Source organism: Herbidospora sp. RD11066, assembly GCF_054661255.1.
The window spans coordinates 1,040,562-1,096,977 of record NZ_BAAGDO010000003.1; the positions used below are offsets into that span (position 1 = coordinate 1,040,562).

Below are 56,416 nucleotides of genomic sequence, written 5' to 3' on the forward strand. Positions count from 1 at the left end.
GCCGATGCCCTCGGTCGCCTCACCCGAACTGGCCGAGGCCCTCGACGCGTTCGTCGCCCGGGGCGGCACCCTGGTGGCCGAGGCGGCGCCCGGCGAATACGCCCCGAACGGGGCCCGCCGCCCGCGCATCCTGCTCGAAGAGCTGTTCGGCGTCCACCATGTCGACGCCGACCTCGCCTCCGGTTCGTTTGAATACGACGGCGCGCAACTGCCGACCTGCTGGCAGCGCGACCACCTTCGGCTGGAGGGCGCCGAGGCGCTGGCCTGCTTCGCCGACGGCGGTCCGGCGATCACCCGCCACCGCACCGCCGTCCTGGTGGGCACCTACCTGTCGCTGGCCTATGGCCGGAAGGCCGACCCGACGCTGAGATCGGCCGTTCTCGACCTGCTCGGACGCCCCGGCCAGGGCGTCCCGGGCCTCTACACCCGCCCCGTGACGATCGGCGGCCGCCCGGCCGTGATCGCGGTCAACTGGACCTACGAGGAACAGGGCGGGGTTCCCGCCCGCAGCGGTCAGCTCTTGGGCAGCCACACCCGCATGGTCGCCGGGCCGTGATTGCCCCACTGGTAGTAGGGCCGCAGCCGTAGCCGCACCGGCTCGCCCCCGTCGTCCACGGGCGGGCCGTACGGCCACGGCTGGTCTTCCACCTGCGTCAACGTCGCCGCGACCTCCAGCCCGTCGTCCGTCACGGCCGGCGGCTGCGAGGTGTCGACGGTGATCCGCGACAGCGGCGGCTGGTCGCCGGGGGCCTCGGCGCAGTAGACGAGAGGGCCGTGCTCGACCGCGACGCAGCCGCGCAGGGCGTCGATGCGCGAGTCGGGCTCGACCCAGCGCGGGGTCATCCGCAGGTCGACGGAGACCTCCTCGCCGGGCGTCCAGACGCGGGACCACTCGGCCGTGCCGCCGCCCGCCCACAGGGGGAGCCTTAACGACAGTACCCGGAGCCGGTCGGGGGCCTCGACCACGCGCAGGGTCGCGGTTCCCGACCACGGGACGTCGGTGGACATCTCGATCACGAAGCCGTCGTGCTCGACGCGGGCCGGGGTGAGGTGCTGGATCTGCACACCGGCGTCGTTGCTGGTGGCGACGTAGGCGGGCAGGGCGGCGAAGGTCCTGGCCAGGTTCGTCGGGCAGCACGACACCGCCCGCCACGGGGCCCGCAGGCTCCCGTCGGCGCGGGGGCTGACACCTGAGACGGTCTCGGCGGGCACCCTGACCTGGAGCGGGTTGGTGTAGAAGAACGACTGGCCGTCGAGGGCGGGGCCGGCCGCGATGACGTTGTAGAAGGTGCGCTCCGCGACGTCGGCGTAGCGGCGGTTGCCGGTGGCCAGCAGGAGCCGGTGCGACAGCATGAACGACGCCACTCCGGCGCACGTCTCGTTGTAGGCGCGGTCGGGCGGCAGTTCCCAGTCCTCGCCGAACGACTCGCCGCTGTGCCGGGAGCCCATGCCGCCGGTGAGGTGGGTGCGGCGGGCGACGGTGCGCTCCCACTGGCGTTCGACCAGGTCGAGCAGGTCGCGGTCGTTGGTCTCGACGGCCAGGTCGACCACGGCGCTGCTCAGGTAGAGCATCCTGACGGCGTGGCCGCGGAAGACGTCGGCCTTCCTGATCGGCACGTCGTCCTGGAAGTAGGCGCGGCCGAACTCGATGTCCGAGAGGGCCGGGGTGCCCCTGCGGTCGATGAAGCGGCGGGCCATCTCCAGGTAGCGCTCGGTCTTGGTCACGCGGTAGAGCTCGATCAGGGCCATCTCGATCTCGGCGTGGCCGCAGACGCCGCGTCCGTTCATGAACACGTCGCAGACGTGGTCGGCGGCGCGCCTGGCGACCTCGAACAGCTCGCCGCCGCCCGCGGCACGGGCCTGGGCCACCCCGGCCTGGATCAGGTGGCCGTAGCAGTAGAGCTCGTGGCCCCATTCGAGGTCGGTGTAGCGGGCGTGGCCCCATTTGGTGTTGAGGTAGCCGTCGGACTCCTGGGCGGCGGCGAGCACCGCGCTCAGCGCTTCGAGGCGCGGGTCGCCTCTCCAGGCCATGGCCTCCATCAGCTTGTAGACCTCGGAGTCGCTGAACTCCCGGCCCCGGCGCGGGGCGCCGGTGAAGTTGGCCACCCAGCCGACCCGGTCTATCCATTCGTGACAGTGATCGATGATCGTCTCGGTGGGCAGTGCGCCCCAGAATCCGTCGTGAAGTCGTACCGAAGAGATCCCCAGAGGAGTCAGCACGCCACCCGATGGCACGACAGGACTATCCACGCAAGGCTCCAGACATGAATCCGCGCACGTAATAGCGCTGGAGAACGAGGAACAGGATCAGACACGGAACCGCCATGACCATGACGCCCGCCTGCAGCACGCCGTAGTCGATCGCGCCGAAGGTGCGCTGCGTCATGCTCACCACCGCCACCGGCAGCGGGAAACTCGCACCGTCGCTGAGCAGGATCAACGGCGCGAAGAAGTCGTTCCACGACGCGAGGAACGCGAACAGCCCCACGGTCACCAGGCCGGGCCGCACGGCGGGCAGCAGCACCGACACCAGCACCCGCAGCGACCCCGCGCCGTCGACCAGCGCCGACTCCTCGATCTCGCGGGGGATCGCCTCGAACGAGTTGCGCATCATGTACAGCGCGAACGGCAACTGGAACATCACGAACACGAGCGACAGCCCGAGCAGCGAGTTCTGCAGCCCGACATAGTCGAGCAGCACGTAGAGCGGGATCAGGATCGTGGCGTAGGGGACCATCAAGATGGCCAGCGCCGCCAGGAACAGCAGGTTCTTCCCCGGAAAGGAGAACCGGGCGAACGCGTAGCCACCGAGCGTCGCCACCACGACGGTCCCGACCACGGTCATCCCCGACAGCGCCAGGCTGTTGCCCAGATACGTCGTCAGCCCCTCGCCGAACCCGACGATGCTCCGGTAGTTGGCCGCCGTCAGCCCGTCGGGCCCCTGCACGGACGCCCACCCGCTCCAGATCAGCGGGAACAGGAAGATCACCGACAAGGCCAGCCGGGGCGAGTAGTACCTCACTTGGTCGTCGCTCCCCTCAGGATCCGCATCTGTACGGCGTTCAGCGCGACCAGCACGATCAGCAGCACCACCGAGAGCGCCGCCGCGCCGCCCAGGTCGAAGCGGAAGAAGGCGTTGCGGTAGACCACCATCACCATCGACACCGTGCTGTTGTCCGGGCCGCCGTTGGTGAAGATGAAGAACTGGTCGAACGCGAGCAGCGACCCCGTGATCGACAGGATCAGCATCAGCGCGATCGTCGGGCGCAGCAGCGGCAGGGTGATCCGCCGGAAGATCTGCCAGCGGTTGGCGCCGTCGGCCCGCGCCGCCTCGTACACCTCGACCGGGATCGCCTGGAGGCCGGTCAGCAGGATCAGCATGTTGAACCCGGCGAACCTCCAGAGCACCAGGATGATCGTGGAGGTCAGCGCCATGTTCGGGGAGCCGATCCAGTTCACGCCGAGGAACCCGAACGGGCCGAAGTCGTTGTTGAGCATGCCGTAGAACACCAGCCCCGCCGCGGCGAAGCCGACCGCCCCGGGCAGGAAGAACGCGGCGCGGAAGAACCCGACCCCCTTCCTGCGGTCCTGCACCAGCAGGGCCAGGCCCAGCGCCACCGCCGACAGCAGGACGGTGATGATCACCGTGTACTTCAGGGTGAACAACACCGAGTCGAGGAACAGCGGGTCGTCGGGGATCTTCGTGTAGTTGGCCGGGAAGTTCAGCTTGGCCGCGCCCAGCAAGGGCCACTTGTTCAGCGACATGAACACCACGAGCACGAGCGGCGCGATGAACAGCACCGCCACGATCAGCGCCGTGGGAGCGGCGTACGCCCACCCGGCCAGCGCGCGGCGGCGCGCCGGCCGGGGGGCCGTTCTGGGCTCGGACGTCACTGAGTCAGCGACTGGTTGATGGTCTCGTTCAGCCCGGCCACCTTCGCCACGTCGCCGAACACGGCCTCACGGGCGAGCCGGAGCCACGGCCCCTGCGGGTCGTTGAACGTCTCGCCGAACTTCAGCGCGTAGGGCGTGCGGCCCTTGCCGACCAGCGAGTTGATCAGGACGACGCGCGGGTCTTCAGCCGAGTACTTGTTGTTGGCCAGGTCGACCCGGGCGAGGACGTCCTTGTTCTTGGCCATGATCTCGACCTGGGCCTCGTCGGAGACCGTCCACGACAGGAACTCCCAGGCCGCGTCGACGTTGGTCGAGTTCGACGAGATGCCGACCGAGTCGCCGCCGACGAAGGTCGACTCGCCGCCGTCGGGCCCGGCGATGGGGGCGACGCCGATCTTCATGTCGGCCGGCATCGAGCCCAGCGTGGTGGACGGCATCGGCATGACGCCGATCTCGCCCTTCGGGAAGAAGCCGGTCCAGGTCGGGCCCTGCTCCTCCTTCGCGGTGGGGCCGGTGGCCTTGCTCTCGTAGAGGCCCCGGTAGATCGAGAAGACGTCGGTCATGGGGGAGGCGCCGACCATCGACTCGGTGCCCTCGGCGTTCATGACCTCGCCGCCGGCCGCCCACACCGAGGGCCAGAAGGTGAAGACGTAGCAGCCGCCACAGTTGCCGCCGAAGAACGTGCCGCTGACCTTGCCGTCGCCGCCGAGCTTCTCCTGGACGGTCGTGGCCTGCTCGGCGAACTCCTTGAGCGTGGTCGGGCCCTTCTCGGGGTCGAGCCCGGCCTTCTCGTACAGGTCCTTGTTCCAGAACCAGACCGACAGGTCGAGGGTGTGCGGCAGCGTGTACTGGCGGCCCTCGTAGGTGCCGAGCGTCATGTGCGACGGGGCCAGCGAGTCCTTGAACGGCAGCGCGGCGATACGGTCGGTGATGTCGGCGAACAACCCTTGTGAGGTGTAGTTCGGCACGAACACCACGTCCGATGCGAAGATGTCGGGAAGCTGCTTGGCCCCGGCCGCCGCGGCGATGCGCGGCTGGTAGTTGTCGGTCGGGATGACGGTCAGCTTGACCTGGTTCTTGTGCGAGGCGTTGTACGCGTTCACCAGGCGTTCACTTTGCGCCTGGGTGGCCGCGCGGGTCCACATCGTGATGGTGGCAGGGGCGGCTGCGGCCGGTTCCTGCGGAGTGGAGGGGGTCGTCTCTTCAGCGCCGCCACCGCAGGCGGCCAGGGATGTTGCGAGGAGCGCAGCCACGGCGAGCGCGGGCAGTTTTCTGAGCATGGGGGGTTCCTCTCAACCGAAAAACTGAAAAGGTTTTCGGAAATGTAGCCGCAACATACGCCCCGATCCGGGGTGTGTGAAGCCCTTGCTCTGTCACAAATGCGCAGCTACCTTCGGGCGGTATACCACCACAACGGAAAAGGCTTTCGATGCAACGTATCGCCACGATCAGCGATGTGGCTCACCTGGCCGGAGTGTCGGTCGCCACCGCGTCGAAGGCGCTCAACAACAAAGACCAGGTGCGCGCCGAGACCCGGCAGCGCGTCCTGGAGGCTGCGGAACAGCTGTCGTTCCGGCCCAATCCGGCCGCTCGCAGCCTGCTCGGTGGTCCCACTCGTACAGTCGGCCTGCTGACGAGCGACAGCGTCGGTCGTTTCGGGATCCCGGTGATGCTGGGCGCCGAAGACGCTTTCGGCGGCGGCGAGATGGCCGTGCTCCTGTGCGACGCGCGCGGCGACTCGATCCGCGAGCAGCACTACATCCGCACGTTACTGGCCCGCCGGGTCGACGGCATCATCGTCGTGGGCGAGAGCACCGACCCGCGCCCCTCCATCAGCCGTGACCTGGGCGTTCCGGTGGTGTACGCCTACGGCCCCTCCGACGACCCCGACGACGTGTCCTTCGTCCCCGACGACCTCGAAGGGTCGGCCACGGCCATCCGGCACCTGGTCACCCTCGGCCGCCGCAGGATCGCCCACGTGACCGGTCCCGCGACCTACCAGGCGGCGAGCGAACGCGCCGAGGGGGCCGCCGCCGCGCTGCACGCGGCCGGTCTGGAACCCGGGCCGGTGTTCTGGGGCCAGTGGTCGCAGCGCTGGGGCCGCCAGGCCGCCGCGATGGTGCTGCACGCCGACCCCGACATCGACGCGGTGTTCTGCGGCAGCGACCAGATCGCGGCCGGGTTCATCGAGGCCGCCAGGGAACGCGGGCGGCGCATCCCCGAGGACATCGCCATCGTGGGCTACGACAACTGGGAGGTCCTGGCCGCAGAGAGCCGCCCGCCGCTGACCACCATGGACATGAATCTGGAAGTGCTCGGCCGGACCGCGGCCCAGCACCTGTTCGCGGCCATCGACGGCCGTGCCACTCCTGGCGTGCACCGCATGCCGGTACAGCTCGTCATCCGCGACTCCACCTGAGCCTCGCACCGCCACCCGGGTGGTGCCCTGGAGATGTTAACGCTAACATCGTCGAAAGGACCCGCTCCCGTGAAACGCCGATTAGCCATCCCCGCGACCCTGCTCTTACTTTTGGGCCTCGCCCTACCCGCGCAGGCGGCGGCCCCCATCACCACCCAGATCTACACCGCGGACCCGGCCGCCCTGGTCGTCGGTGACACCCTCTACCTCTACACCGGCCACGACGAGGCCACCGCGAGTGGCCAGAACTTCGTCATGCGCGACTGGCACGTCTACTCCTCCAGTGACGCCGCCACCTTCACCGACCAGGGCGCTCGCCTGGCGATCTCGAACTTCTCCTGGGCCGGCCTCGACGCCTGGGCCAGTGAGGTCGAACGCGGCGCCGACGGACGCTACTACTGGTTCGTCTCCATCAACGGCAACGGCCCCGGCTGGATGAACATCGGCGTGGCCGTCGGCAACAGCCCCACCGGCCCGTTCACCGACGCCATCGGCGGCCCGCTGATCAGCGACTCCACCGCCAACTCCTCGCCTCTCAACATCGACCCGACCGTCTTCACCGACGACGACGGTCAGGTCTACATGTACTGGGGCTCCTACTACGGCCTCCGCGCGGCCCGCCTGAACAGCAACATGACCTCTCTGCAGGGCTCGGTCATCACGCCGTCGGGAGTGTCGAACTTCTGGGAGGCGCCCTGGATGTTCAAGCGCAACGGGATGTACTACCTGGCCTACGCGGCCAACGACTCCGGTTGTGCCTCCCCGGGGTACGCCTGCATCCGCTACGCGACCGCCTCGAACCCGCTCGGCCCGTGGACGCACCGCGGCGTGGTGCTCGACATGGTCAGCTCGACGACCAACCACCCGGCGATCATCGAGTACAAGGGCCAGTGGTACATGGTCTACCACAACGCCGCCGCGCCGGGCGGAGGCAATTTCCGCAGGTCGGTGACGCTCGACAAGCTCTACTTCAATGCCGACGGGACGATGCAGAAGGTCGTCCAGACCACCGGTGGTTCGACGTCGGGGAACCTGGCTCTGTCGGCGACCGCCTCCACCTCCTACGTCTCGTCGTGGGAGACGCTCAACGCCGTCAAGGACGGGTTCACGCCGACCAACTCGGCCGACCGATCCCATGGCGTCTACGGCAACTGGAACCAGCAGGGCACCCAGTGGGTCGAATACCGCTGGCCGACGGCGCAGAACATCGGTAAGTCCGCCGCCTACTGGTTCGACGACAACCAGGGGATCGACCTCCCGGCGTCGTGCCAGCTCCAGTACTGGAACGGCTCGGCCTACGTGAACATCGGCTCCTGCGGGGTCGCCGCCAACCAGTACAACACCATGACGTTCCCGCAGATCTCCACCACCCGACTCCGGCTCAACATGACCTCCCGGACCGGTTTCTCGACCGGAATGATCGAATGGACCGTGGGCGTATGAAATTCCTCCGCGCTTCAGCCGCGCTGGCACTCTTAGCCGGGCTGATCGTCGCAGGGCCAGCCGCTTCGGCGGCGCAGACGATCGGCTTCCCCACCTTCAGCGGGGGCACCATCCCCGCTCCGCCCGTGTCGTACACGACCGGCAACATGATGCAGGCCATGTACGACGCCGAATCCTCCGGCACCGACTTCTGGATGGACCGCCTCCTCGGCAGAACAGGCAGTGACCCGGCCGGGAACTGGCTGATGACGCGGGGCCGCGGGCTCTACATGAAGACGCACAACCCCGGCACGCTCGGCTTCTCCGGCCAGGTGGCGTACTGGGAGGCGATCGGCGGTTCCTCCGCCTTCACGGTCGCGATCACTCCGGGAACCTTCTCCGAGCAGGTTTCCCAGCGGTTCCAGGCGCCGTCGTACTGGCGCAGCGTGCACACGAGCGGGTCCCTCGTGGTGACGCAGCAGAAGTTCATCACCAACAACAACGTCGCCGTGGCGAACTACTCGATCGTCAACAACGGCAGCTCGTCGTCGACACTCCAGCTCAGGGCGACCTCGCCCTATGCCACCAGCGGCTCGGGCAACGAGCTGACGGGGCAGGTGAACGCGTACAACAACCTGACCACGCTGTTCCCCCGGCTGAGCGGTGACGGCTTCACCGTGAGCAGCGGCGGCCTGAACCGCTCGGTCACCGTCGCGCCGGGCGCGACCGTGACGGCCAAGGTCGTGATGGGCTTCGTGACGAACGAGATCCCCGACTCGCTGACCGAGTACAACACGTACAAGGGCTTCACGAACGCCACCGCGTTCGCGACGCACGTGCGGGCCTACAACCTGTGGTGGGCGCAGAACCTGCCCTACATCGACGTGGCCGAGCCCGCGATCAAGAAGAACGTCTACTACCGCTGGTGGCTGATGAGGTACAACAACCTCGACGCCGACATCCCCGGGCAGACGTTCCAGTTCCCGGTGTCGATGGAGGGCGTGCTCGGCTACAACAACGCGATCGCGCTCACCCAGCCGATGCACATCGACGACCTGAAGTACCTCCGGACGCCGATGTACGCCTACGGCAACTGGCTGTCCACCGGCCAGACGTCCAGGAACGGCCGTTTCATGGACAACCCCGGTGACCCCGAGAACTGGTCGAACAGCTACACCCAGTACATCGCCGAGGCGGCCTGGCGGGCCTACCAGATCCACGGCGGCCAGCCCGCGATCGCCGGCGCGCTCGCGCGCTACGCCGAGCGCGACGTGAAGGGCCAGCTCAGCTACTACGACACCGACAACAACAAGCTCATCGAGTACGACTGGGGCGCCCTCACCGGCAACGACGCCGACGCGGTGTCCTTCCACTGGAAGCCCGGCCGGATGGACCGGGCGGAGTCGGCCTACCAGTACAGCGGCGCGCTCGCTTCGGCCCAGGCCTATGAAGCCGTAGGGAATTCTTCTAAGGCGACCGAGATGCGCACTTTGGCGACCGACATCCAGAACGCCATCGTGAACGTGCTCTGGAACCCGTCGCGCCAGCTCTTCGAGCACCGGCTGAAGTCGACCAACGAGTACGTGCCGTGGAAGGAGATCAACAACTACTACCCGTTCTCCGTCGGCGCGATCCCCAACACCGCGACGTACCGCCAGGCCCTGCGCCTGTACGACGACCCGGCGCAGTATCCGATCTTCCCCTTCTACACCGCCAACCAGGTCGACAAGGCCGCGGCGGCGGCGCAGGGCGAGCCCGGCTCGAACAACTTCTCCACGATCAACTCGACCGTGCAGTTCCGGCTCTACTCCTCCGTCCTGCGCAACTACCCGAACTCGTGGATGACCACGAACGACTACAAGAAGCTCCTGTACTGGAACACCTGGGCCCAGTACGTCGGCGGCAACACCGCCTGGCCCGACGCCAACGAGTTCTGGGCCGACTGGAACGGCTCCTCCGTCCAGTACCGGTCGTGGATCCACCACAACATCCTGGGCAGCAGCAACTGGACGGTCATCGAGGACGTCGCGGGCCTGCGCCCCCGCAACGACGCGAAGGTGGAACTCTCGCCGATCAACATCGGCTGGACCCACTTCACCATCAACAACCTGCGCTACCGCAACGCCGACCTGACCATCACCTGGGACGACCCGTCCGACGGCGTGACCCGCTACCCGGGTGTGCCCCAGGGCTACTCGATCTTCGTGAACGGTACGCGGGTCGCGACCGTGAACTCGCTGGTCCCCTTCACCTGGGACCCCGCGACCGGCGCGGTCACCACGTCGGGAACGGTCGCCTACAACCAGGCCTTCTCGAGCCTCCAGTCGCCGACGCAGGTGGCCTTCACCAGCGGCCGGATGACCGACATCCTCGACAAGGCCGGCATCAACGTGGCCTCGGGCCTGATCCCGTCGTCGGGCAGCGCCTCCACGACCGCGTCCGGCAGCAGCACCGCCGGCGCGATCGACGGCCTGCCGGTCAACGAGCCCTTCTGGGGTGGCACCGGCTCGACGACCGACTGGTATGAGCTGAACCTGGGCTCGTCGCAGCCGGTCAACGAGGTGCGGCTGTGGTTCAAGGACTCACGTCCGGCCTCGGCGACGTATCGGGCGCCCTCGTCGTACACGATCCAGTATCTGAACGGATCGACGTGGACGGCGGTACCGTCGCAGAGCAAGACCCCGTCGGCGCCCCGGGCCAACTACAACGTGGTGACGTTCCCGTCGGTGACGGCGGCCCGGATCCGCGTGCAGGTGACCAACAACGGGAGCACCAAGACCGGGCTCACGGAGATCTCCGCCTACAACCGGGGCGGGTCGCCGCCTCCCGTGACGAACCTGGCTCTGGCGGCTACGCCGTCCGCTTCCTACACCTCGTCGTGGGAGACGGTCGCGGCGCTCAACGACGGCATCTCGCCGCCGTCGTCGAACGACACCGTGAACCCGCGATGGGGCACCTGGCCGGAGACCGGCACGCAGTACGGCGAACTGACCTGGTCGTCGGCCCAGACGCTCGGTCGCGCGGAGGTCTACTTCTTCGACGACGAGCAGGGCATCGACATGCCGTCGGCCTGGAAACTCCAGTACTGGAACGGGTCTTCCTACGTGGACATACCCGGGTCTTACGGGCTGGCCAAGAACCAGTTCAACTCGGTGACCTTCACCCCCGTGAGCAGCACCCGCCTGAGAGTGGTGCTGACCAGCACGGGAACCGCTTCACTCGGCCTCCTTGAGGTCAGGGCGTACGCGAACTAGGTCCATCTGCGGGTGCCGTCCCTTTGGGGGCGGTGCCCGCTCCACCCCTCTCTGATTTGGGAGCGCTCCCACGATGAAACGAACATCTCTGTGGGCCGTGGCCTTGACGGTCATGGCCGCACTGGGCGTCATCGTCGCCCAACCCGCCCAAGCGGCCGTCGTCTGCTCCGTGTCCTACGCGAAGACGTGGGACAACGGCGGGGCCTTCGGGGCCAACGTGACGATCAACAACCTCGGGGACCAGGTGAACCCGTGGACCCTGCGGTTCACGTGGCCGGGGAACCAGCAGGTGAGCCAGGGCTGGAACGGGACGTGGGTCCAGTCCGGTTCCAACGTGACCGTTTCCGCGCCGGGGTACGCGCCCGTCCTGTCCACGGGCGCGAGCATCACGGTCGGCTTCAACGGGACGTACAGCGGGGCGAACGGGGTGCCAAGCTCGTACACCCTGAACGGCGTGACCTGCGGCGGCGGCCCCACGACGCCGAGCCCCACGCCCTCCAGGACCCCGAGTCCCACACCCAGCCCGACCCCTTCCAGGACGCCGAGCCCTACGCCCAGTCCGACCCCTAGCCCGACGCCTTCCCCCACTCCGCCGCCGACCACCGGATGGAACCCGCCGTCGAACCTGGTGACTCCGCTGAACCAGGTCTGGTCACACGTCGAGAGCACCTACCCGAACCTCTACGGGTTCCGGAACTACGGCTGGGACCAGATCATGGCGAACCGGGGCTATGTGAACTACTGCGTTCGATGGGACTCCTCGGCGACGGTGGCCGCGGCCCAGCGGGACGCCATTCACGCGACCCTGGCCCGGCAGTTCAAGAAGTGGATGGACGTCATGGCCGGGCACAACGCCTGGCCCTACACCGACGTGCCGGTGCGGGTGGTCGGCTGGGCGGTCAGGGACCGCGCGCAACTCCAGTGGACGGACAACTCGGTCGACATCTACGTCGGCAACATCAACGAGAACGCCCCGCAGTGCGCACCACCTTGTGGGCGTTTCTTCAACCAGGGCGGGACGTATCCGAACTGTCCTGGCGGGGCGGCTCGACACTATGACATGTCGCTCTGGCTGACGTCGGGATTCGGCGGCGGCGCGGGTGGCGACTGGGGTCAGCGCATGGGGTCGGAATACTTCATGAACAACCTCAACGCCACGAACCTGCATATCTACCTACACGAAGTCGGCCATACCTTCGGCCTGGACGACTTCTACGACTGGACTCCGTCAGGAGTGAGCGGATTCCTGATGAAGGCCGGCAGCGCGGCACAGATCACCGAATTCGACGCGTGGATGTTCCGCGACTTCTGGCGTCACGTGAAGAGTAGATACGGCTTGTGAAAGCGGGGGGTGTGCCTGAAATTGGGCGCACCCCCTCTTCGCCCGAATGCTGTCGCTTACCGGAAGATGTCTTCCGGGCGCTCCGCCACCATTGCTCGCTTCACCCATGTGCCGAGTTTGTCGAGGTCGGTGCATGCCGTGATCTGTGACCGCGACTCGTCGGTCAGGGTGAGCCCTCGCGCCTCGGCGAGATCGAAGAGGACTTCCCGCAGGGTGTCGCCCCGGCCGGTCGCCTGTCCGTCTGCTTGTCCGGCCGCGTAGTTCGTCACGGCGACGATGCTGTGGCGTTCGGGCTTGATCATCGTCATGAGAGTCTCCAGCTCCCTCTTCGCGGCCTCAGACAGTCGCTTGGCCACGAACTCAACGTACAGGACGGTCTTCGACGGCTCGATGGCGTTCAGCGCGTGAACGACGGCTTTCAGCACGTCAGGGTTGTCGTTGCCATGGATGGCGCCGGAGAGCAGGGTCAGTTCCGGAGTCTCCCGGGCGACGTGGGTGTCGGTGATGACCGGGACCGCATCGGGCCCCATCACCAGCGGGGTCAGGGTCAGACCGGGATGGCCGATCGTGATGGGGGCGGCGCAGCGGCGGGCGGTTTTGCGTTCGGGGGCGTACACGATGAGCGTGGTCGGGCAGCGGCGCCTGGCCCACAGGTTCGCCACATAGGGGAACCAGTCGTAGATCTTGTCCTTTTCGAAGCGGAGCTGGACTTCCACGATCACCGCCATGACGACCTTGCTGCCGTCGAGGAGAAGCACCACGGAATCGCTGTGGTGTTCGGTGACCTTGGTCTCGTTCACGCCGGAATGGTCGACCTGAAGCGAGGTGTGTTTCGGGGGTTCGACTCCTAACTCGGTGAGAAATCGAGTGACAAGGGCGGGTGAATCCCGGATGAGCTCTAGAGGGACCTCGTGCTCGGTTGACACCATGACGAGGAATTTACCCGAGCCGAATCGAACTGGCGATCGAACATATCCAGCAAAAATCAGGCGAATGCCGCATTCCGCGAGTGAAATATTATTCGCAAGGCTCGAGCGCCGCTCATACGCCCGCTTCAAATCGAGGCACCCGTAAGGATGTGACCCAGGAGTCTCGGACGAGAAGGCGGCGCGTCAGGCGCTCTGTCCGCCGTCGAGGGGGATGCGGGCTCCGTTCAGGTAGCTCGACTCGTTGCTCGCGATGAACACCGCCATGTCGGCGACGTCGGTGATGGTGCCGATTCGCCGTGAAGGGATGGCCTGGAGGTCGACATACGGCTGGGCGGGCACGGACATCGGGGCGTCGACGACGGGCAGGGTCAGCGCGTTGGCGGTGAGTCCGTACTGCCCGTATTCGTGGGCCCACGTCTGGGTCAGGTTCTCCAGGGCCGCCTTGCTGGCGTTGTACACCGACGCCCCGGGCCACGACCGAAGCACCCCGATGCTCGAAATGTTCACGATCCGCCCGCCGGGCTTCCGGATCAGATGCGGCAACACGTCCCGCGTCACCAGGTACGCCGCCCGGAAGTTGAGCCCAACGATCCGATCGAACTCCTCCTCGGTCACCTGATCGGTGACGGTGTCGCCGAACGCGGCGGCGTTGTTGACGAGCACGTCGAGCCCGCCATAAGCCTCGACGGCTGCGACGAGGGCCTCGCGGGTCTCGGCCTGGGCCAGGTCGCCAGGGACGAAGGTCGCCGTCCCGATCTCCTTCGCGATCCGCTCCCCGAGGTCGGCCCGGCGCCCCGTCAGCACCACGGTCGCCCCTTCGGCCCCGAACCGGCGTGCGATGCCTTCGCCGATCCCGGACGTGCCACCGGTGACAAGCGCGATCTTGCCTGAAAGTCTCATGCCTCCGACGCTAGAAGCAGAGGGTTCATAAGATCAAAGACCGATTGTCGATGCGTTGATAAGCTGAATGCATGAACTTCGAGCTGCGCCATCTGGAGGGCTTCGTCGCCCTGGCCGGAGAGCTCCATTTCGCCCGCGCCGCCGAACGCCTCCACATCGCCCAACCGGCCCTGTCGCAGCAGATCCAGAAGCTCGAGTCGGTCCTCGGCGTGGAACTCCTGATCAGGGAGAAGCGCCGCACCCGCCTCACCCACGTCGGCGAACTGTTCCTCATCGAGGCCCGCCGCACCCTCGCCCAGGCCAGGGTCGCTCAGGCGGTGGCCGACCGCGCCAAGCGTGGTGAGCTGGGGCGTCTCAGGGTGGCGTACATGCCGACGACCTCGTCGGGCCCCTTCCTGGCCATGCTCGCCGACTTCCGGAACCGCCACACCGGCGTCGAGGTCGACCTGCTGGAACTCCCGCTGGGCGCCACGACCCAGCCGCCTGATGTGGACGTCGCCTTCATCTCCCGCATCGGCGACATCGTCTGCCCGGAGGGCGCGATCCTCTCCGTCGAACCGTTCATCGCGGCGCTGCCCGCCGACCACCCCTTGGCGGACAGCCCGGTGATCGAGATCGCCGACCTCGCCCACGATCCCTTCGTCGTCCTGGAGCTGGCCGACTGCGCGCAATGGGCGGAAACCGTCCATGGCATGTGCACCACGGCCGGCTTCCGGCCCAACGTCACCCATCGCGTCTGCCAGGTCTCCACCCAGCTCATGAGCGTCGCGGCCGGTCTGGGTGTGGCCCTGGTCCCGGCCTCGGCCGAAGGTCTGCGAAGGGAGGGCGTGGCCTTCGTCCCGCTGAAAGGCCCCACGGCCACGATCAGCGCGGCGGTCCTGTGGCGACGTTCCGACTCTTCGCCGGTGCTGACGAGATTCGTCCAGGATCTACGTGCGAAAGACCTTGCTGAGGTGCCAGTCGAAGTAGGTCTTGCTTGAGCCGGTCCAGGCCGTGACCTTGCGCCCGGTCAGGCGGAGGGCGTGTTCGTGCAGGTGGGGGTGGCGCACAAGATGTGGGCTGAGCTCGATCACACCGTCGTCGGCGACGCCGATGTAGCCGTGTTCGTAGAGGCTGTCGCAGCCCAGCGTGCAGGCCAGCATGGCGACGTTGTCGAGGTCGCGGCGCTCCTGCTCGGAACACTCGCTGCGCTGCTTGATGTGGGCGGCCACGAGGAAGCGCTCGGGCAACTCCGCGCCGCACAGTGCGCACCGCGACGCACTTCGGCCCAGTAACAGGCGGCGCAGCGCGTTCTGTTCGCCCCGCCGTAGGACGACGAGGTCGTAACCCAGTTTGCCGGTATAGGTCCGCCGGTGGTTCTCGACCGCTTGGGCCGCTCCACCGAGTCCGACCGCATCCAGCAGGGGCTGCTCGTCGGCGCCGTCGAAATGGGCGAGGAGTAGCCGGTCGACGACGCTGCTCACGGCCGGCTGCGATTCGGCGAAGAGCCGGTATCTCTCCTCGGTCAGGCCGCCCGTGATCTCCGGACGGGTCTGGTTGAGCCAGCGCAACCGGAGGTCGCCTGCGGGCCCCTTCTTCGGCGGAGACGCCGACAGCTCCCAGAACTCGTTCCCGTTCAGAGCGAGGAACGGGAGGTGGGCGTTGTCATGGGAGTCGCCGGGATGGCCGAAATCGCGCATCAGCGACCCGATGGCCCCACGCGCTTCCGACCACGGAACCTGTCGTTCGCGGCCCTGCACGGCCCTGCCGATCGCCCACAGCAGGGTGAGCGGCTGGTGGCGCTTGGTCGACTGGATGTTCAGCCGGTCGAGGGACGCGAGCATCGTGTCGATGGGGCTTTCGGCCGTTCCGGCGAGGACGGGTTCCAGCTTCTCGGCCGTGTATCCGGGCACGGTCACCCGCAGTCGCAGGCGCTTGGTCGTGTTGCCGTCCTTCTTCGCGCCCGGCCGCTGGCCGATCCGGCCCTGCGGTCTGGTCAGGAGGAGGCGGATCTCCTTGTCGTCGGCAGCCGCTGTGGCCAGCGCCAGCGGTGCGTGGATCACTCTCCGGTCGGCCTCGTCCAGGTTCCGGGTGCGGGTGGAGTCGACGAGGGCGTCCTCGATCACCGCGCCGAGTTCACGAAGCCGCGAGACGAGCAGCGTGAGGGCTTCCCGGTAATCGGGATTGCGGGCCGGAATGCCCTCCTTTTCGCCGGTGGCGCTCTCCAGGATGATCGCCAGGAATGCGCCGTCCTGCTCCACGGAGAAGGTGGCGTCCAGTTCGGTTCCGTCGATCTTCTTCGGCCGCATGGGACCAGATCTTCCCCGAAAGGGCCGGGCGGCGATACGCCCCCCGGCCCCCCAAGATCAGCGACGCGGTCTGGGCTGGACGTACGGCGCCCCCGCCATCACCAGGTCACTCTTGATCGAGTTGTAGGCCCGCTTCGGCTGGTAGTTCTCGTCGTACAGCGTCGCCAGTCCCTCCGGCGGGTTGGTGAACCACGTCGGCACCCACGAGTGCTTGTCCGTGAAACCCCACACCGTGTACGACAGACAGTTCCGGTTCAGCAGGCACGCCTGCAGCAGCACGCTGAAGTTCGAGGCCGAAGCCTGCAGCCGAGGATTGATCTCGTTGGAATCCCCCGCCTGAACCCCGGCGGTCATCTGGCTCCGCACGTCGACCTCGGTGAAGGCCGACACCATCCCCAGATCCGAGAAAGCGTCCAGCACCTCCTTCACCTGGAAGGCGTCGTAGTTCCCGTACTGCGTCCCCAGGTGCCCCTGCGACCCGAACCCGTCGATCGGCACCCCCTGCGACCGCAGCTTCTTGATCAGGTTGTAGATGAACCACACCTTGTCGCCGGGCCCCCGGTCCCCGAAGGCCTCCATGTTGTAGTCGTTGTAGAACAGCAGCGCCGAGGGGTCGGCCGCGCGGGCCCACCGGAAGGCGTCGGCGATGTAGTCGGGGCCGAGGTTCTGGGCCCAGAACCCCTTCAGGTGGATCTCGGAGGGGGTGTCCCACGGGTCGGAGGCGGCCTCGTTGACCACGTCCCACTGCCAGATCTTGCCCTTGTAGCGCTTCACGACCGTCGTGATGTGCTTGCGGAGGAGTTCGCGCAGCTGGGGCTTGGTGATCGAGCCGTCGGCGACGCCTTCGGTCAGCCATGTCGGCAGTTGGTTGTGCCACACGAGCACGTGCCCGCGGACCTTCTGGTTGTTCTTCTTGGCGAAGTCGATCAACGCGTCGGCGGGGGCCCAGTTGTAGGTGCCCCGGGTGGGCTCCAGGCTCTCCCACTTCATGACGTTCTCGGCCGTCACGCTGTTGAACTCGCGGGTCGCGATGGTCTTGTACTGGGGCTCGGCGAGGGCGTCGTTGCTGATCGCGGTGCCGATCGCCAGGTTGTGCCGGGCCGCCAGGGCTTTCAGGCTCTGGTCCTGTACGACCGGAGGCCGTCCGCTGGCCGTCGCCGGTCCGGCGCCGAGGGCGACCACGAGTAAGAGCGCCGTGGCCATCAAACGTCTCATCGAACTCTCTCCTTTGGGGGGTCAGGCTCCAAAATGTTTCGGAGATGTTCCGAAATCGAATGCTAGCCAGATCGAGCAAAGTGAGAAAGGCCCAGTTTGCAGGACCGAAAAGTTTCGTTGGTCTTGACAAGCCGGAGGTTTGTTAAACTGGTCGGCAGGTCGAGAGGCGCTGCAACGGGCCAAGTGAACGCCCGCCACGCTCGGCTGGAACCACCCCGACAAGGTCGCCTCTTCCATCGTTCGGAGGAGGCTCAGTGGATCTTCGTCAGCTGCTCGCCGACCGGATCGCGGTGCTCGACGGTGCCTTCGGCACCATGCTGCAGGGCGTCGGTCTCACCCCCGCCGACTACGGCGACGAGCGCTATGCGGGCGATCCCGACATGCTCAACCTGACGCGGCCCGATGTGATCCTCGACATCCACCGGCAGTACCTCGCCGCCGGGGCCGACATCACGACGACCAACACCTTCACCGCGACGAGCATCGGGCAGGCTGACTACGGCGCCGAACACCTCGTGCGGGAGCAGAACCTCCAGGCCGCGCGGCTGGCCCGGCAGGCGGCCGACGAGTTCGGCGGGCGGTTCGTCGCGGGCTCGGTCGGGCCGCTCAACGTCACGCTCTCGCTGTCGCCCAAGGTCGAAGACCCGTCCTTCCGCGCTCGCACGTTCGACCAGGTCAAGGCGGCCTACGTCGAGCAGATCTCGGCGCTCGCCGAGGGCGGGGTCGACCTGCTGATGATCGAGACGATCTTCGACACGCTCAACGCCAAGGCGGCCATCGCGGCCGCCCGTGAGGTCGCGCCCGAACTGCCCCTGTGGATCTCGGTCACCATCGTCGACCTGAGCGGGCGCACGCTCTCCGGGCAGACCGTCGAGGCGTTCTGGCGCTCGATCGAGGTCGCCAACCCCCTCGTCGTCGGGGTCAACTGCTCGCTGGGGGCGACCGAGATGCGGCCTCACGTGGCCGAGCTCTCGAAGATCGCGGGGGTGTACGTCGCCAGCCACCCCAACGCCGGCCTCCCCAACGCGTTCGGCGGCTACGACCAGACGCCCGAGGAGACCGGCGCGCTGCTCGGCGAGTTCGCCCGGCAGGGCATGGTCAACATCGCCGGCGGGTGCTGCGGGACCACCCCGGCCCACATCGCGAAGATCGCCGAGGCCGTGAAGGGTCTCAAGCCGCGTGAGGTGCCGGTTCCGGCGAAGGCCACCCGGTTCTCCGGTCTCGAGCCGTTCGCGATCGGGCCCGACACCGGCTTCGTGATGATCGGTGAGCGCACCAACGTCACCGGGTCGGCGAAGTTCCGGCGGCTCATCGAGGGCAACGACCACCAGGCGGCGGTCGACGTCGCGCTGGAGCAGGTGCGCGGCGGCGCCAACCTGCTCGACGTCAACATGGACGCCGACCTGCTCGACAGCGAGCAGGCCATGACGACCTTCCTCAACCTGATCGCGACCGAGCCCGAGGTGGCCCGGGTGCCGATCATGGTCGACAGCTCGAAGTGGACGGTCCTCGAAGCCGGGCTCAAGTGCGTCCAGGGCAAGGGCGTGGTCAACTCGATCAGCCTCAAGGAGGGCGAGGAGGTCTTCCTCGACCACGCCAGGCAGATCAAGAACTACGGCGCCGGCGTCGTCGTGATGGCCTTCGACGAACAAGGCCAGGCCGACACCACCGAGCGCAAGGTCGCCATCTGCGGCCGGGCGTACGACCTGCTCACCCAGCAGGCCGGGTTCGCGGCCGAAGACATCATCTTCGACCCCAACGTCCTGGCCGTCGCGACCGGGATCAGCGAGCACAACTCGTACGCGAAGAACTTCATCGACGCCCTCCCGCTGATCAAGCAGCGCTGCCCCGGGGTGCGCATCAGCGGCGGCATCTCGAACCTGTCGTTCTCCTTCCGGGGCAACGACGTCGTCCGCGAGGCCATGCACTCGGCGTTCCTGTTCCACGCCGTCACGGCCGGCCTCGACATGGGCATCGTGAACGCCGGGCAGCTCGCCGTCTACCAGGACATCCCCGCCGAGCTGCTGGAACTCGTCGAAGACGTGATCTTCGACCGGCGCGACGACGCGACCGACCGGCTGGTCTCCTACGCCGAGACGGTCAAGGGCAGCGGCACCGCCCGGGTCGTCGACCTCTCGTGGCGCGAGGCACCCGTCAAGGAGCGGCTGGCGCACGCGCTGGTCCACGGCATCGTCGACTTCATCGTCGAGGACACCGAAGAGGCACGCCTTGAAGCCCCAAGGCCGCTCGACGTCATCGAGGGCCCGCTGATGGACGGCATGAAGATCGTCGGCGACCTGTTCGGCAGCGGGAAGATGTTCCTGCCGCAGGTCGTGAAGAGCGCCCGGGTGATGAAGCGCTCGGTCGCCTACCTCGAACCGTTCATGGAGGACGAGAAGTCCGACACCGGCCAGGGCACGGTGGTGCTGGCGACGGTGAAGGGCGACGTCCACGACATCGGCAAGAACATCGTCGGCGTGGTGCTGGGCTGCAACAACTACAAGGTCATCGACCTGGGCGTGATGGTCCCGGCGGCCAAGATCCTCGACGTCGCCGAGGCCGAGGGCGCCGACGTGATCGGCCTGTCCGGCCTGATCACGCCGTCGCTCGACGAGATGGTGAGCGTCGCCTCCGAGATGACCCAGCGGGGCATGTCGACGCCGCTGCTGATCGGCGGGGCGACCACGTCCAAGCAGCACACCGCCGTGCGCATCGCGCCCGCCTACGACGCGCTGACCCTCCACGTGCTCGACGCGTCGCGGGTGGTCGGCGTGGTGTCCGACCTGCTCGACCCCGCGCGGGCCAAGGAACTGGCGATCACGTCCAAGACCGATCAAGATCGGCTGCGCGAGCAGCACGAGACGCGCATCCGCCAGCCGCTGCTCCCGCTGAAGAAGATCCGGGCCAACCGCACGGCCGTCTCCTACGACGCCCTGCCCGTGCCCGAGTTCACCGGGGTCCGGAAGGTCACCCCCTCGATCGCCGAGCTGCGCGAGTTCGTCGACTGGCAGTTCCTCGGCCTGGCCTGGGGTCTCAAGGGCAAATACCCGGCGATCCTGGAGCGGCCCGAGGCGCGCGAGCTCTACGACGACGCGTTCGCGATGCTCGACCAGATCATCGCCGACGGGTCGTTCCACGCCGAGGGCGTCTACGGCTTCTGGCCCGCCCACTCCGAGGGCGACGACATCGTGGTCGGCCCGGCCCGGTTCCCGATGCTGCGGCAGCAGACCCTCAAGCCCGAGGGCCGGCCCAACCGCTGCCTGGCCGACTGGGTGGCGCCCGAGGGCGACCACATGGGCGGGTTCGCGGTGGCCATCCAGGGCGCCGACGTGCTGGCCGCCCGCTACGAGGCCGACAACGACGACTACAAGTCGATCATGGTGAAGGCGCTGGCCGACCGGCTGGCCGAGGCGTTCGCCGAGTGGATCCACCTCAAGGCCCGCCGCGAGTGGTTCGAGCCCGGCGCCGAGCCCCTGCTGGAAGACCTGCACGCCGAGAAGTTCCGGGGCATCCGCCCGGCGCTCGGCTACCCGGCCACGCCCGACCACAGCGAGAAGCGCGACCTGTTCGACCTGCTCGGCGCCGAGGCGGCGGGCATCGGGCTGACCGAGTCGTTCGCGATGACCCCGGCGGCGGCGGTCAGCGGCCTGATCCTCCAGCACCCCGACGCGCGCTACTTCACCGTCGGCCGCCTCGACAAGGACCAGATCCACGACTACGCCGCCAGAAGGGGCATGCCGGTCGACGAGGTGGAGCGCTGGCTGCGCCCCAACCTCGCCTACGAGCCCTAACCTTCCGAGGGGAACGAGTGGTGCTCGTGGGTGATGCGCCACTCCCCGTCGACCTTCCGCAGGCCCATGGTCAGGCGGAGGCGTACCGGCGAGGTGTCGGCGGCGTCGGCGCAGCGGGCGAGGCCGTAGGCGAACGCGACGTCGGCCCCTTCGACGACGTCGAGTTCCTCGATCTCGAAGACGGCGCCCGACCGCTGCCACTCGAAGAAGCCCGGCCAGGTGGCCCGGTAGGCGTCGATGCCCCGGACCCCCTGGTAGGGCGGCGGCACGTCGAACATGACGACGTCGTCGGTGTGGTGGGCGGCGACCTGCTCCAGGTCACCCTCGTGGACCGCGCGGGCCCAGTTCTCGATCAGCTTGCGGATGTCATCCATACCTCTACAACCCGAGGAACCGCACGAATTCGTCGCTGACGAACGAGACGACCCCGGAAATCTTCGCGCCCCTGAAGACGAGGACGTCGACGCTGACCGGGAGCTCCCGCCCCTCGCTGATCATGTACGTCACCCACACCTTCGGCGTCGCCGTGGCCACGAACCGCCATCCGAACTGGAGCGGCCCCTCCACCAGGAACCGGCGGATCTCCGCGTGGCCGTGGTAGCGCTCGTCGAGCGGCGGCATCGTGTACCTGGCGTCCTCGGTCAGCATCGCGACGATCCCCTCCAGATCGCCGGCGTGCCAGGCGGCGGCGTACCGGGCGGCCGCCTCCCGCTGTCCCTCTACTCCGGCCGAGTCCTGCTCGGCGAGGGCGGCCCGTGCCCTCCTGACCGCGCTGTGCACGGCGGCCGGGGAGGTGCCGAGCATGTCGGCGGCCTCCCGCGCCGAATAGCCGAGGACGTCCCGCAGCAGCAGCGCGGCCCGCTGAGGCGGGGTCAGGCGGTGGATGGCGGCGACGAAGGCCAGCTCCACGCTCTCCTGGATGAGCACCTTGGTCTCGGCGCTCTCGACGACCATGGGCGGCCCGAGCTCGATCGGCTTCTTCCGCTGCCCGATGATCGTCAGGGCGCGGTTGGTGGCGATCTTGTAGAGCCAGGCCCGCAGCGAGCCCTCGAACCCGTCGAGGTTCCGCCAGGCCCTCTGCAGGGTCTCCTGTACGGCGTCCTCGGCGTCGTCCATCGACCCGAGCAGCCGGTAGCAGTGGGCCCGCAGCTCGTCGCGGTGGGCGGCGACCTCGTCGAAAGACGTCACCCCGCCGATTCTGCCGAACCGGCGGGGTGCGTCGTGGAGTGTGGGCGTCAGTCGCCCAGGTTGATCATGCCGATCACGTTGGGCTTGAGGATGTCGTCGAGCACGTCCTCCAGGTCGACCACGTCCTTCTCCGCCGGTGCGTCGATCCAGACCTTCTTGCCCCAACCGGTCAGGTGGGTGTCGGAGGCCAGCACGATCTTCGTCGCCTTGGCGTTCTTGGTGGCGGGCGAAGCCAGCACGTCATGCGTGGCGATGCGGCGGATCAGGCCGTCTCCGGTGCCGATCCAGAGCTTCCAGTTGATGGTCCAGGTGATCGTGACGTCGGCCAGCGTCAGATTGGTCCGCTGGCTCCCGGTGTAGAGCGTGGTCGCCACCCCGTCGACGACCCCGCCCGGCTTCTTCGATGTCGTCGACTTCAGCAGGGTGCGCAGTTCCCTGGGGGACAGCACGTTGATGGCCGCTGTGCCCATGCCCGACAGGTTGGCGCCCGGGGTCTTCAGGCGGACCCAGGTCTTGCCCGGAGGCAGGCCGACCCAGTCGAGCAGGCCGCCGCTCATGTAGGTGGCACCCTTGAGGGTGATCGTCTTGGACGCCGTGTCGGAGAACTCGCCGAAGAGTTCGGTGAACTCCTCCGACATCGGCTCGGTGCCGGAGCTGGTCGTGGTGACCTCGCTCGCCGTCACCCGGGACCGGCCGAACTGGAGGTCGCCGTAGGTCCGGGTCTTGAACCCCAGGCTCGGGTCGATCCTGCTGACCGAGTTGAAGTGGACCCCGCGCGCGCTCTGCAGCTGCGCCGTCAGGGCCTTCACCGGGTCTGCCGCCTTGGCCTGCGCCGCCCCCGTGGTCAGCGCCGTCACCATGGCGAACGCCGCGGCGGCCGCGATTAATCGCTTCATTTCTCGTCACCCCGTTTGTCGTGATTGCCGGTAACCCTGTCCTATTCGGACAGGGTTATCAAGCCGTCGCGACAAAGAGGTTCACTTACGTGCGCGCAGTGACAAGGCGCTGGTCAGGGGCGTAGATCCAGACCTGCTTGCCCCATTCCGTGAGGTATGTGTCACGGACGGTCCGGTCTTTTCCATCCTTTTTCGCCGTGTCACTCGTGACCCGTCGAATCAGGCCGTCACTGCCGATCCAGATCTTCCAGTCGGTCACGCGAACCTTGCTGCGCACCCGGCCCTCGTAGATCGTCGTCGACACGCCGTCGAGGACGGTGCCCGCGGACTTCTTCTTCGCCGACTTCACGAGAGCGCCGATCTCCGCCACCGACAGCGCGTGCACCACGGCGTCGCCGAGACCGGCGGCCGTCACGTCGTCGTTGAGCTTCCATCCGCCCTTGCCGTCGTCGTGGTAGACGTCGTCGCCGACCCAGATGGTCTCGCGGATCTTCTCGTGCCGCTCCTCCATCGTGGCGGACGGCCCGAGGGACGGCTCCACGATGGCGCGGTTGGCCTTGACCCGGGACCATCCGAACTGGAGGTCGCCGTAGATCTTGTAGGTGGCGTCGTCGGTTCTCTGCACCGTCTCGTAGTGCACCCCGTGGGCGCTTTCGAGCTTGGCCGCGAGTGCCTGGAGGGGGTCGGCGGGTGCGGCGGCGGCCGGAGTGGTGAGAACCGTGCCCACCATGGCCGCGCTCCCGGCGAATGCGATTAATCGCCTCATGGCGGACAAGCGTATTGGGACGAAGTCACCGCGTGGTGAACTTTGTGACTCCCTTCACAGAACCTTCACGAGTGACCCCCGTGTTCGGCCACCTCCACGTGGCCGCCGAGCTTCGGGATCAGCCCGTTGAGCTCCTTCTCGGGGCCGACCACGACCCAGCGGGTGCCGACGAGGTAGGTGCCGCCGTAGGCCTGCGCGCCCTTGAGCCAGTCGGTCTGGTTCTGGTCGCCCTTGAAGGTCAGCACGACCGAGCGGTACGACGGCGCGGTGCACATCGCCTGGCGCATGTCGGGCTGCTGGCCCTGGATCTCGGGCGTGCAGCCGATGACGCCGGTGATCTCCTCCAGCGTGTGGGTCGGGGCCTTGGCGTGGTGGCCGGTGGCCTGCGACTCATCGCCGCCGATCGCCCACCAGATCGCGGGGATCGCCGCCAGCGCGAGGATCGGTAGCGTCCAGCGTCTGGTCACGACTAGAGACATGACCGTCCTCCTTCATCTTCGGTGAGAGCCGGGCCGCCGCCACCGCGACGGCCGCGATTGCGGCGTAGACCAGCGCGCCGAGCCACTGGTCGCCGGTCGGCAGCCAGGTGATCTCCTTGAGCTGCGCGTACCAGCCCGTGCCCTGGTCGGGGCCGAGCAGCAGATAGAGGGCGACCAGCGCCTGGGTGCCGGCGGTCAACGTCCAGAGCCCGGAACAGATGGTCGTGTACGCCGCCAGCGCCAGCCCCAGCAGCACGATCAGCCGGACCGCGAGGACCGACTGCGACAGCTCGAACAGCGGCGTGGTGAACAGCGCGAGGTAGGGGATGGTCGCGGTGACGAGACCCACCCACGCGGGCGGGCGCCACGGCCGCCAGGCCATGGCCAGCATCGCCGGGACCAGCGCGCCCACGATCGCCCACTGGATGAGCTGCACCGAGACGATCGCGCGGGCGTAGGTGCCGAGCCCGCCGACGGTCGCGAACGCGAACAGGGCCAGGCCCGCCGCCCACATGACCGGGCGCTGCCGGTCCGACCAGCGGAAGTAGGCGCCGCAGGCGAGCGCGATGGCCAGGATCAGGATCGCGTCGGGCCGCCACTCGGTGAAGAACCGGCCGGGGGCCAGGATCGGAAGGTAGAAGCCGAGCACGCCGTGGGCGGGCGAGTCGCCGGGTGGCGGCGGGGTGCGCGACAGCGCGACGGCCAGGCCCATCGTGGCGCCCATCAGGACGATCTCGCCACCGGCCAGCTTCAGGAACGGGACCTTGGTGGTGGACAGGGCCGCGATGGTGCGGGTCCGGTGGCGCATACCGAACCACCCCAGCGCACCCACCGCGGCCAGCTTGAGGAGAACGAGAATCCCGTACTCCGACGTCCAGAGATGCTCCAGCTTCCCGAGCCGGACCCAGGCGTTGAGCAGCCCCGACAGGGCGACCGCGACGTAACACCAGAGCGCCAGCGCGCTGAACCGCTCGACGGCCTTCACCGGCGCCTCGCGCATGAACGCGACCAGCCCGAACAGCCCGCCGACCCACAGGGTGACCCCGGCGAGGTGGACGAGCAGGCTCGACACCGCGAAGTCGTGGTCGACGGCCGAGGCCGAGTGCCCCGCGTAGGCGGGCGGCAGCACCGCGAGCACGGCCACCACGAGCAGTACCCACGGCCGGTCCCGCAGGACGAAGCTGAGCAGGGTGATCGCGAGCGTCAGGACGTACACGACCAGGAAGGCCAGCCCCTGCGGGACGTACAGGATGAAGGTCGAGAGCATCCCCGACCGCAGCGCCTCCGGCACCGGCGCCCCGACGAAGTCGGAGAGCGTCAGCACGACGGTCGCCGCGGCGGTGCCCGCCCACGCCAGCGCCCAGCGGGGCACCGCGCGGACCAGGATGTTCCGGTCCTTCAGCAGCACGGCGGCGAGCAGCGACCCGACGGTGCCGATCGCGCAGAGGTCGTGGACGAGCCGCATGATCGGCAGCCCCCACGTGGTGAAGGCCCCCGGTGAGGGAAGCCCCCGGATGGCGATCAGGTCACGCGGACCGCTGAGCAGCTGGACGAGCACGAGAACACCCAGCCCCGCGGCCAGGGCCAGCGCGCACACGACTACGGGACGCCTCACGTCCGGAGATACGGCGCCCGGCGCGCTCGGGTTCGGCGGATGCGCCGAAGGGTCCGATTTCCTCTCCGCGTGTTCATTGAGCTGCGCTTTTCGGCCACGCACAGTGGAGGGATGGTGACCTCATATCGCGAAGTCGTCGACCGCATCTACACCTTGGCCCGGTTACATGCGCTGTCGGTCAGATGGCGCGAAACGACCTCGGCGAGTCGCCTACTCTTGCTCTACGACGGAACCGAGGTGGTCGTGGGGCGCTCGATGGTGCCGATACGCAACATCACCAGAGCGGCCCTTGACGACGTCGAACACGACCTGGAACACGTCTTCGGAAGGGGCTGGTTGCGGTGACCACCGCCGTCCACCGGCTGACCGTGAGGGTCAGCAGGGAACGCGCACTCGACCGTGACCTCGACGTCTGGTACGCCCGCCCGGTGGACGCCCCGATCCGCTCGGGTGTGTCGGCCGAGACGCTGACCGAGCTCCGCGACGCCGTCGACGGCGTCAAGCACTTCATCCTCGACGTGTCGTCTGACACCCCGGTCGAGGTCGACTACCACTACGACCTCCCGGGCGTCTCGCCCGAGGTCTGGCGGGCCCACCGCGAGCTGCTCGCCCACCTCGACAAGGCGGGCCTCTCGGCCGCCGACCGGGCGGCCCTACTCGCGGGCTGAGCGCCTGATCGCCGTGATCTGCGCCGGCGTCGTGCGGCAGCAGCCGCCGATGTGCGTCGCGCCCGTCCAGTCGGCGACGGGGAAGTCGTTGCCGACGCCCTCCCATGTGCGCGCCTGGGCGTTCCAGGTCTCACCCGAGTTGGGGTAGACCACCCTCGCGCCCTGCGTGATCAGGTTCGCGATGTAGGCCGGATTGGTGCAGTTGGCGCCGACCGGGATGTCGATCTGGGCGGCGGCCTCGGCATAGGGGGTGCCGTCGCTGATGGTGTGGGCGTCGCGGCAGGAGAAGCTGATCCAGCCGTCGGCGCCGGTCTCGTGGAACAGCCGCAGCAGCGCCCTGGCCTCGGGCAGCGAGGGGATGGTCTCGGCCACGAGCAGGTCGGCGCCCGCGCCGGCCAGCAGGTGGAAGCGGTCGCGGTGCCACGTGTAGAGGTCGTCTTCGGTCAGGCCGCCGTAGTCGCCGGTGTACTCCTGGCCGTCGGCCAGGTAGGCGCCGTAGGGGCCGACGCTGGCGGCGACCAGCCCGGCGCCGTGGTCGTCGCGGGCCTGCCGGGCCAGCTCGACCGACGACACGATCAACGCGGCGGCCTCGGCGGCCGAGGCGCCGTGGCGGGTGAGGCCCTCGATGGTCGCCTGGTAGCTGGCCGTCGTCGCGACGTCGGCCCCGGCGGCGAAGAAGTCGAGGTGGGCGCGGCGGATCACGCCGGGGTCGTCGGCCAGGAGCCGGGCCGACCACAGGTCGTCGCTCAGGTCGCAGCCCAGGGTCTCCAGGTGGGTCGCCAGACCGCCGTCGAGGATCATGCCAGCGCCTGCATGACCGGGGCGTAGGTGCGGGACTGGTCGGTGGTCATCGGCTTGCCGTATTCCATGAGCGTGGTGCTGAACGCCGGGGCGAGGCCGTGGTCGACGGCCCACTGTTCGGCGGCCGGGAGGAAGGCCTCGACCCTGATGGGGCCGGTCACGTCGGCGGCCAGGTCGGTGAGCAGGTCGCGGGCGTCGTCGTCGGACGCGGCCACGATGGGGCCGAGCACGGTCACGTGGCCGTTGTGCCAGGCGCCGCCGAAGCCGCCGCCGGTCACCCGGAAGCTCTCGGAGAATTCGGGCAGCCGGGCGAACAGTTCGGTGCGGGGCGCGCCGTAGACCTCTTCGTCGAGCTTGGTGACGGCCGCGAGGTCGGTGAGCCGTTCGGTGCGTCCGGTCGCGGTCACAGTGGTCGAACCGACATAGACGTCGCAGGTGCCGGTCGGGCGGAAGCCGAGGCGTTCGTAGAGGGGGCGGCCCATGGCGGTGGCGGTCAGGGCGGCGGTGTCGGTTCCGGCGACGTCGAGGACGTGGCGCATCAGGCGGGTGCCGAGGCCCTGGCGCTCGTGGCGGGCGGCCACCAGCATCATGCTGATCGCGGTCACCCGGGTGCCGAAGCGGACCATGGTCACCGTGGCGGCCAGGCCGTCTCCGTCGGGGGCGTCGATGCCGTAGACCTCGCCGAGGTCGAACAGCAGTCGGCACTTCTCCCGTTCGGGCGACCATGAGCGGTCGGCCGCGAGGGCGAGGCAGTCGTCGAGACGGTCGAGGTCGAGTCGCTGGATCGAAAGGGTCATTCATCAATCAATCGGTCGAAGTGGACGCGGTCCGCACCCGGGCCATCGTAATCGGCGATCGGCGCGCTCACGTGGAAGCCCATCGCCTTGTGGAAGGCGATCGAGCGGGTGTTGCGCGGTGAGGTGATCGCGGCCACGCGGGTGCGGCCGACCGAGTAGACCAGCGAGAAGAACCGCCGGTAGAGCTCCCGGCCGACGCCGCTGCGCCGGAACGTGGGGGCGACGCCCACGTAGTGGATGTACGCCAGGTCGCGGTCCCCCTGTGAGAGGAAGCCGACGAGGAAGGCCACGAGGTGGCCGTGGGCGTACACGACGAAGCTGGTGTTGTGGAAGTGGTCGAGGAACAGACGCGTCAGCCCGCCCTGGACCGGCCAGCCCCACCACTCGTCGACGACCGCCTTGATCGCGTCGTAGTCGGCGGGCTTCGCCTGGCGAACCTCTATCTCGGTCACGACCGAAGCCTATTCTGGTCGCCATGCGACAGATCAGGGCCAACGACCTTGGTATAGCGGCGATCAGCTTCGTCGAAGGAGTCCGCGACGGCCGCCCCTGGGCCGACTACCTCCAGGTGATCGGCCCCGGCGCCGTGGAGGTCATCCTGACGCAGCTCAAGGGCTGGGCGGTCTCCACCGACGTCGGCCTGGGCCGGGAGCTCGTGGCGCGCGGCGCGCGGCGGCTCCGGCACGCCCACTCGATGTACGCCGACCTCACCGACCTCCCCTCGGCCCCCAGCGCCCCGCCCGAGGGGGTGCGGTTCACCCCGGTCGATCGCTCGCCCGCCGACATCTACCCGGCCATGGCCCTGGCCTACCCGCCCGGCCACCCCGACCATCCCGTCGACGCGCCCCGCGACCGCGAGGAGGTCATGGCGACCGACCTGATCCCGCTCCTGGAGGGCACCCTGGTCGGGCCGCTGATGCCGTGCAGCGCACTGGCCGTGAACGACCAGAGCGCGGTGATCGCGGGGGTCTTCGTGAACGACTTCAAGGGCACCCCGTGGGTGACGGAGGTGTTCCGTAATCCGGAGATGTCGGTCCCGGGCACCGGCGGGCGGCTGCTGCGGCACGTCCAGCTCCGCGCCGCCGCCGACGGCGTCACCCGATTGGGATTGGCCGTCACCGACGGGAACCCCGCGCAGCGGGTCTATACGCGGCTCGGGTTCACGGTCACCAGCACCGCGTTCACCGTGGTGATCGGAGAAACTCCGTGAGCGCCTTCTCGTAGTCGGCGGGGTCGACGTTCCACGACCCGGTGTGGCCGCCGCCCTTGGTCTCCACGAGCGTGGTGATGTCGGGCCTCTTTGCGGCGAACGCCCGCGCCCGGTCGACCGGCACGGTGTCGTCGTCGTGGTCGACGAAGACCAGGATCGGCAGGTCGAACTCGGCGGCGTGCGCGACGTGGTCGAGGTCGTCGAAGCTCAGCCCGGTGCGGGCCGAGACCACCCACTGGCCGACCGTGGTGAGCAGGCCGGGGACCCCCATCTGCCGCGCGCCCTGCGCGATCGGCGACCGCCAGTCGAGCACCGGGCTGTCGAGGATCAGCGCCGTGATCCCCGCGCCGGGCAGCCGCCTGGCCGCGACCGCCGCGATGCCGCCGCCCATCGACCAGCCGTAGAGGACGAACTTCTTGGCCCCCTGGGTGCGCGCGTAGTCCATCGCCGCCCGGACGTCCTCCCACTCGGTGTCCCCGAGGTGGAACCGGCCGTCGGGGCTCGCGGGCGCGCCTTCGTCGTTCCGGTACGAGATCGCCAGCACCGGATGACCGAGTTCGTGCAGCGTGGGGATGACGCGCAGCGCCTCGCCCCGCCCGCCGTTGCGGCCGTGGATCGCGATCACCCACGTGTCGGAGGTGCCCTCGGTCCGCCAGGCCGGGAAGGTGCCGAGCGGCGACTTCACCCCGACGTCCTGGTACGGCACCCCGACCGACTTCGGCGTGCCGTCGCCCCACACCCACCGGTCGAGATAGGCGCGCACACCCGGCTTGAGGTCGCCGCTGACGACCTTCTCCAGCGTGCGGGTGACCGTGCCGGCGCCCTCGGAGATCGTCTCGCCGAGCCGGGCGTTGCCGTCGGCCCACGTGAGGCCGTAGATGCCGAGCGCGTCGGTGTCGACGCCGCCCTTGAGCGTGACCCGGCCGTCGCCGACGGCGACGACCTCGATCGGATAGGTCGAGGTGTGGACGGGGTCGATCACGAGCCCCGAGTAGTAATAGCCGGCGGCCCCCAGGGCGAGCGCCACGACGACGACCGTCCCGGTCGCGCCCAGCACCACGCGGCGCCGCCAGTTTGTCCGCATGGGTGCAATTTATACGTGGGCCTAGCATCGCTGACATGGAAAAGGACGAGACCAGAGCCTTCTTCGCGGTCCGCGCCGCCACCTGGGACGACAAGTTCCCCGACGACGGCCCGGCGTTCGCCGCGGCCATCGCGCGCCTGGAACTGACGCCCGGCTCGATCGCCCTGGACGCCGGCTGCGGCACCGGCCGCGCCATGCCGCTGCTGCGCGCCTTCACCGACCGTGTCGTGGGCGTCGACCTGACCCCGGAGATGGCCGCCGTCGCCCGCGAACGCGGCCCGGTGGTGATCGCCGACGCGGTCGAACTGCCCCTCGCCGACGCGGCCGTCGACGGCATCCTGGCCGCCGGGCTGACGGGTCACGTCGTCGACGTGCGCCTGATGCTGCGCGAGTTCGCCCGCGTCGCCCGCCCGGGAGCCCGCCTCGCCCTCTTCCACCCCGTCGGCCGCGCGGTGCTGGCCGCCAGGCACGGCCGCGAACTGTCGCCCGACGACGTCCGCGCGGAGGCCAACCTGATGCCGCTGCTTCAGGCCACCGGCTGGGAGCCCGTCCATTTCCACGACGGTGACGACCACTACCTGGCCCTTGCACGGCTTGCCGCAGTTGCGAGGCTGTTCGCCGATTAGTGCGGCGATTGCGATGTGATCGCTATCGGACGGTTAGCAGGCGCCACGTATCGTTAGTCGATTCCGAATGTAAGGAGTGCTCGGTGCTGAAGCGTCTGTCCCTGATCGCCGCCGTCGCGTCGATGTTCGCGCTGGGGGCCTGTGGGTCGTCGTCCACGGACAGCGGCGCGGCCCCAACGTCGGCCGCCCCTGCCACTTCCGCCGCCGCCCCGGCGGAGACCGAACTGACGGTGTTCGCCGCGGCGTCCCTGACCGAGACCTTCACCGAACTCGGCAAGCAGTTCGAGGCCGCCAACCCCGGCAGCAAGGTGACCTTCAACTTCGGTTCCAGCGCCACGCTGGCCACCCAGATCACCCAGGGCGCGCCCGCCGACGTGTTCGCCGCCGCCTCGCCTGCCACAATGAAGACCGTGGCGGACGCGGGCCTGGCCGGGGCGCAGACGGTGTTCGTGAAGAACAAGCTGGAGATCGCCGTCCCGCCGGACAACCCCGCCAAGGTCGAGAACCTGAAAGACCTGACCGACCCCAAGGTCAAGGTCGCCCTGTGCGCCGAGCAGGTGCCGTGCGGCGCCGCCGCCGTCAAGGCGCTGGCCGCCGCCGGGGTCGAGGTCACCCCGGTCACGCTGGAGCAGGACGTCAAGGCCACCCTCACCAAGGTCGAACTCGGTGAGGTCGACGCCGCGCTCGTCTACAAGACCGACGTGATCGCCTCGGCCGGGAAGGTCACCGGCATCCCGTTCCCCGAGGCCGACCAGGCGATCAACGACTACCCGATCGCCACCCTGTCCAAGGCGCCCGCGCCCACCCTGGCCCAGAAGTTCGTCGACCTCGTGCTGTCGCAGCAGGGCAAGGACGTCCTGACGAAGGCCGGTTTCGAAGCCCCGTGAGAAGCCGCCTTCCCTGGGTTCTGGTGATCCCTGCCGTCCTGGGGATGGCGTTCCTCGTCCTGCCGCTGGCGGGGCTGCTCATCCGGGCGCCGTGGTCGACGCTGCCGCAGCGGCTCTCCGAACCCCAGGTTCTGGAGGCGCTGCGGTTGTCGCTGGTCACGGCGTCCATCGCGACGTTCGTCTGCCTGGTGTTCGGGGTGCCGCTGGCCTGGCTGCTGGCCCGCACCGACTTCCCCGGGCGGCGGCTGCTGCGGGCGCTGGTGACGGTGCCGCTGGTGCTGCCGCCGGTCGTCGGCGGGGTGGCGCTGCTGCTGGTGCTCGGGCGGCGCGGGCTGATCGGGCAGTGGCTGGAGTCGGTGTTCGGCTTCTCGCTGCCGTTCACGACGGCCGGGGTGGTGGTCGCCGAGGCGTTCGTGGCGATGCCGTTCCTGGTCATCGCCGTGGAGGGCGCGCTGCGGGCGGCCGACCACCGCTATGAGGAGGCCGCCGCGACGCTGGGGGCCTCGCGGTTCACCGTGTTCTGGCGGGTGACGCTGCCGCTGGTCGCCCCGGGTGTCCTGGCCGGAGCGGTGCTCTGCTGGGCGCGGGCCCTCGGGGAGTTCGGCGCGACGATCACATTCGCCGGGAACTTCCCCGGCCGCACCCAGACCATGCCGCTGGCCGTCTACCTGGCGCTGGAGACCGAGCCCGAGGCGGCGATCGTGCTCAGCCTGGTGCTGCTCGCGGTGTCGGTGATCATCCTGGTCGGGCTGCGCGACCGGTGGGTGGGGGCGGCGGCATGACACTGAGCGCGCGCATCGTCGTCCAGCGGCCCTCCTTCCGGCTCGATCTCGACCTGACGGTCGGGCGGGGCGAGGTCGTCACGCTGCTGGGGCCCAACGGCGCCGGGAAGACGACCGCCCTGCGGGCCCTGGCCGGGCTGACCCCGCTGACCGAGGGTCACATCGAGCTCGACGGCGACCGCATCGAGCGCCGCCCCGCCGAGCGGCGGCCGATCGGCGTCGTGTTCCAGGACTACCTGCTCTTCCCCCACCTGTCGGCGCTCGACAACGTCGCCTTCGGGCCCCGCTGCCAGGGGTCGTCGAAGGCGGCGGCCCGGTTCAAGGCCCAGGAACTGCTCGACCGCATGGGCCTGTCGGAGTTCTCCTCTGTACGCCCCCGGCGCCTGTCCGGCGGACAGGCCCAACGCGTCGCCCTCGCCCGAGCTCTCGCGGTGGAGCCGCGCCTGCTCCTCCTCGACGAACCGCTGGCCGCCCTCGACGCGCACACCCGGCTGGAGATCCGCTCCGAGCTACGCCGCCGGCTGACCGGGTTCGACGGCGCGACCGTGCTGGTCACCCACGACCCGCTCGACGCGATGGTGCTGGCCGACCGGCTCGTGGTGATCGAGAACGGTTCGGTCGTCCAGGAGGGCACGCCCTCCGAGATCGCGCGACGGCCCCGCACCGACTACGTCGCCCGGCTCGTCGGCCTCAACCTCTATCGGGGCGAGGGCGACGGCGAGCAGGTGCGGGTCGGCGGCCTGGCCTTCACGACCGAGGAACACGTGACCGGCCCGGCGTTCGTGGCGTTCCCGCCGCGCGCGGTGGCCCTCTACCGCGCCCGCCCCGACGGCAGCCCCCGCAACCTGTGGGAAGGCCGGATCGACGGCATAGAACGGCACGGCGACAACATCCGCGTCCACATCGACGGCCCGGTCGCGGTCGCCGCCGACGTGACCCCGGCCGCCGTGGCCGAACTCGACCTGACGCCGGGCCGCGAGGTCTGGGTCGCGGTCAAAGCCACCGAAACCCACGCCTACCCGGCCTAGCGGACCGCTGACAGGACGGCATCGGTCAGGCGCTCGGCGGCGTCGGGGCGGCCGTGAAGGCGGGCCTGGGCGGCCAGAGCCGTGCGGCGGGCGGGGTCGGCCAAGAGCGGGGCGATGGCCGCGCGGAGGCCCTCGGGGGTGACCTCGCCCAGCATCGCGACCGCCGCACCCGCCTTCTGGAGGTGGGAGGCGTTGTGGGCCTGCTCGTTCCCGGCCGAGGAGGCCAGCGGGATCAGCACGGCCGCCTTGCCCAGGGCGGTGACCTCGGCGATGGTGCCCGCGCCGCTGCGCGAGATCACGACGTCGGCCAGGGCGAGCACGTCGGGCAGTTCGGCGCCGACGAACCCCTGCACCCGGTAGCGCTCGGCCAGCGGCGGGGGCAGCGTGGCCGCCGCGGCGGCGACCTGCGGTTCCTCGGCGGGGCCGCACTGGTGGATGACGTTGGCGTGCTCCAGCAGCCACGGCAGGATGGCCGTGACGAGGTTGTTGATCTGCCGGGCGCCCTGGGCGCCGCCGGTGACGTACACGGTCGGAAGATTGAGGTCGAAGCCGTCGACCGGCGCGCGGTCGGCGCGGCCGGTGAGCACCTCGGCGCGGACCGGGTTGCCGGTCACCACGGCCCGCCTGCGCGCCGCGGCCGACAGCAGGTCGAGCGACGCCTCGGCCGTCACCGCGACCCGGGCGGCCCCGCGCGCGAGCACCCGGTTGGCCAGCCCGAGCCGGACCGTCTGCTCGTGGATCACCAGCGGCACCCGGCACACCCGCGCGGCCACGCCGACCGGTACCGCGACGTAGCCCCCGGTGCCCAGCACCACGTCGGGCCGGAACCTGCGGACGATCGAGCACGCCTGGTAGACGCCCAGCGGCACCCGGAACATGTCGCGCGCGTTCTCGGCCGACAGCATCCCCAGCACGCTCCGCGCCCGGCGGACCTTGCCGGTGGCCACCGGCGCGAACGCGATCCCCTCGGCCGTCGCCACCCGCTCCTCCAGGCTGCCGGCCGCCCCGACCCACAGCACGTCGAGCCCGCGTTCGGCAGTCCGGGCGCGCAGCGCGCGGACGGTGGTCAGCGCGGGAAAGGTGTGCCCGCCGGTGCCGCCACCGGAGACGATCAGGCGAAACGGCCGTGCGGAGTCTGTCTGGAAGATCACGAGCGTGGACGATAGCAAAGCATCCCGGGATGAACGCCCGAGATCATCAACTCTTCCAGAGCTGGTCATCCGACCAGATGCGGATCTGGGTGATCCCGCTGATCTGCCGGCCCCCGCACATGTCGCCCGGGACGACCAGGTGCGGGTCGGTCAGCGGGCAACCGTCCATCGTCGTGCCGAGCACGGCCGCGATGCCCGCGAACTCGGGATCGATCTCGCCCCACGACAGCACGGCGTGATGGCCGTCGGCGCCCAGTATCGAGATGAGGAACCGCAGCCGGTCTTTGCGCTCGGCCGGGTTGAACGAGGGCTGCGCCGCCGTCGCGACGTCGAGGAGGAGCGGCCCGGAGAAGCGATGTCGCCTCTGGCCGGACGTGCGGCAGGCGAAGGAGATCTCGACATCGTGCTGGGGGAGTGCCCGGAGGTCGTCGACGCTGAACGACGCCTTGTGCCGGATGTCGCCATCGAGGAGCACCATGAAAGGGTTTTACCCCGCATACACCAGCCCTATGGGATTTCCTGCCTCGCAAATCATCGCCGCTTCAACAAAAGCGCGGGTAATTGCGAACGGCGGCCACCCTTGTGGGGTGACCGCCGCCGGATGATCACTCTTCGCTGAAGACCGAGGCGGCGGCCCTCTCGGAGATGGCCGCCGCCGCCCGGGTCGTTACTCTTCGTCGCCTTCGAAGACGTCCTCGAAGACCTCGTCCACGACCTCGCCGATGATCATGCCGCCGACGACGCCCGCCGCCACACCGGCGACCATGCCGCCCACGCCGATACCGCCACTGTGGTGGTCGTCGTCGTAGTGGCCCCCGTGGTGACCACCGCGATGACCACCGTGGTGACCGCCGTAGCCGCCGTGGGAGCGCTGGGCCAGCCAGTTGCCGAAGACGGACGCCCAGTCGGTGCGCACGGCCTCGTCATGGGTGGTCGGGAAGCGGCCGATGGCGTCGTGGCCGCCCTCGATCACCACCTCCAGGTGGTGGGCGTCGGAGATGAAGGTCACCTCGATCTCGCCGTACTGGTGAGAGGTGAACTCGATCTCCTGGTAGAACGGCAGCGTCTGGCGGGAGCCGCCGATGTGCCCGGCCTCCAGGTCCGCGGAGCGGAAGTGGAAGCCCAGCCGCGACAGCGCGTCCAGGACGTAGCGCTGAGAGGGCAGCGGCACGACCTCGATCATGTCCAGGTCGCCCTTGTCGACGGCCTTGGCGATGGCGAGCTCGGTGCGCACCCCGAGCGCCATGCCGCGCATGCCCTCGCTGATCGGCGTCTCCCACGGCACGGGGAGCTGGAACGGGATGGCCCGCTCCTCGCCCTTGCGAAGGGTGAAGGGACCGGAGACGGGGGCGCCGAAGAACTCGCGCAGACCGCTGCTCTCGCCTTCGCTGTGTTCGATCTCGACCCGGGCGACGAGCGTGAGGGTGATGTGCTCGATCTCCGCGTCGACCTCGCCACCCTTGATCCGCACTTCGCCGGAAAGGGCGCCACCGGGGGTGGTGCGCGGGTTGTGCAGGACGGTGTCCACTGAGGGGGCGCCGACGCCGAATGCGCTCAGCATCCGTTTGAAGACCACGTTTTCTCCTGTCGAGTTGGACGTCTCGGCCGCACGCCAGAACGCTCAGCGACGGCGTACGGTTCCACGTTCGAGAAGAAGATCGAGTTTGGCATGGAGCGAGGCGACCTCCTCACGGAGTTCGGCCAGTTCGGCCTGGGCCAGCTCCTCCGACGGCGAGGGCTCGGCATCGTTCATCGCGTTGACCACGACCGCGATGAAAAGATTAAGCGCGACGAAAGTCGATATCAGGATGTACGAGATGAAGAACACCCAAGCCCACGGTTTATGCGCCATGACCTCTTTGGCAACGGTCCCCCAGTCGTCCCCGGTCATGATCTGGAACAGCGTGAACAGCGAGTCGGGCAGTTCGTCGAACCGCTCGGGCACGACCTCGCCGAACAGCGTGGTCGCTATCACCGCCGACACGTAGATCATCAGCAGCAGCAGCCCGATGATCGAGGCCATCCCCGGCACCGCCGTGAGCAGCGCCCCCACGACCCGCTTCATGCTGGGCACGGCCGACACCAGCCGCAGCGCCCGCAGGATCCGCAGCGACCGCAGCACCGAGGCGGGCTGCGCGTGGGGGATGAGCGAGGCCATCACGATGACCGCGTCGAACCAGTTCCAGGGGTCGGCGAAGAACGACCGGCGGTAGGCGTAGAGGCGGGCGAGGATCTCGGCCAGGAAGAGGGCCAGGGCGACGTGGTCGATGGCGACGAGCAGGCCACCGGCGTGGGCCATCAGCGTGGCGCTGGTCTCACAGCCGATGGTGATCGCGTTGACGACGATGACGAGTATGACGGCCCGCTGCGTGGCGGGGCGTTCGAGGAACCGGCGAACACGTTCATGTCGGGCTAATTCCACGCGAAGATCATTGCATCACCAAAGTCGGTCGATCAGTCCGGGGAACAGGCCGACCCGGGCGCCGAGGAACGCCTCGCGGTGCCCGAGGGCGTGCGGCGAGAGGAAGGCACCCATGGTGACCTTGTCGAACCGATCGCTGGGGAACGGGTCGCCGGGGGTCCCGCCGATCACGACCGTGCCCGGCAGGCACTCCCAGCCGGCGTCCTCGTAGAAGCCCCGCAACGGCCGGTCGCAGGTGAAGATCCCCAGATCCCGCCCGGCCATGGCCTGCCTGCCCGCACTGACGAGCGCCTTCCCGTGGCCCCGGCCGCGCCGGTCGCCCCGGGTCACCACGGCGCTGAGGCCGCTCGCCGCGAAGGTCTCGCCCGCGTGGACGAGCGGCTTGCTCAGGATGTCGAGGGCCGCGACCACCTCGTCGCCGTCGAGGAGCAGCAGGGACACCGGGTCGAGCAGGGGATCGTGGCCGGGGGAGGAGCCGGGCCAGACGGATTCGTGCAGGGCCGCCACCTGCTCCCGCAGGACTTCGGGCACCGACATTTCGGGAAACGAGACGATCCTCACGTACGTCATCATGGCCCCATGGACGCCCATCTCCTGGCGGCCTTCGCGGTCGCGACGCTGCTGCTCAGCCTCGCCCCCGGGCCCGATCTGCTGTTCGTCATCACCAACGGCGTCGCCGCCGGGCGCCGGGCGGGGGTCCTCGCCGCGCTCGGCATGTCGACCGGGCTGGCCGTGCACACCGTGGCCGCCGCCTTCGGGTTCGGGTATCTGATCACCAGGGCCCCCGAGGCGCTCACCGTCGTGCGGATCGCGGGCGCGGTGGTGCTGCTGTACCTGGCGTACACGACCTGGAAGGGCAGCCGCGAGCCGCTGGAGACGCGGGAGGTCCCCCGCGCGTCGCTGCGCCGGACCTATGTGATGGCCACGCTCACCAACCTGGCCAACCCGAAGGTCATCCTGTTCTACCTGGCCTTCGTGCCCCAGTTCGTCACCAGGGGCGAGCATGCCTGGCCGGTGACGATCCAGATGCTCGTGCTCGGCCTGACGTTCATCGTCGTCGGCCTCATGGTCGACGGCACGGCCGGGCTGCTGTCCGGTCACCTGTCGGAGCGCATCGCCCGCCGCCCCGGCTTCCGCACATGGATGGAGCGCGTCTCGGCCGGGATCTTCGCGGCCCTGGCGGCGCGGCTCGTCCAGGAGTCGACGCGCTAGAGCGAGCGGGCGCCGCCGTCGACGTAGTAGTTGGCGCCCGTCATCCAGCGCCCCCGGTCGGAGGCGAGCATCGCGACCAGTTCGGCCACCTCCGACGGCTCACCGAGCCGCCCCAGCGGGACCGCCGACGCCTCCGGCGGGTTGCCCATGGCCTCGCGCACCTTGTCGGCGCCGGGGGTGTGCACGGGCCCCGGGGTCACGATCGTCACCCTGATCCCCTGTGGCGCGAGTTCCTGCGCCAGTGATCGCGTGTACGTGTTCAGCGCCGCCTTCGCCGCCCGATAGTGGGCCACCGGGCCGGGTGAGGCGCCGAGACCGGCCGACGACACGTTCACGATCGCCGCGGAGTCGGATCGCCGCAGGGCGGGCATGAGGGCGGCGGTCATGCGTACCGCCGACAGGAAGTTGATGTCGATCGAGTCCTGCCACGCCTCGTCGGGCATCTCGGCCGCACCCTCGGGGTGGGCCTCCATCGAGCCGGCGTTGTTGACCAGGATGTCGCAGCCGCCGAGCACTTCGAGGGCCTCACCGGCCGTCGCGCCGACCCCGTCGAGCGAGGCCAGGTCGCCGTTGACGAACGTCGCCTCGTCGGGGGTCTCGGGCACCCGATGGCGCGCGGTCACCACGACCTGGGCGCCGCCGTCGAGCAGGCGCTGGGCGACGGCCGCGCCGATGCCCTGGGAGCCTCCGGTCACCACGGCCCGGCGCCCGAGGAACTCCTTGGTCAGATCAGGCAGCATGGAACCCCCTACAGCGTGGCGCCGCCGTCGACGGGCACGATGGCCCCGGTCATGTACGAGGCCTTGTCGGAGGCCAGGAACGCCACCACGTCGGCGACCTCCCGGGCGGTCGCGGGCCGGCCCAGCATCGTGCTCTCGTCGAAGCCCTTCATCATGTCGTCGGGCATCGCGTGGTACATCGCGGTTTCGACCGGGCCGGGCGCGACCGCGTTGACCCTGACCCCCCGGTCGGCGAACTCGGCCGCCCACGTGCGGGTGAGCTCGCTGAGCGCGGCCTTGGTCGCGGAGTAGACCGACATCATCGGCACGGCCACCGAACCGGCCACGCTGGACAGGTTGATGATCACCCCGCGGCCCCGCTGGAGCATGCCGGGGACGAGCGCCTGGGTGAGGAAGTAGGGCGCCCTGATGTTGAGCGCGAACGTCCGGTCGAAGATCTCCTCGTCCTGGCCGACGGTCGCCGACACCGGCGCGACCCCGGCGTTGTTGACGAGCACATCGACGTCGCCCACCTCGCCGGCGAGATCGTGGACCGCGTCGAGGCTGGACAGGTCTGCCGGGACGAACCTGGCCGAACCGCCGTTCTGGACGATCTCGTCGACCACCATCGCGCCCTTGGTGGCGTCGCGGCCGGAGACGATCACGTCGTCGCCCTGGGCCCCGAACACGCGGGCGCTCTCGGCGCCGATCCCCTCGGTCGAGCCGGTAATCAGTACAGATCTCATATGAGACATAACCGACAAATCGGTCAACCCAGTTCCGCTCGGATAAGTGTTGGCACCCGATCTCCCGTCTCAATACCCTCGATCCATGGCCCACGTCGAGATCGCCCATATCACCCATGTCCTCCCCGATGGGCGGCCTCTGCTCAACGACGTCTCCTTCCGCGTCGGCGAAGGCGTCAAGGCGGCGCTCGTGGGCCCCAACGGCGCCGGGAAGACCACGCTCATGCGCCTGATCGCCGGTGACATCCAGGCGGTCGACGGCTCGGTCGCCAGCTCCGGCGGCCTCGGTGTGATGCGCCAGTTCATCGGCAGCATCCGCGACGGCCGGACCGTCCACGACCTGCTCGTCTCCGTCGCGCCGACCCGGGTCAGGGAGGCCGCCGACCATCTGGCCAAGATCGAGCTCCTGATGATGGAGCGCGACGACGAGAAGACCCAGATGCGCTACGCCGAGGCGATCACCGACTACACCGACGCGGGCGGCTACGACATCGAGGTCCTCTGGGACACCTGCACGATGGCGGCGCTGGGGATCTCCTACGACGGCTGCAAATACCGCGAGGTCAACACGCTCAGCGGCGGCGAGCAGAAACGGCTGGTCTTGGAAGCCCTGCTCCGCGGCCCCGACCAGGTGCTCCTGCTCGACGAGCCCGACAACTACCTCGACGTCCCCGGCAAGCTCTGGCTCGAACAGGCCCTGCGGGAGACCCAGAAGACCGTCCTGCTGGTCTCGCACGACCGTCAGCTCCTCGCCAATGCGGCCGACCGCATCGTCACCGTCGAGGGCGGCGGCGTCTGGATCCACGGCGGCGGCTTCGGCACCTACGCCCAGGCCCGCCGCGACCGCAACGAACGCCTCGACGAACTGCGCCGCCGCTGGGACGAGGAGCACGCCAAGATCAAGCGCCTGGTCGTCATGCTCAAGCAGAAGGCCGCCTACAACGACAGCATGGCCGCGCCCTACAACGCCGCCGTGACCCGCCTGCGCCGGTTCGAAGAGGCCGGGCCGCCCGAGGTGTCGGCCAGGGAGCAGCAGATCACCATGCGCCTGCGCGGCGGCCGCACCGGCAAGCGGGCCGTCATCTGCGAGAACCTCGAACTGACCGGCCTGATGAAGCCGTTCGACCTCGAGGTCTGGTACGGCGAGCGCGTGGCCATCCTCGGCTCCAACGGCTCGGGGAAGTCCCACTTCCTGCGGCTGCTGAGCGGCGGCGACGTCAACCACACCGGCGTCGCCCGGCTGGGGGCGCGGGTGATCCCCGGACACTTCGCCCAGACCCACTCCCACCCCGAGCTGATGAAGCGCACCCCGGTCGACATCGTGATGACCGAGCACGCCCGGCTGAAGAACGAGGCCATGAAGGCCCTGTCCCGCTACGAACTGGCCGGGACCATCGCCGAGCAGCGCTTCGAGACCCTGTCGGGCGGCCAGCAGGCCCGGTTCCAGATCCTCCTGCTCGAACTGTCGGGCACCACCCTGCTGCTCCTCGACGAGCCGACCGACAACCTCGACCTGGCCAGCGCCGAGGCGCTCCAAGAGGGCCTGGAGGCGTTCGAGGGCACCGTCATGGCGGTCACGCACGACCGCTGGTTCGCCGACGACTTCGACCGCTACCTGGTCTTCGGCTCCGATGGGAAGGTCTACGAATCGTCAGAGCCGGTCTGGGACGAGGGGCGGGTCGTCCGCGCGCGTTAAAGATTGCGTCCGCGGTTGGCGGGTCGAGGTGAACGCGCCGCGCGCACGAGTTATCACGGCCTGGTGACGCACCGTATGACAGCCCTGGCCCTGTCGTTCCTCTCCGTGACGCTCCTGGTTTCCGGGTGCTCGGGTGACGAAGAGGCCAAGAAGACCGAACTCGCCCCGCTCGCCCTGAAGGAGCAGACCTCCTCGGTCATCCAGGCCAGCGGCGGTTACCTGGTGAACTGGGCCGCCGTGCTCAACAACGGCAACAAGTGGCACTTCGGGGAGAACGCGGTCGCCACGATCACCGGGAAGGACGCCGCCGGCAAGGAGGTCGTCCGCATGGAGCAGCCGCTCGACGCGGTCGCCCCCGGCGGGACGATGTCGTTCACCGGCGAGGCGCTGGCGGTGGAGAAGCCCGTCAGCGTCAAGATCGACTACAAGCCGGCCTCGTGGCACCAGGCGGCGCGGGTGCCGTCGGCCTACAAGTCGTTCCCGGTGGAGCGGGTGTCGACCGAGAAGCTCGGCGCCACGTCCTACCTGATCACGGGCTACGTCGAGTCGCCCTTCCAGCGTCCGGCCGGGAGCCTGGTGGTGACCGGGCTGCTGCGCGACGCCGCCGGGAAGCTGATCGGCGGGGGCACCGCGTTCGTCGACGACGTGCGGCCCGGGGTGAGCCGCCGGTTCATCATCACGGTCGAGAGCGTCAGCGCCGGGGTCGCCGCCGTCACCGACGTCTCGGCGCGCACCTGGGGCGCCACCGCGAAGCCCTACGAGGACTTGGCGGCCGGTGGCGCGGCGCCGATCTTCACCCAGGCCCCGAAGACGCCGCCTTTCGCCAAGGACCGGGGCTACTCCGTCATCACCGAGCAGAAGCCGTGAGGTTACGGTAATGGCATGACCACCCCCCGTATCGTCCTGTTCGGCGCCACCGGATACACCGGGCGGCTCACGGCCAAGGCGCTGGTCGCGCTGGGCGCCGAGCCGCTGCTGGCCGGGCGGGACCCCGCCCGGCTGGCCGAACTGGCCGCCTCGCTGCCGGTGGCGCTGCCCACGGCGGTGGCCGACGCGTCCCGGCCGCGTTCGGTGGCCCACCTGGTCGAACCCGGCGATGTGCTGGTCTCCACGGTGGGACCGTTCCTGCGGTGGGGCGACGCGGCGGTGATGGCGGCGATCGGGGCGGGCGCGGTCTACCTCGACTCGACCGGCGAGCCGCCGTTCGTCAAGCGGGTCTTCCAGCGCCACGGCCCCGAGGCGGCCGCGGCGGGCGCGACGCTGATCCCGGCCTTCGGGTACGACTACGTCCCCGGCAACCTCGCCGCCGCCCTGGCCCTCCGCAAGGCGGGCAACGACGCGGTCAGGGTCGACGTGGGCTACTTCCTACGCGGCAACGTGGCCAAACGGGCCAGCGCCGGAACCCGCGCCTCCGTGCTGAGCATGATCCTGGAGCCCATGTACGGCTTCCGCGACGGCCGCATCGTCAGAGAGTCGGGCCGCACGAGGGCCTTCGCCTTCGGCGCCGGCCGCCGCCACGGCATCGCCATGGGCTCCAGCGAACACTTCGCCCTGCCCCGCACCCATCCCCGCCTGCGCGAGGTCAACGTCTACCTCGGCTGGCTCGGCGGCCTGACCCGGGCGGCCGGGGTCGTCGCCCGGCTCACCCCGGTCGTCCGGGCGGTCCCGGGCGTGCGGAGGCTGACCGAGCTGATGGCCGACCGGGCGGCCCGCCAGGGCGACCCGAAGGCGCCTCCGGTCGCCTCCCAGACGATCGCCGAGGCCTACGCCCACGACGGCACCCTGCTCGCGACCGTCCGCCTGAACGGCGGCGACCCCTACGAGCTGACGGCTAAGGTCCTCGCCTGGGGGGCCACGACCGCGCTGATCGGCGGGGTGGGCGGCCTCGGCGCGCTCGGCCCGGTCGAGGCGTTCGGACTCGACGCCCTGACCGACGGATGCGCCTCAGTGGGCCTTACTCCGTGAATCACCAAGAAACCGCGCGTCGCGGAGTGGTCCCCCAAGGTTCGTGATACCCCCGAATAAGGCTCGATCTTTCTTCCGGGGGGCGATTTCCATGAAGAACCTCAAAGTACGGCCTACACCACGATTCGGGCGTGGCACCGCCTCCACGAAAGACCTCATGACCTCCTGGGCCCGCGTCGAGGCGGCGGTGGCGCGGCGCGACGCCCCGTACACCTCGGTCGTCTGGACGGCCCGGCTCGGCTACCTCTCGCTCCCGCTGCTCTTCCTGGGCGGCCTGGGCGTCTTCCTCGCGCTGGGCGCGCTGGTCACGGGCGTACGGGCCCTGCGGGAGATCGCCCAGGACCACCCGAGGTCGATCAACCGGGGCGTCGTCGAGACCGCCATGGTCTGCGCCGGGGTGACCCTCGCCCTGGGCGCCTCCGCCGCGGCTGCGGCGGGCCTGGCGATCGTGGCCGGCGGCCTGGCGTGAGACCACATTTGTGGGCGGGGGCGCTGGGCCTGGCCACGGTCGTCGTGCTGAGCTGCGGCCCGGTCACCCGTGTGGAGCCGCCCCCGCCGAAGCCGGTGCCGAAAGTGCTGGTGATCGGGGTCGACGGGGTCCGCACCGACCGCGTCCTCACCACCGAGGCGACCTACCTGCGCGCCCTCATGAGCGAGGGACTCTACGCCACCGGGGAACTCGATCTGGACCCCGGTGTGAAATCCCTGAGCGGTCCGGCGTGGTCGACCATTCTCACCGGAGTTAATCCGGATAAGCATGGCGTATACGACAACACCTTTGACGGCCGCCAATACGCGAGATATCCGGATTTCCTGACGCGCATCGAACGGCTCCACCCCGAACTCGACACCCTGGCCGTCACCCTGTGGCGGACCTTCTTCGACATCGGCCTGCTCCACCAGGTCGACTGGCACGCCACCCTGCGCCCCGGCGTCGACTACGCCGAGGACGTCAAAGACGAGATGATCATCCGCAGGATGACCGAACTGATCTCCCGCCACCAGGCCGACGTCATCTTCCTGCACCTGGTCAACCCCGACAAGGTGGCCCACCGGCACGGCCCGCTCGGCCCCGAGTACGCCACCGCGCTCGACACCATGGACCTGGCGATCGGGCGCCTCGCGGACGCGGTCAAGCGCAGGCCGACGTACGGGAACGAGAAGTGGTCGATCATCGTGGTGACCGACCACGGGCACCGCGACGAGGGCGGCCACGGCGGCCGGACCCCGCCGGAACGCCAGATCTTCCTGCTCGCCGCCGGCCCGGGAATCCGGCACGAACGCCGTCACGAGGCGAAACTCGTCGATGTCGCACCGACCGTTTTCGCCCAATTGGGGATGCGCATTCCCGCCGACTTCGAAGGGACTCCGCTGGGTGGGGAAAACCCCGGGAAATAGCGTTGAGAATGCGGCGGAAATCCTGAACTGCAAGTTACGAATCCATTACCTTCGGTGACATGACCGATCGCGACCTGGTTCAGGCCCTGCGCGCCCGCGATCCGGGTGCTCTGGCCTCTCTCTACGACGCCCACGCCGAGGGCGTCTACCGCTTCTGCTGGTTCATGCTCGGCGCCGAGGGCGCCCAGGTGGCGTTACGCGACACGATGATCGCCGCCGAGGCCCACATCGACGCCCTGCGCGACCCCGACCGCCTCTACGTCTGGCTGCTCGCGCTGGCCCGCGCCGAATGCCACCGCCGACGGCAGACCGACCTCCCCGTCGAGCCCGACGAGGCCCCCGACGCCGCCGCCTGGCACGCCGTCCACGGCCTGCCCGCGGCCGACCGCGAGATCCTCGAACTGTCGCTGCGCCACGGCCTGGCCGCCGCCGACCTGGGCGTCGTGCTCGGCCTGAGCACCCGCCACGCCGAGGCCCTGCGCGAGTCGGCCTCGCTCCGGCTGCAGGACGCGATCACCGCCGAGGTGCTGGCCCGCCGCGACCCCGGCGACTGCCCGGCCCGCTCGGTCCTGGTGGCCGACGCCGAGGGCGGCGACCCCGACGAGCGCCGCGCCCGGGTGGTGAACCACATCTTCACCTGCGAGACCTGCCGCCCCCACCGCGCCCGCCAGGTCTCGGCCGGCAAGGTCTTCGCCCTGCTGCCGCTCCCGGTCATCCCCGACACCGTCCGCGTGCGGGTGATGAGCTGCTTCATCGACCCCGAACTGCTGCCTTACCGCCGCTACGTCGCCCGCCGGGCCGGGCCGCTCGACGCCCACGGCTTCCCCGGCACCGAGGTCCGGCGCGGGCGTCACCTGGTCGTGGGCGCGCTGGCCACTTTGGTCGCGGCCGCCGTGGTGGTCGCGCTGGTCATGCAGGTCACCGGAGAGCCGGTCGACAACCGCGCCGGGGTGGCCGCGCCGCCGCCACCCATCACCCTGACCCCGACCGCCGAGGTCACCGACTACCCGCCGAAGGTGCCGCCGAAGATCCGCATCCTCACGCCGGTCGACGAACCGTCCCCCGCCAAGACCGCGCGCCCGCGCCCCCGGCCGACGGTCCTGGGCGTCCACTACCCCCGGCCCGAACGCGCCGCCCGGCCGCCGCGCCCCACTCCCAGCCGGAGCCCCGAGCAGACTCCGCAGAGCCGCCCGCCACGGCCGTCACCGACCCCGGTCGCCACGGTCGTTCCCACCGAAACGGCCACCCCGGTCGAAGTCGAACTGGCCTCCATCACCGATGAGACGCACGAACACGTGAAGGGCGAACGCCATGGCCGACGCAGGCTTTGCCGTTCGTGATCGCCGGGTCTACCCGGATCTCCCGGCCGCGCCGCTGGCCGCTCTCGTGCCCAAGGCCCACGAGGCGGCCTGGCCGGTCTGGCTCGACCCGGGCCCCCGGATGCTCCGCGACGTCCTCGACCTCAGCCGCCTCCAGGCCGCCCGCGCCCTGGCCATCCTGACCTGGCTCGCCGAGGGCCACACCCCCGACGACGTCACCTGGCTCTGGTCCTCCCGCCGCCTGACCGGCCCGAGGCAAGACCGCATGTACGCCGAGGCCGCCCGCCTCCCCGCCCCCGTCCTCAACCTGGTCGTCGCCAACTGGACGTGGGTGCAGAGCACCCCCCACGGCGGCAGGGTCACCGCCCCCTACCTGGCCGGCACCGCCTACCCCGACGACGGCTACGCCGCCGCCCACGCCGCCATCACCCTGGCCCAGATCCACGAACGCCACCCCGAGGCCCGCCCGGCCTTGTCGATCGCCTGGGCCGCCTGCCGCACCACCGCCGACTGGTGCAAGGCGGCCGAGCTGCGGGCCACCCACGGCGGCGACGCCCCGGTGTTCGCCTACCCGCGCGGCCCCGACCCGGTGACCACCGGCATGCGCCCCTGGATCGCACGGCTGCTGAAGCTCGTGTGAACTCCTTTGCCATTGGGGCCCGTGTTGCTTGAGTGACCTGCGGGAATCAGCCTCCGCATGTCGAACCGCAGGTCAAGGGCGCTGCCCGCGACGTTCATCGTCGCCGGGTTGCTGGCCGGGACGCCGGGAGAGGCCGTCGCGACGCCGGTTCCCCGCGACACGATCGCCTCGCAGGTCCGGGAGCTCGCCCGGACCCAGGTGAAGCTGGCGCGGGCGAAGGAGCGCCGCCGCGAACTCATCAGGAACGCCGAACGCCTCATCGAGGCCTACAACGGCGAGCTGGTCAAGGTGAGGCGGGCCGAGGCCGAGCACGCCGAGGTCACCGCCGACCTGCTGGAGGCCGAGCAGACCGTCGAGCAGGCCAGGAACCGGGCCGCCGCCCTGGCCGCCGACGCCTACGGGGTCGACCTCACCCGCCCGATGATGGCCCTGCCGGGCACCCCGGCCCTGCTGATGCGCCGGGCCGGTCTGGTCGCCCAGCTCGGCGACGAGCGCGCGGCCGTCCTCGACAACCTCGACGACAGCCGCGAGGTGCTGCGGATCCTGCAGAACCAGGCCGCCGACATGCTCGACGAGGCCGAGCGGGCCGCCGAGGAGGCCGGGCACCTCAAGGCGGCCGCGGAGGAGGCCGTCAAGACGCAGCTCGCCGAGACCAGGGAGCTGCGGAAGGAACAGCGCGAGATCGAAGACCGGCTCAACCTGGGCCGGTTCAGGATCGGGTCGGCGGCGGCCCCGCTGTGGGCGCTGACGGCCGAGGGGCCGGGCGGCGAGGCGACCCGCTGGGCGCTCACCCAGCTCGGCAAGCCCTACGTGTGGGCGGCCGACGGACCCGAGAGCTTCGACTGCTCGGGCCTGACCATGCGGGCCTGGGAGCGCGTGGGGGTGCCGCTCGACCACTGGACCGGCACCCAGTGGACCGCGGGGCCCCACGTCGACAACGACGATCTGCGCCCCGGCGACCTGGTGTTCTTCGGCACCCCGATCCACCACGTCGGCCTGTTCATCGGACGCGGCCTGATGGTCCACGCCCCCCAGACGGGAGACGTGGTCCGCATCGCGTCGATGTGGCGGCCCGATTATGTCGGCGCCACAAGGCCGGGATGACCTCTAGTGCTTGATGGCGCGCTTGATCGAACGCTCGATCTCCGCCTCGGCCTCGGTCCGGCCCACCCAGTTGGCGCCCTCGACGGACTTGCCGGGCTCGAGGTCCTTGTAGACCTCGAAGAAGTGCTGGATCTCCAGCCGGTCGAACTCGGGGACGTGGTGGATGTCGCGCATATGCTCCTGACGGGGGTCACGTGAGGGCACGCACAGCACCTTGTCGTCGCCGCCCTTCTCGTCGGTCATGCGGAACATGCCGACGGCGCGACAGCGGATGAGACAGCCGGGGAAGGTCGGTTCCCCGAGAAGGACGAGGGCGTCGAGGGGGTCGCCGTCCTCGCCGAGGGTGTTCTCGATGAAGCCGTAGTCGGCAGGGTATTGAGTGGACGTGAAGAGCATCCGGTCGAGTCGGATCCGGCCGGTCTCATGATCCACTTCATACTTGTTGCGTTGCCCTTTGGGTATCTCAACGACAACGTCGAACTCCACTGCCATTTCCTCCGCTCAAGCCATCCGAGTGGTCCCGGAGTGGCGTTAGTGTCTCGTAGGCGTTACTTAGGGAGAGGTCACGTGGTGCGACGCGAACGTTGGATGGTGATCGCCACCCTCGCGCTGCTACAGGTGTTCGTCATCGCCGCGGGCGTTTACCTCGTGGTCAACGGCAGCGAGCGGATTCCGACACGGACCGCGGCCCCCAAACCGGTCCCCACACCGATCGTCACGGCACCGCCTGTTCTGGTCGCCGCGCTGGACGGCCCTCTCCCGGCTAAGAGTACTTTGACCACCCTCCTCCGTGACGCCATGGGGGACCCCGGAATAGGGGGCAAGGTGGCGGGTGCGGTCATCGATACAGAAACCGGGGAAACCCTGTTCGACGGGGGCTCCACGATCGCGCTGACCCCGGCGTCCACCACCAAAGTGGTCACCGGCACCGCGGCCCTCGCGTCGATCGGCGCCGATGTGACGTTCGCCACGACGGTCGTCCAGAACGCCCCCGGCAAGATCGTTCTGGTCGGCGGCGGCGACCCGACCCTCGCCGGGCCCAAAGCCGACCCGCGCGACCACTATCCGCGCGCGGCCAGCCTCCAGACCCTCGCCGCCCGCACCGCCAAGGCGCTGAAGGCCGCCGGAGTGACCTCGGTCACACTTTCCTACGACGCCTCGTTGTTCCAGGGCCCGACGACGGCCCCCGGCTGGAAGCCGACCTACGTGCCCGAGGGCAGCGCGTCCCCGGTGACCGCGCTGGCCATCGACGAGGGCCGGGTCGTGCCCCGCCAGGACTTCCCAAGATCGGCCAACCCGCCGGCCGACGCCGCCACGGCGTTCGGCGCCCTGCTCGCCAAATACGGCGTCAAGGTCGGCAAGACGATCAAGCCCGGCAAGGCCGCCCAGCCCGCCCAGGAGCTCGCCCGCGTCGAGTCGGCCCCGGTCTACGCCCTGGTCGAGCGCATGCTCACCGAGAGCGACAACGACCTGGCCGAGGCGCTGGCCCGCCACGTCGCCATCGCCGAGAAGATGCCCCACACCTACGCCGGGCAGGCCAAGGCCTACACCGCCGTGCTGACCCGCCTCGGGATCACCGAGGGCATCGAGGTCCACGACGGCAGCGGCCTGTCGACCGCCAACAAGATCACCCCGGCGGCGCTGGCGAAACTCGTCTCCCTCGGGGCCTCGCCGCAGCACCCCGAGCTCCACTCTCTGGTCAGCGGAATGCCGGTCGCGGGCTTCACCGGCACCCTCGGCAAGCGCTACGGCGAGGCCGACTCGAAGGCCGGTGCCGGATTGGTCCGGGCCAAGACGGGCACGCTCGACGGAGTGAACACACTCACGGGTCTGGTCCACTCCGCCGACGGACGGCTGCTGAGCTTCGCGTTCATGGCCAACGGCGTCACCGACCCCGGCAAGACCGTCAAGGCCCTCGACCGGCTGGCGACCCTGGTCTCGCGCGCCGCGTGAACCGACGACATACGGTGGTGAACATGCAGGTGATCGACTGGGATCTCGCCGTCGCCACAGGGGTCAGGCTCGTCCGCCCGGGGCCACAGGTGAGCCGTGAAGAAGCGAAACAGGCCGTCACCGAGCTTCGGCGCCTGTCGCGCGAGGCCGAGGTCCACGTCAAGGAGTTCACCGGGATCGACTCGGCCCCTCCAGAAGAGGCCACCGTCGTCGACCGGCCCGGCTGGATCCGGGCCAACGTCGAGGGGTTCAAGGTCGTCCTCGAACCGCTCTCCGACAAGGTCGGCAACATGCCGGCCATCGTCAACGCCGTCGGCTCCCGCATCACCGGCGTCGAGGTGGGCGCCGTCCTGGCCTTCCTGGCCAGCCGCGTGCTCGGGCAGTACGAGCTGTTCCTGCCGCCCGACCCCGACGGCAACGCCCCGACCGGCCGCCTCACCCTGGTGGCCCCCAACATCGTCAACACCGAGCGTGAGCTGCGGGTCGACCCGCGCGACTTCCGTCTCTGGGTGTGCCTCCACGAGGAGACCCACCGGGTGCAGTTCACCGGTGTCCCGTGGCTGCGCGAATATCTCCAGGCCCAGATGAAGGAGTTCCTCACGATCTCCGACATGGACCTGTCGACCCTCCTCGAACGCGCCCGCGACGTCACCGACGCGGTCGCCGACGCCTTCCGTGGCGGCGAGGGCAACCTGATCGAGGCGATCCAGACCCCCGAGCAGAAGGCCGTCCTCGACCGCGTGACCGCCGTGATGACCCTGGTCGAGGGCCACGGCGACTATGTGATGGACGCCGTCGGCCCCACCGTGGTGCCCTCGGTCGCCGACATCCGGGCCAAGTTCCAGCAGCGCCGCAGCGGCGGCTCCCGCGTCGACCAGGTGATCCGCCGCCTGCTCGGCATCGACCTGAAGATGAAGCAATACGCCGAGGGCTCCACCTTCGTCACCACGGTGGTCGAAGAGGCCGGAATGGATGGCTTCAACCGGGTCTGGACCTCCCCGGAGACCCTGCCCACCCGCCAGGAGATCGCCGATCCCCAGGCCTGGATGCGCCGGGTCCTCACCGCCAACGCCCTGGAGCCCGGTCCCAAGTCCGCCTGACATGGGTCCTCATCCGGCGGTCGCCGACGTCCGCCGCGCCATCCGCGAATCGCTGTCCTCTCTGGAAACGGGCCGGTTGGTGCTCGCCGCCTGCAGCGGCGGCGCCGACTCCCTGGCGCTCGCCGCCTGCCTCGGCTTCGTCGCGCCGCGACTCGGCCTCCGCGCGGGGCTGGTCACCGTCGACCACGCCCTCCAGCCCGGTTCCCGGGAAAGAGCCGATGATCTCGTACGGCTCTCGCCCACCTTGGGCCTCGACGTCGCCGAGGCGGTGACGGTCGAGGTCGGCACCCTCGGGGGCCCCGAGGCGGCGGCCCGCATCGCCCGCTACGCCGCACTCGACGCGATCGCCGAACGGCTGAACGCCGTCATCCTGCTGGGCCACACCCGCGACGACCAGGCCGAGACGGTGCTCCTGCGCCTCGCCCGGGGCAGCGGCTCGCGTTCTCTGTCGGGGATGGCGGAGGTGTCCGGCGTCTACATACGGCCCCTGCTGGGCGTGAGCCGTACAAGAACGGAAGAGGTCTGCGCGGCACTCGGCCTCACTCCCTGGCACGACCCCCACAACGACGACCCCCGGTTCACCCGGGTCAAAGTCCGGCAAACCTTGCTCCCGCTGTTCGAGGCCGAGCTCGGCCCCGGCATCGCCGACGCGCTGGCCCGCACCGCGCGCCTGTGCCGCGACGACGCCGACGCCCTCGACGACTGGGCCGACCGGGTCTACGCCGAGGCCAGGGACCTGGGCACCGGCCTGGTCGCCGCCACCCTGGCCGAGCTGCCCGCGGCGGTGCGGCGCCGGGTGATCCACCGGGCCGCCGTCGCCGCCGGGTCGCCGCCGTCGGCCCTGGCGGCCGTCCACATCGAGGAGGCCGAGCGCCTCGTCACCCGCTGGACGGGACAGAAGGGAGTGGACCTACCCGGAGGGGTGGGTGTGGTGCGGCGATATGGCAGGCTGATGTTCACCAGCTCCCTCTCGTAAGGAATTCGCAGGTGGACGCAGCCGACATGGGCAGAGACCTGTCCAAGGTCCTCATCTCCGAGGACGAGCTCCAGACCAAGGTCAAGGAGCTCGCCGGGCAGATCGACACCGACTACGCGGGCCACGAGCTGCTGATCGTCGGGGTGCTCAAGGGGGCCGTCATGGTGATGGCCGACCTCGCCCGCGCGCTGCACGTGCCCGTCCAGATGGACTGGATGGCGGTGTCGTCCTACGGCGCCGGGACCAAGTCGTCGGGCGTGGTCCGCGTGCTGAAAGACCTCGACACCGACATCGCCGGCCGTCACGTGCTGGTCGTCGAGGACATCATCGACTCGGGCCTGACCCTGTCGTGGCTGCTCAACAACCTGCAGTCGCGCAACCCGGCCTCCGTCGAGATCTGCACCCTCCTGCGCAAGCCCGACGCGGTGAAGGTCCCCCTCGACGTCAAATACGTCGGTTTCGACATCCCCAACGAGTTCGTCATCGGCTATGGGCTCGACTATGCCGAGCGCTATCGGAACCTCCCATTCATCGGCACTCTCGCGCCACATGTCTATGGCGGCGAATAAGCCCTGAGCGAAGTGACCCCTCAGGGGGCTTGATATTTGCTCTCCGCGAGGGGAACACGTCTGTCCCTGACGTACGTTGGATGAGCAATGCCCGAGCCTGCCGTGCGGTGACCCTCACCGGCGGCTCGGTGTACCTTCTGATAACCCGGGGGCGGCCCTGGGGTCAGTAGGAGCGGCAAAGGGTGCCGCGACCCCCTTTACCCAAAGGGGGCCAGGCCTTGGTCAGGAAGGGACGGGCCCGCCGGGGTTCCGCATCGGATGGATCTCAAGCGATTTACACGTGGGCCACTGCTGTGGATCCTGGGCATCGTCGTGCTTCTGCTGCTCGTCACGACGTTGATGAACACGGGTGGTAATTACACCTCCGCCGACACCTCCACGGTGCTCCAGCAGATCAACAGCGGCAATGTGGTGAGCGCCAAGGTAATTGACAAAGACCAGCTCGCCCAGGTGACGCTGGCCAAGCCCATCAACGTCGGATCCAAGTCGACCGACCGCATCCAGGCCTCCTGGGTGACCGGTCAGGGCGTCCAGTTCACCGACTCGCTGGCGAAGGCGAACCCGAAGAACGGGTGGACGGTCGAGGTTCCCAAGGAGAACTTCTTCGTCACCCTGCTCATGAGCTTCCTGCCGATCATCCTGATCGTCCTGTTCTTCTTGTTCTTCCTGAACCAGATGCAGGGCGGCGGCTCCCGGGTGATGAACTTCGGCAAGTCGAAGGCCAAGCTGATCACCAAGGACACCCCGAAGACGACGTTCGCCGACGTGGCCGGGGCCGACGAGGCGATCGAGGAACTCCAGGAGATCAAGGAGTTCTTGCAGGCGCCGGCCAAGTTCCAGGCCATCGGCGCCAAGATCCCCAAGGGCGTGCTGCTCTACGGTCCACCCGGAACCGGTAAGACCCTGCTCGCCAGGGCCGTGGCCGGCGAGGCCGGGGTGCCGTTCTACTCGATCTCCGGTTCCGACTTCGTCGAGATGTTCGTGGGTGTCGGCGCGAGCCGCGTCCGCGACCTGTTCGAGCAGGCCAAGGCCAACGCCCCCGCCATCATCTTCATCGACGAGATCGACGCCGTCGGCCGTCACCGTGGCGCCGGCCTCGGCGGTGGTCACGACGAGCGCGAGCAGACGCTGAACCAGCTCCTCGTCGAGATGGACGGCTTCGACGTCAAGGGCGGCGTGATCCTCATCGCCGCGACGAACCGGCCCGACATCCTCGACCCGGCGCTGCTGCGTCCCGGCCGTTTCGACCGGCAGGTCACCGTCGACCGTCCCGACCTCGAGGGCCGCAAGGGCATCCTCAAGGTCCACGGCCGCGGCAAGCCGTTCGACCAGACCGTCGACCTCGACGTCATCGCCCGCCGGACGCCCGGCTTCACCGGTGCCGACCTGGCCAACGTGATCAACGAGGCGGCGCTGCTGACGGCCCGCCAGGACAAGAAGCTCATCACGATGGAGATCCTCGAAGAGTCGATCGACCGCGTGATGGCCGGGCCCGAGCGCAAGTCGCGGGTCATGTCCGACCAGGAGAAGAAGATCATCGCCTACCACGAGGGCGGCCACGCCCTGGTGGCCCACGCGCTGCCCAACTCCGACCCGGTCCACAAGATCACGATCCTGTCGCGCGGCCGCGCCCTCGGTTACACGATGACGCTGCCGATGGAAGACAAGTTCCTGGCCACCCGTTCGGAGATGAACGACCAGCTCGCGATGTTGCTGGGCGGCCGCACGGCCGAGGAGCTCGTCTTCCACGAGCCCACGACCGGCGCCTCCAACGACATCGAGAAGGCGACCTCCATCGCCCGCCGCATGGTCACCGAATACGGCATGAGCGAGAAGCTCGGCGCGCGCAAGTTCGGCTCCGGCAACGGCGAGGTCTTCCTCGGCCGCGAGATGGGCCACGAGCGCGACTACTCCGAGCAGATCGCGTCGTCGATCGACGACGAGGTCCGCCGCCTGATCGAGTCGGCCCACGACTCGGCCTGGGAGATCCTCGTCGAATACCGCGACGTGCTCGACAACCTCGTCCTGGAGCTGATGGAGAAGGAGACCCTGTCCCGCGACCAGGTGCTGGAGATCTTCAGCCCGATCGTGGTCAGGGAGAAGCGGCCGTCCTACGCCGGTTACGGCAAGCGGCTGCCCTCCGACCGTCCTCCGGTGATCACGCCCAAGGAGGTCGCCGCGGCCAACGGTCACGGCGCCGCCGCCATCGCCTCCGGCAACGGTTCGGCCGTGGCCCAGCCCGCTCCGCAAAAGGACGAGGCGTAAGAACAGTGGTTGGCAAGCCTCTCCAGGTCGACAACGCCCGCATCGAAGCGGCCGTCCGCGAGATCCTCCTCGCGATCGGCGAAGATCCGGACCGTCAAGGCCTGGTCGAGACCCCGGCGCGCGTCGCCCGAGCCTACGCGGAGCAGTTCGCGGGGCTCGGGCAGAAGCCGGAAGACGTACTGACGACGGTGTTCGACGCCGACCACGACGAGATGGTCCTGGTGCGCGACATCGAGATTTACTCCACGTGTGAGCATCACCTGGTCCCCTTCCACGGGGTGGCCCACATCGGCTACATCCCCAACGCGAAGGGCCAGGTGACGGGCCTGTCCAAGCTGGCCCGCCTGGCCGACCTCTACGCCCGCAGGCCCCAGGTCCAGGAGCGGCTGACCAGCCAGGTCGCCGACGCCCTGATGGACGTCCTGAAGCCCGCGGGCGCGATCGTCGTGATCGAGTGCGAGCACATGTGCATGACCATGCGCGGCGTCCGCAAACCGGGCGCCAAGACGATCACCTCGGCGGTCCGCGGCATCTTCCGCGAAGACGACAAGACCCGCGCCGAGGCGATGTCGCTGATCATCGGCCGCTAGTTTCGATCGTTATCCACAGGTGGCCCCCGGGCGGCGGATCGTGATGCCGGAACGCCTAGGCTTGATCCCGATCGACACCATGAGGAGCCGTTGATGAGCGCGTTCACCGTGCCGGGGGTGCCCGACGCCGGGCGCTGCCTCGTCATGGGCGTGGTCAACGTGACACCCGACTCCTTCTCCGACGGCGGCAAGTGGTTCAACCCCGACACCGCCGTCGCCCACGGCCTCGCCCTGGTCGAACAGGGCGCCGACATCGTCGACGTGGGCGGTGAGTCGACCCGTCCCGGGGCCGCGCGGGTCTCCCTCTCTG

The 56,416-nt window shown here is 69.3% G+C and carries 56 protein-coding genes (2 of these 56 only partly in view); 30 read left to right on the forward strand and 26 right to left on the reverse strand.

Features of this window, described 5'->3' with window-relative positions; genetic code table 11:
• Nucleotides 1–556, forward strand: partial view of a beta-galactosidase gene (locus ACYQ78_RS16465; RefSeq protein WP_459801785.1) — the end only. It extends 1,376 nt beyond the left edge of the window; 556 of the gene's 1,932 nt are visible here — the last part of the coding sequence; the start codon falls outside the window, past its left edge; it ends in the stop codon at nt 554–556.
• Here ACYQ78_RS16465 and ACYQ78_RS16470 read toward each other — a convergent pair.
• Genes ACYQ78_RS16470 through ACYQ78_RS16485 form a run of 4 tightly spaced genes read right to left on the reverse strand, consistent with a single transcriptional unit; the run spans nt 514 to nt 5,174 of the window.
• Entirely contained in the window at nt 514–2,220 is a 1,707-nt protein-coding gene (locus tag ACYQ78_RS16470) for a glycoside hydrolase family 127 protein (RefSeq protein ID WP_459801693.1), read from the reverse strand. The two genes, ACYQ78_RS16465 and ACYQ78_RS16470, sit on opposite strands and share 43 nt — an antisense overlap.
• A gap of 22 nt (nt 2,221–2,242) precedes the next feature.
• Nucleotides 2,243–3,022, reverse strand: coding sequence for a carbohydrate ABC transporter permease (locus ACYQ78_RS16475; RefSeq protein WP_459801694.1), 780 nt, complete (start codon nt 3,020–3,022; stop codon nt 2,243–2,245).
• Entirely contained in the window at nt 3,019–3,894 is an 876-nt protein-coding gene (locus ACYQ78_RS16480; RefSeq protein ID WP_459801695.1) for a carbohydrate ABC transporter permease, read from the reverse strand. The genes ACYQ78_RS16475 and ACYQ78_RS16480 overlap by 4 nt, the downstream gene beginning before the upstream one ends.
• Nucleotides 3,891–5,174, reverse strand: a complete 1,284-nt coding sequence (locus ACYQ78_RS16485) for an ABC transporter substrate-binding protein (protein ID WP_459801696.1) — start codon at nt 5,172–5,174, stop codon at nt 3,891–3,893. Before ACYQ78_RS16485 ends, ACYQ78_RS16480 begins: the two co-directional genes overlap by 4 nt.
• 149 nt (nt 5,175–5,323) lie before the next feature.
• Between ACYQ78_RS16485 and ACYQ78_RS16490 the strand changes: the two genes are divergently transcribed.
• From ACYQ78_RS16490 to ACYQ78_RS16505, 4 genes are all read left to right on the forward strand, one after another.
• Nucleotides 5,324–6,313: a LacI family DNA-binding transcriptional regulator gene (locus ACYQ78_RS16490; protein WP_459801697.1), complete on the forward strand. Its 990-nt coding sequence runs from the start codon at nt 5,324–5,326 to the stop codon at nt 6,311–6,313.
• A 69-nt stretch (nt 6,314–6,382) separates the two neighbouring features.
• The gene (locus ACYQ78_RS16495; RefSeq protein WP_459801698.1) at nt 6,383–7,756 is read left to right on the forward strand and encodes a glycoside hydrolase family 43 protein; all 1,374 of its coding nucleotides are present in this window, start codon (nt 6,383–6,385) and stop codon (nt 7,754–7,756) included.
• Nucleotides 7,753–10,989 carry a galactose-binding domain-containing protein gene (locus tag ACYQ78_RS16500; RefSeq protein WP_459801699.1) on the forward strand — a complete coding sequence of 1,079 codons (3,237 nt, stop codon included), beginning with the start codon at nt 7,753–7,755 and terminating at the stop codon, nt 10,987–10,989. Before ACYQ78_RS16495 ends, ACYQ78_RS16500 begins: the two co-directional genes overlap by 4 nt.
• A 73-nt stretch (nt 10,990–11,062) precedes the next feature.
• Entirely contained in the window at nt 11,063–12,331 is a 1,269-nt protein-coding gene (locus tag ACYQ78_RS16505; protein WP_459801700.1) for a cellulose binding domain-containing protein, read from the forward strand.
• Between the two features lie 56 nt (nt 12,332–12,387).
• Here the strand turns inward: ACYQ78_RS16505 and ACYQ78_RS16510 are convergent, their stop codons facing one another.
• Nucleotides 12,388–13,131: a hypothetical protein gene (locus ACYQ78_RS16510; protein WP_459801701.1), complete on the reverse strand. Its 744-nt coding sequence runs from the start codon at nt 13,129–13,131 to the stop codon at nt 12,388–12,390.
• Nucleotides 13,132–13,443: 312 nt separating this feature from the next.
• The gene (locus tag ACYQ78_RS16515; protein WP_459801702.1) at nt 13,444–14,160 is read right to left on the reverse strand and encodes an SDR family NAD(P)-dependent oxidoreductase; all 717 of its coding nucleotides are present in this window, start codon (nt 14,158–14,160) and stop codon (nt 13,444–13,446) included.
• A 71-nt stretch (nt 14,161–14,231) separates the two neighbouring features.
• On the opposite strand from ACYQ78_RS16515, the gene ACYQ78_RS16520 reads away from it, so the two are divergent.
• The gene (locus ACYQ78_RS16520) at nt 14,232–15,140 is read left to right on the forward strand and encodes a LysR substrate-binding domain-containing protein (protein ID WP_459801703.1); all 909 of its coding nucleotides are present in this window, start codon (nt 14,232–14,234) and stop codon (nt 15,138–15,140) included.
• Here the strand turns inward: ACYQ78_RS16520 and ACYQ78_RS16525 are convergent.
• Together ACYQ78_RS16525 and ACYQ78_RS16530 are read right to left on the reverse strand one after the other, a co-directional pair.
• Nucleotides 15,090–16,448, reverse strand: coding sequence for a hypothetical protein (locus ACYQ78_RS16525; RefSeq protein WP_459801704.1), 1,359 nt, complete (start codon nt 16,446–16,448; stop codon nt 15,090–15,092). The genes ACYQ78_RS16520 and ACYQ78_RS16525 overlap by 51 nt on opposite strands.
• A gap of 57 nt (nt 16,449–16,505) precedes the next feature.
• Nucleotides 16,506–17,663, reverse strand: a complete 1,158-nt coding sequence (locus ACYQ78_RS16530) for an endo-1,4-beta-xylanase (protein ID WP_459801705.1) — start codon at nt 17,661–17,663, stop codon at nt 16,506–16,508.
• A 254-nt stretch (nt 17,664–17,917) separates the two neighbouring features.
• Here ACYQ78_RS16530 and metH point away from each other — a divergent pair, with 254 nt between their 5' ends.
• The gene (gene metH / locus ACYQ78_RS16535; protein WP_459801706.1) at nt 17,918–21,454 is read left to right on the forward strand and encodes a methionine synthase; all 3,537 of its coding nucleotides are present in this window, start codon (nt 17,918–17,920) and stop codon (nt 21,452–21,454) included.
• On the opposite strand, the gene ACYQ78_RS16540 is transcribed toward metH, so the two are convergent.
• The 6 genes from ACYQ78_RS16540 to ACYQ78_RS16565 form a co-directional block, all read right to left on the reverse strand.
• Nucleotides 21,451–21,828 (reverse strand): YybH family protein, encoded by a 378-nt coding sequence (locus ACYQ78_RS16540; protein ID WP_459801707.1) that lies wholly within the window; start codon nt 21,826–21,828, stop codon nt 21,451–21,453. The two genes, metH and ACYQ78_RS16540, sit on opposite strands and share 4 nt — an antisense overlap.
• Before the next feature lie 4 nt (nt 21,829–21,832).
• Nucleotides 21,833–22,642, reverse strand: coding sequence for a sigma-70 family RNA polymerase sigma factor (locus ACYQ78_RS16545; protein WP_459801708.1), 810 nt, complete (start codon nt 22,640–22,642; stop codon nt 21,833–21,835).
• 47 nt (nt 22,643–22,689) lie between these two features.
• Nucleotides 22,690–23,538 (reverse strand): hypothetical protein, encoded by an 849-nt coding sequence (locus tag ACYQ78_RS16550; protein WP_459801709.1) that lies wholly within the window; start codon nt 23,536–23,538, stop codon nt 22,690–22,692.
• Nucleotides 23,539–23,623: 85 nt separating this feature from the next.
• On the reverse strand, nt 23,624–24,304 hold the full coding sequence (locus ACYQ78_RS16555) for a hypothetical protein (protein WP_459801710.1): 681 nt from the start codon (nt 24,302–24,304) through the stop codon (nt 23,624–23,626).
• 65 nt (nt 24,305–24,369) lie between these two features.
• The gene (locus ACYQ78_RS16560; RefSeq protein ID WP_459801711.1) at nt 24,370–24,783 is read right to left on the reverse strand and encodes a hypothetical protein; all 414 of its coding nucleotides are present in this window, start codon (nt 24,781–24,783) and stop codon (nt 24,370–24,372) included.
• On the reverse strand, nt 24,695–26,398 hold the full coding sequence (locus tag ACYQ78_RS16565) for a copper resistance D family protein (RefSeq protein ID WP_459801712.1): 1,704 nt from the start codon (nt 26,396–26,398) through the stop codon (nt 24,695–24,697). Before ACYQ78_RS16565 ends, ACYQ78_RS16560 begins: the two co-directional genes overlap by 89 nt.
• A 69-nt stretch (nt 26,399–26,467) precedes the next feature.
• Here ACYQ78_RS16565 and ACYQ78_RS16570 point away from each other — a divergent pair, with 69 nt between their 5' ends.
• Both ACYQ78_RS16570 and ACYQ78_RS16575 read left to right on the forward strand, forming a co-directional pair.
• Nucleotides 26,468–26,743 (forward strand): hypothetical protein, encoded by a 276-nt coding sequence (locus ACYQ78_RS16570; RefSeq protein WP_459801713.1) that lies wholly within the window; start codon nt 26,468–26,470, stop codon nt 26,741–26,743.
• Nucleotides 26,740–27,066: a hypothetical protein gene (locus ACYQ78_RS16575; RefSeq protein ID WP_459801714.1), complete on the forward strand. Its 327-nt coding sequence runs from the start codon at nt 26,740–26,742 to the stop codon at nt 27,064–27,066. Before ACYQ78_RS16570 ends, ACYQ78_RS16575 begins: the two co-directional genes overlap by 4 nt.
• Here the strand turns inward: ACYQ78_RS16575 and mmuM are convergent.
• From mmuM to ACYQ78_RS16590, 3 genes are read right to left on the reverse strand one after another with little or no spacing between them, the layout of a single operon-like run.
• Complete coding sequence (gene mmuM / locus ACYQ78_RS16580) at nt 27,052–27,867, reverse strand: homocysteine S-methyltransferase (RefSeq protein ID WP_459801715.1); 816 nt, start codon at nt 27,865–27,867, stop codon at nt 27,052–27,054. The genes ACYQ78_RS16575 and mmuM overlap by 15 nt on opposite strands.
• Entirely contained in the window at nt 27,864–28,664 is an 801-nt protein-coding gene (locus tag ACYQ78_RS16585) for a GNAT family N-acetyltransferase (protein ID WP_459801716.1), read from the reverse strand. The genes mmuM and ACYQ78_RS16585 overlap by 4 nt, the downstream gene beginning before the upstream one ends.
• Complete coding sequence (locus ACYQ78_RS16590; protein ID WP_459801717.1) at nt 28,661–29,116, reverse strand: GNAT family N-acetyltransferase; 456 nt, start codon at nt 29,114–29,116, stop codon at nt 28,661–28,663. The genes ACYQ78_RS16585 and ACYQ78_RS16590 overlap by 4 nt, the downstream gene beginning before the upstream one ends.
• Nucleotides 29,117–29,139: 23 nt before the next feature.
• Here ACYQ78_RS16590 and ACYQ78_RS16595 point away from each other — a divergent pair, with 23 nt between their 5' ends.
• Nucleotides 29,140–29,874: a GNAT family N-acetyltransferase gene (locus ACYQ78_RS16595; protein ID WP_459801718.1), complete on the forward strand. Its 735-nt coding sequence runs from the start codon at nt 29,140–29,142 to the stop codon at nt 29,872–29,874.
• On the opposite strand, the gene ACYQ78_RS16600 is transcribed toward ACYQ78_RS16595, so the two are convergent.
• Nucleotides 29,846–30,958: an alpha/beta hydrolase gene (locus ACYQ78_RS16600; RefSeq protein ID WP_459801719.1), complete on the reverse strand. Its 1,113-nt coding sequence runs from the start codon at nt 30,956–30,958 to the stop codon at nt 29,846–29,848. The genes ACYQ78_RS16595 and ACYQ78_RS16600 overlap by 29 nt on opposite strands.
• A gap of 35 nt (nt 30,959–30,993) precedes the next feature.
• Here ACYQ78_RS16600 and ACYQ78_RS16605 point away from each other — a divergent pair, with 35 nt between their 5' ends.
• The 4 genes from ACYQ78_RS16605 (at nt 30,994) to ACYQ78_RS16620 (ending at nt 34,281) form a co-directional block, all read left to right on the forward strand.
• A complete protein-coding gene (locus tag ACYQ78_RS16605; protein WP_459801720.1) occupies nt 30,994–31,584 on the forward strand; it encodes a class I SAM-dependent methyltransferase in 591 nt (196 codons plus the stop codon).
• 86 nt (nt 31,585–31,670) lie between these two features.
• Complete coding sequence (modA, locus tag ACYQ78_RS16610) at nt 31,671–32,471, forward strand: molybdate ABC transporter substrate-binding protein (protein WP_459801786.1); 801 nt, start codon at nt 31,671–31,673, stop codon at nt 32,469–32,471.
• A gap of 44 nt (nt 32,472–32,515) precedes the next feature.
• Nucleotides 32,516–33,253, forward strand: coding sequence for an ABC transporter permease (locus ACYQ78_RS16615; RefSeq protein ID WP_459801787.1), 738 nt, complete (start codon nt 32,516–32,518; stop codon nt 33,251–33,253).
• Entirely contained in the window at nt 33,250–34,281 is a 1,032-nt protein-coding gene (locus ACYQ78_RS16620; RefSeq protein WP_459801721.1) for an ABC transporter ATP-binding protein, read from the forward strand. Before ACYQ78_RS16615 ends, ACYQ78_RS16620 begins: the two co-directional genes overlap by 4 nt.
• Here the strand turns inward: ACYQ78_RS16620 and ACYQ78_RS16625 are convergent.
• The 5 genes from ACYQ78_RS16625 to ACYQ78_RS16645 form a co-directional block, all read right to left on the reverse strand.
• Nucleotides 34,278–35,432 (reverse strand): UDP-N-acetylglucosamine--N-acetylmuramyl-(pentapeptide) pyrophosphoryl-undecaprenol N-acetylglucosamine transferase, encoded by a 1,155-nt coding sequence (locus ACYQ78_RS16625; protein ID WP_459801722.1) that lies wholly within the window; start codon nt 35,430–35,432, stop codon nt 34,278–34,280. The genes ACYQ78_RS16620 and ACYQ78_RS16625 overlap by 4 nt on opposite strands.
• A 46-nt stretch (nt 35,433–35,478) precedes the next feature.
• A complete protein-coding gene (locus ACYQ78_RS16630) occupies nt 35,479–35,910 on the reverse strand; it encodes a molybdopterin-binding protein (RefSeq protein ID WP_459801723.1) in 432 nt (143 codons plus the stop codon).
• A gap of 189 nt (nt 35,911–36,099) precedes the next feature.
• On the reverse strand, nt 36,100–37,008 hold the full coding sequence (locus ACYQ78_RS16635; protein ID WP_459801724.1) for a sporulation protein: 909 nt from the start codon (nt 37,006–37,008) through the stop codon (nt 36,100–36,102).
• Nucleotides 37,009–37,053: 45 nt separating this feature from the next.
• Nucleotides 37,054–37,854, reverse strand: a complete 801-nt coding sequence (locus ACYQ78_RS16640) for an ion transporter (protein WP_459801725.1) — start codon at nt 37,852–37,854, stop codon at nt 37,054–37,056.
• A gap of 15 nt (nt 37,855–37,869) precedes the next feature.
• Complete coding sequence (locus ACYQ78_RS16645) at nt 37,870–38,415, reverse strand: GNAT family N-acetyltransferase (protein WP_459801726.1); 546 nt, start codon at nt 38,413–38,415, stop codon at nt 37,870–37,872.
• Nucleotides 38,416–38,433: 18 nt separating this feature from the next.
• Between ACYQ78_RS16645 and ACYQ78_RS16650 the strand changes: the two genes are divergently transcribed.
• Entirely contained in the window at nt 38,434–39,066 is a 633-nt protein-coding gene (locus tag ACYQ78_RS16650) for a LysE family translocator (protein ID WP_459801727.1), read from the forward strand.
• Here ACYQ78_RS16650 and ACYQ78_RS16655 read toward each other — a convergent pair.
• Nucleotides 39,063–39,806, reverse strand: coding sequence for an oxidoreductase (locus tag ACYQ78_RS16655; protein ID WP_459801728.1), 744 nt, complete (start codon nt 39,804–39,806; stop codon nt 39,063–39,065). The two genes, ACYQ78_RS16650 and ACYQ78_RS16655, sit on opposite strands and share 4 nt — an antisense overlap.
• Nucleotides 39,807–39,814: 8 nt before the next feature.
• Nucleotides 39,815–40,531: an SDR family NAD(P)-dependent oxidoreductase gene (locus tag ACYQ78_RS16660; protein ID WP_459801729.1), complete on the reverse strand. Its 717-nt coding sequence runs from the start codon at nt 40,529–40,531 to the stop codon at nt 39,815–39,817.
• Nucleotides 40,532–40,616: 85 nt separating this feature from the next.
• Here ACYQ78_RS16660 and ACYQ78_RS16665 point away from each other — a divergent pair, with 85 nt between their 5' ends.
• The 8 genes from ACYQ78_RS16665 to ACYQ78_RS16700 all read left to right on the forward strand — a co-directional run bounded on the left by ACYQ78_RS16665 (nt 40,617) and on the right by ACYQ78_RS16700 (nt 48,653).
• A complete protein-coding gene (locus tag ACYQ78_RS16665; protein ID WP_459801730.1) occupies nt 40,617–42,227 on the forward strand; it encodes an ABC-F family ATP-binding cassette domain-containing protein in 1,611 nt (536 codons plus the stop codon).
• Between the two features lie 63 nt (nt 42,228–42,290).
• Nucleotides 42,291–43,094: a hypothetical protein gene (locus ACYQ78_RS16670; protein WP_459801731.1), complete on the forward strand. Its 804-nt coding sequence runs from the start codon at nt 42,291–42,293 to the stop codon at nt 43,092–43,094.
• Nucleotides 43,095–43,109: 15 nt separating this feature from the next.
• Entirely contained in the window at nt 43,110–44,192 is a 1,083-nt protein-coding gene (locus tag ACYQ78_RS16675; protein ID WP_459801732.1) for a saccharopine dehydrogenase family protein, read from the forward strand.
• A 157-nt stretch (nt 44,193–44,349) separates the two neighbouring features.
• The gene (locus tag ACYQ78_RS16680; protein ID WP_459801733.1) at nt 44,350–44,661 is read left to right on the forward strand and encodes a hypothetical protein; all 312 of its coding nucleotides are present in this window, start codon (nt 44,350–44,352) and stop codon (nt 44,659–44,661) included.
• On the forward strand, nt 44,658–45,590 hold the full coding sequence (locus ACYQ78_RS16685) for an alkaline phosphatase family protein (protein ID WP_459801734.1): 933 nt from the start codon (nt 44,658–44,660) through the stop codon (nt 45,588–45,590). The genes ACYQ78_RS16680 and ACYQ78_RS16685 overlap by 4 nt, the downstream gene beginning before the upstream one ends.
• Nucleotides 45,591–45,649: 59 nt before the next feature.
• Nucleotides 45,650–46,930, forward strand: a complete 1,281-nt coding sequence (locus ACYQ78_RS16690; protein ID WP_459801735.1) for an RNA polymerase sigma factor — start codon at nt 45,650–45,652, stop codon at nt 46,928–46,930.
• Nucleotides 46,902–47,549 (forward strand): hypothetical protein, encoded by a 648-nt coding sequence (locus ACYQ78_RS16695; RefSeq protein WP_459801736.1) that lies wholly within the window; start codon nt 46,902–46,904, stop codon nt 47,547–47,549. The genes ACYQ78_RS16690 and ACYQ78_RS16695 overlap by 29 nt, the downstream gene beginning before the upstream one ends.
• A gap of 57 nt (nt 47,550–47,606) precedes the next feature.
• Nucleotides 47,607–48,653: a C40 family peptidase gene (locus ACYQ78_RS16700; RefSeq protein WP_459801737.1), complete on the forward strand. Its 1,047-nt coding sequence runs from the start codon at nt 47,607–47,609 to the stop codon at nt 48,651–48,653.
• A 3-nt stretch (nt 48,654–48,656) separates the two neighbouring features.
• Here ACYQ78_RS16700 and ACYQ78_RS16705 read toward each other — a convergent pair whose 3' ends face one another.
• Nucleotides 48,657–49,139 (reverse strand): inorganic diphosphatase, encoded by a 483-nt coding sequence (locus ACYQ78_RS16705; RefSeq protein WP_459801738.1) that lies wholly within the window; start codon nt 49,137–49,139, stop codon nt 48,657–48,659.
• Nucleotides 49,140–49,223: 84 nt separating this feature from the next.
• Here ACYQ78_RS16705 and dacB point away from each other — a divergent pair, with 84 nt between their 5' ends.
• The 7 genes from dacB to folP all read left to right on the forward strand — a co-directional run.
• Entirely contained in the window at nt 49,224–50,606 is a 1,383-nt protein-coding gene (gene dacB, locus ACYQ78_RS16710; RefSeq protein ID WP_459801739.1) for a D-alanyl-D-alanine carboxypeptidase/D-alanyl-D-alanine endopeptidase, read from the forward strand.
• 23 nt (nt 50,607–50,629) lie between these two features.
• Nucleotides 50,630–51,706: a zinc-dependent metalloprotease gene (locus ACYQ78_RS16715; RefSeq protein WP_459801740.1), complete on the forward strand. Its 1,077-nt coding sequence runs from the start codon at nt 50,630–50,632 to the stop codon at nt 51,704–51,706.
• A 1-nt stretch (nt 51,707) separates the two neighbouring features.
• On the forward strand, nt 51,708–52,682 hold the full coding sequence (tilS, locus tag ACYQ78_RS16720) for a tRNA lysidine(34) synthetase TilS (protein WP_459801741.1): 975 nt from the start codon (nt 51,708–51,710) through the stop codon (nt 52,680–52,682).
• 11 nt (nt 52,683–52,693) lie between these two features.
• Entirely contained in the window at nt 52,694–53,251 is a 558-nt protein-coding gene (hpt, locus tag ACYQ78_RS16725; protein ID WP_459801742.1) for a hypoxanthine phosphoribosyltransferase, read from the forward strand.
• Nucleotides 53,252–53,509: 258 nt separating this feature from the next.
• A complete protein-coding gene (ftsH, locus tag ACYQ78_RS16730) occupies nt 53,510–55,516 on the forward strand; it encodes an ATP-dependent zinc metalloprotease FtsH (RefSeq protein ID WP_459801743.1) in 2,007 nt (668 codons plus the stop codon).
• Between the two features lie 5 nt (nt 55,517–55,521).
• Nucleotides 55,522–56,106 carry a GTP cyclohydrolase I FolE gene (folE, locus tag ACYQ78_RS16735; RefSeq protein WP_459801744.1) on the forward strand — a complete coding sequence of 195 codons (585 nt, stop codon included), beginning with the start codon at nt 55,522–55,524 and terminating at the stop codon, nt 56,104–56,106.
• Nucleotides 56,107–56,199: 93 nt separating this feature from the next.
• Nucleotides 56,200–56,416: the 5' end (the start) of a dihydropteroate synthase gene (gene folP / locus ACYQ78_RS16740; protein WP_459801745.1), read on the forward strand. Its footprint extends 641 nt past the window's final position; only the first 217 of its 858 coding nucleotides appear in the window; it begins with the start codon at nt 56,200–56,202; its stop codon lies beyond the right edge, outside the window.

Excerpts from the sequence above, each read along its gene's own strand:
- ACYQ78_RS16485 (WP_459801696.1), bottom strand. The coding sequence starts at position 5,174 with ATGCTCAGAAAACTGCCCGCGCTCGCCGTGGCTGCGCTCCTCGCAACA.
- ACYQ78_RS16490 (WP_459801697.1), top strand. The coding sequence starts at position 5,324 with ATGCAACGTATCGCCACGATCAGCGATGTGGCTCACCTGGCCGGAGTG.
- ACYQ78_RS16500 (WP_459801699.1), top strand. The coding sequence starts at position 7,753 with ATGAAATTCCTCCGCGCTTCAGCCGCGCTGGCACTCTTAGCCGGGCTG.
- ACYQ78_RS16505 (WP_459801700.1), top strand. The coding sequence starts at position 11,063 with ATGAAACGAACATCTCTGTGGGCCGTGGCCTTGACGGTCATGGCCGCA.
- ACYQ78_RS16515 (WP_459801702.1), bottom strand. The coding sequence starts at position 14,160 with ATGAGACTTTCAGGCAAGATCGCGCTTGTCACCGGTGGCACGTCCGGG.
- ACYQ78_RS16520 (WP_459801703.1), top strand. The coding sequence starts at position 14,232 with ATGAACTTCGAGCTGCGCCATCTGGAGGGCTTCGTCGCCCTGGCCGGA.
- ACYQ78_RS16525 (WP_459801704.1), bottom strand. The coding sequence starts at position 16,448 with ATGCGGCCGAAGAAGATCGACGGAACCGAACTGGACGCCACCTTCTCC.
- ACYQ78_RS16530 (WP_459801705.1), bottom strand. The coding sequence starts at position 17,663 with ATGAGACGTTTGATGGCCACGGCGCTCTTACTCGTGGTCGCCCTCGGC.
- ACYQ78_RS16540 (WP_459801707.1), bottom strand. The coding sequence starts at position 21,828 with ATGGATGACATCCGCAAGCTGATCGAGAACTGGGCCCGCGCGGTCCAC.
- ACYQ78_RS16550 (WP_459801709.1), bottom strand. The coding sequence starts at position 23,538 with ATGAAGCGATTAATCGCGGCCGCCGCGGCGTTCGCCATGGTGACGGCG.
- ACYQ78_RS16555 (WP_459801710.1), bottom strand. The coding sequence starts at position 24,304 with ATGAGGCGATTAATCGCATTCGCCGGGAGCGCGGCCATGGTGGGCACG.
- ACYQ78_RS16560 (WP_459801711.1), bottom strand. The coding sequence starts at position 24,783 with ATGTCTCTAGTCGTGACCAGACGCTGGACGCTACCGATCCTCGCGCTG.
- mmuM (WP_459801715.1), bottom strand. The coding sequence starts at position 27,867 with ATGATCCTCGACGGCGGTCTGGCGACCCACCTGGAGACCCTGGGCTGC.
- ACYQ78_RS16585 (WP_459801716.1), bottom strand. The coding sequence starts at position 28,664 with ATGACCCTTTCGATCCAGCGACTCGACCTCGACCGTCTCGACGACTGC.
- ACYQ78_RS16595 (WP_459801718.1), top strand. The coding sequence starts at position 29,140 with ATGCGACAGATCAGGGCCAACGACCTTGGTATAGCGGCGATCAGCTTC.
- ACYQ78_RS16600 (WP_459801719.1), bottom strand. The coding sequence starts at position 30,958 with ATGCGGACAAACTGGCGGCGCCGCGTGGTGCTGGGCGCGACCGGGACG.
- ACYQ78_RS16605 (WP_459801720.1), top strand. The coding sequence starts at position 30,994 with ATGGAAAAGGACGAGACCAGAGCCTTCTTCGCGGTCCGCGCCGCCACC.
- ACYQ78_RS16615 (WP_459801787.1), top strand. The coding sequence starts at position 32,516 with ATGGCGTTCCTCGTCCTGCCGCTGGCGGGGCTGCTCATCCGGGCGCCG.
- ACYQ78_RS16620 (WP_459801721.1), top strand. The coding sequence starts at position 33,250 with ATGACACTGAGCGCGCGCATCGTCGTCCAGCGGCCCTCCTTCCGGCTC.
- ACYQ78_RS16630 (WP_459801723.1), bottom strand. The coding sequence starts at position 35,910 with ATGGTGCTCCTCGATGGCGACATCCGGCACAAGGCGTCGTTCAGCGTC.
- ACYQ78_RS16650 (WP_459801727.1), top strand. The coding sequence starts at position 38,434 with ATGGACGCCCATCTCCTGGCGGCCTTCGCGGTCGCGACGCTGCTGCTC.
- ACYQ78_RS16655 (WP_459801728.1), bottom strand. The coding sequence starts at position 39,806 with ATGCTGCCTGATCTGACCAAGGAGTTCCTCGGGCGCCGGGCCGTGGTG.
- ACYQ78_RS16660 (WP_459801729.1), bottom strand. The coding sequence starts at position 40,531 with ATGAGATCTGTACTGATTACCGGCTCGACCGAGGGGATCGGCGCCGAG.
- ACYQ78_RS16665 (WP_459801730.1), top strand. The coding sequence starts at position 40,617 with ATGGCCCACGTCGAGATCGCCCATATCACCCATGTCCTCCCCGATGGG.
- ACYQ78_RS16675 (WP_459801732.1), top strand. The coding sequence starts at position 43,110 with ATGACCACCCCCCGTATCGTCCTGTTCGGCGCCACCGGATACACCGGG.
- ACYQ78_RS16680 (WP_459801733.1), top strand. The coding sequence starts at position 44,350 with ATGACCTCCTGGGCCCGCGTCGAGGCGGCGGTGGCGCGGCGCGACGCC.
- ACYQ78_RS16690 (WP_459801735.1), top strand. The coding sequence starts at position 45,650 with ATGACCGATCGCGACCTGGTTCAGGCCCTGCGCGCCCGCGATCCGGGT.
- ACYQ78_RS16695 (WP_459801736.1), top strand. The coding sequence starts at position 46,902 with ATGGCCGACGCAGGCTTTGCCGTTCGTGATCGCCGGGTCTACCCGGAT.
- ACYQ78_RS16700 (WP_459801737.1), top strand. The coding sequence starts at position 47,607 with ATGTCGAACCGCAGGTCAAGGGCGCTGCCCGCGACGTTCATCGTCGCC.
- ACYQ78_RS16715 (WP_459801740.1), top strand. The coding sequence starts at position 50,630 with ATGCAGGTGATCGACTGGGATCTCGCCGTCGCCACAGGGGTCAGGCTC.
- tilS (WP_459801741.1), top strand. The coding sequence starts at position 51,708 with ATGGGTCCTCATCCGGCGGTCGCCGACGTCCGCCGCGCCATCCGCGAA.
- ftsH (WP_459801743.1), top strand. The coding sequence starts at position 53,510 with ATGGATCTCAAGCGATTTACACGTGGGCCACTGCTGTGGATCCTGGGC.